Origin of the sequence: Rhodoferax ferrireducens (assembly GCF_003347515.1) — a bacterium.
Taxonomy (GTDB): domain Bacteria; phylum Pseudomonadota; class Gammaproteobacteria; order Burkholderiales; family Burkholderiaceae_C; genus Rhodoferax.
The window spans coordinates 57,188-113,677 of sequence record NZ_QEII01000318.1 but is presented as its reverse complement, the minus strand read 5'-3'; the positions used below and the strand labels follow the sequence as shown (position 1 = coordinate 113,677).

Sequence of the window (56,490 nt, the reverse complement as noted above, 5' to 3'; positions counted from 1 at the left end):
CGATTGCCATGCTCACCTGGCCGATGCCCTCGGACTGATCGGCTGAAGCCGCCGAGATCTCTCCAATGATGTCACTGACTTTTCTGACCGAGCCCACGATCTCGTCCATGGTGTTGCCGGCCTCCTGCACCAGCCGCGAACCGGATTCCACTTTATCGACCGAGGCATTGATCAGCTTCTTGATTTCCATGGCCGCTTCTGCGCTGCGACCAGCCAGGCTACGCACCTCGGATGCCACCACGGCAAAGCCACGGCCCTGCTCGCCGGCACGAGCGGCCTCCACGGCGGCGTTGAGGGCCAGAATGTTGGTCTGGAAGGCAATGCCATCGATGACGCCGATGATGTCGGCTATCTTCCTGGAGCGGTGGTTGATATCCAACATGGTGCTAACAACGTGACCGACGACTTCGCCGCCGCGAGCCGCCACTTCAGCAGCTGAGGCGGCCAACTGCTTGGCCAGGCGCGCAGCATCGGCCGATTGCCTCACGGCCATGGTGAGCTGCTCCATGCTCGATGCAATGTACTGCAGGTTGCTGGCAGTTTGCTCAGTGCGCACGCTCAAGTCCTGGTTGCCGATGGCAATTTCGCTGGAAGCCACTGAAATACTTTGCGTTGCACTGCGAATATCCCCAAGCGTCGACTGCAGAACAGTCGCCAGACGTTTGAGTGAGTGCAACAAGCTGCCATCCCTGGCTTGTGGAATGCTGACCGCCAAATTGCCATCGGCCAGAGCAGCCAGGGCCACACGGGACTCCGATGGATCACCGCCCAAGACGCTCAGGGCGGTGCGTCGAATCCAGACGGTGAAACCGATACAGGCAAGGACACAAATCGCTGTCAACAATGCCGTGAGCGCCCCTCCGAGCGTCAAGTAGTCGGCGATGACCTGGGACGACTCGGTGCGCGCCTGCCCCTGGAGCCAACTGGCTCCGAGAACCACCGCGGAGCCGGCCCCAGCCACCATGGCTGTTGGCACGATCATCGACAAGGTGAGCTTTTGCGTATAGTTCATTTGGACTCTCCAGACCCCAGTCTCGGCAAAATAGAACCTGGGTATCAGGATCGCAGCGCCGCACGCGCCAGACGCAGCCGGTCATCGAGATAAGCCCCGTAAAAGTCAGGTATGTAGCCACCCACCAGGCGCTCAACGACTTCCACACCACCACGTCCAAAAAACAGGACGCTAGGCGCCACCTTGATGCGCCAGGCGCGGATCAATTCATCCTGGGTGAGGGTCTCCCCTTTGAAGCCCTTGATCGTCCTGCTGCTGCGCATGTCAACCTGCACGACATCCAATCCCTGCTGCTCGCGCATGGGGCCAAGATAGTTCTCGCGGGCCACTCTGCAGAACGGGCAACCCTCAAGGCTGACCAACACCAGCAAGGGACTGCCTTTTTTCAGGGCCTGTGCGAGCTCATCAGGCAGTGACACTGGCGTGGGCAAGGTAACTGGCGCGGCCTGACTTGACCTCCAGGCAGAAACAGCAGCGCCCGCCAGCAGCAGACGACGCGAGAGAGGCTGTAGAGGTATCAGCATCAATTGGCCTCGTGTTCGAGCAGCAGGTAGGTGTTATAGGCGTTCATGCGATTGGCGACCCGAAACAGGGGCAGGTGTTCAAATTGGGTCCAGTCCGTGGACTTGTAGGCCTCTTCAAATGGTTCGAGGTTCTTTGCCGCCTGTCCCATGGAGGTACGAAGATAAACGAGGTAGTCGCGCGTGAGCTGCATGTCCTTGCGGGCTTCGCTGGAAAGGGGGCCATGACCAGGCACGATGATGTTCGTATCAAAGGCGAGCAGGTTATCGAGCGCAGCGATCCAGTGACGACTGTCAGCCTGGCCAACAAAAGGGATACGGCTGCGAAACACCAGATCGCCAGCAAATAACACTTTTTCCGCGGGCATGTAAATTGCCATATCTTCCGGCGTGTGCGACGGACCCACGGGTTTGAGCTGGAAACGCACACCCCCCACCGCGAATTCTTTTTCAGCATCTATCCACTCGTCTGCCTCGACCAGCCGGGTTTGGGCGTCGACCCAGGGCGCGAGTTCTTGGCGCGACGCCTCAAGTCGCAGGCGCGCGGTTTCCGAATTCAGATACGCCCGTGCCGCACCATGCGCAATGATTCGGGTTCCCAGCGCCTTGAACGTCTGCAGACCGTAGATGTGGTCGGCGTGGTAATGCGTCACGATCAGATGGGTGATGGGTTGTGGCGTAATTTTGCGGATCTCGGCGATCAAACGCGTCGCCAAGGCAGGCGACCCGAGCGCATCGATCACCACCACGCCAGCAGGCGTCACCACAAAGGCCGCGTTGGAGATGAAGTTCTGGTTGGCTGGCGAGCCCAGGGCGGACACGCCCTCCACGTACCAGGCGGAAGCCGACACCTTGTGAGCAACCATGGCGGGCACCTCGTCAGCGCAGGCCATTGCGGTGCTCAGCGTGACCAGCAGTGCGACCGTGCAGTGCCACAGAAACGAGTCTCTCATTGTCTTCATGGGTTGTCCAAAATAAGGCGATCTGCGCCGCATCAGCTCACGGGAGCTCATCAAAACAAAACTTGAGCAAGATCAAACAGCACTCAGGTTTTCAAACTTACCATTAATATAAGCTATTACTGAACTATTTGGAATCCGTATGAACCCTGCAAGCATTCTTGAGCGCTATGGTGATAGCTTGGTCCTGGCGCTTGGGGGTCTTGTTATAGGTGTTTTATTTGGATTTTTTGCCCAGCGTTCAAAATTCTGCATGCGGGCTGCAGCTATCGAGTTCTGGCATCGAAAATTCGGCGAAAAACTCTCCGTGTGGTTGCTCGCGTTTTCCAGTGCCGTCGTTGGCGTTCAGTTGCTCATCCTGACGCATTCGCTGGATGTGAGCACAGCACGCCAAATTGCGACACGCGGCAGCATCTCCGGCGCCTTGATCGGAGGCCTGCTGTTTGGTGCTGGCATGATCATGTCCCGGGGCTGCGCCAGTCGTTTGCTGATTTTGTCGGCCAATGGCAACTTGCGGGCGCTGCTGTCTGGCCTGATCTTTGCCGTCACGGCCCAGGCCTCGCTCTCAGGATCTCTGGCGCCATTGCGCAACACCATCAGCACCTGGTGGACCGTAGAAGGGGGTAGTTCGCGTGACTTGCTGGCCATTACCGGCCTGGGCCACTGGGGCGGACTTCTCTTTGGACTGGTGTGGTTTGCTGCCGCGCTGTTCTTCTCGGTGCGTAGCGGGTGGGGCTTCTGGAAATGGGTCGGCGGCATCGGCACCGGCCTGGCGGTAGCAGCCGGATGGTGGTACACCCACCTCATATCAATCAATTCGTTCCAGGTGGTCCAGGTGCAGGGCCTGACTTTCAGCGGCCCTTCGGCGGAGTGGCTGATGCGCGTGCTGGCCTCACCGACACCCGCCATCGGATTTGATTTTGGCCTGTTGCCAGGCGTATTTGTCGGCTCCTTTGTCGGGGCCTGGATAGGCAAGGACCTCAAGCTCGAAGGATTCAAGGATGGCTACAGCATGCGTCGCTATATCGCTGGCGCTATCTTGATGGGTTTTGGTTCCATGCTGGCCGGCGGTTGCGCCGTGGGTGCCGGCATGACTGGCGGTGCCGTTTTTGCATTGACCGCCTGGGTGACACTGGTTGGCATGTGGGCCGGTGCCGGTCTGACTGACCGCCTGCTGGATCCGGTCGCCGTCAGCACGTCCGCCAGCAAGAAACAAACACAGGCGGCACTCGCAACCTGAATCACGGCACTACTTGCCGCCCAAGTATTCGGCCACGGCAGCCATTTCAAGCGCTGTCATTTTGTTAGCAATGGCATGCATGACGGCGTTGTCATTGGTACGTTCACGTTTTCCAAAATGCCTGAGCTGCATCTCAATATAGGACGCGTACTGGCCGGCCAGGCGCGGCAGTGCGGCCGTCCCCATGGCTTCTTTGCCGTGACAACTGGCGCACGCCGCCACGCCACTGAACTTGTCGCCTGAATAAAAAATGTACTTGCCGACAGCGGCCAGCTCAGCATCCTTGGCCGGTTCAGGGGACACCGACATTTTTTCAAAATACTTGCCAAGCGCGACCATTTCATCGGACGTGAGTTTGGCAGCCATGTCGACCATGGTGGTGCTTTTGCGCTTGCCGGATTTGAAGTTCTCCAGCTGCTTGGCGACGTATTCCCAGTGCTGGCCAGCAAGCCGGGGGAACACCTCACTGGACGATTCCCCTTCAGCGCCGTGACACAGGAAACAGACGCCAGACACAATTTTCTTCGCCCGGGCCTCATCCGCCTGGGCCCAAACGGAACCCACCATCAGGCACGCGGCCACTGCACTCCACTTACTGACAGTTTTCATTTGATCAACCCAGTGTATCGGCCCAGATGCCGCGCGCCCAAGCCAGAGCGTAGCGTCCCTCCAGCTCGTTGGCACCACTGGACACGCCTCCAGAACCAGCCACAGTCAGCATGGTTTTCTTCTCTGCGTCGTAGCGATGAACACTGGCCACGTGCACCACATCCTCGTCACTGACAAAGCTGTAGCAGGTATTGTTGTAAATTGGCATGTCGTTGGGTGCCTTGCCCGTCAGCAAGGCGACAACGGCCGCGGCGCAAGTTTTACCGTGCTGGTTGGCCATGTGACCCGACTTGGGCATGGCGGGGGAGATTTGAATGGAGTCCCCCAGCACATGAATGTTTTTCGCAGCCTTGGATTCAAAGGTCAAGAAGTCCACTTCGCACCAACGCTTGTTGGCCGTGGCCAGCCCGGTCTTGACCGCAATATCGCCCGCTCGCATGCCGGGAATGACATTGAGCACGTCGGCCCTGACCTCGTCATTGAACTCAAACTTCAATGTGTTGGCGGCAGCATCCACATCCACAGCACCATGCTTGGGACGGTATTCGACAATGCCTTTGTAACGCTCTGCCCACGCCTTTTTAAACAAGGGACCTTTGGAGGTGACGTCGTCATTGGCGTCCAGGATCAGCACCTTGCTCCTGGGTTTTGTTTTGCTGAAGTAGTGCGCCACCTGGCAGGCCCGCTCATACGGGCCGGGAGGACATCGGTAGGGAGCCAGCGGAATCGACAATGCATACACGCCACCATCCGGCATGGCTTCAAGCTGTTTGCGCAGGGCGACCGTTTGGGTGCCGGCTTTCCAGGAATGCAGCACCTTGTCCTGCGCGCCGGCCTTGGCCATACCAGGCAGGGTGTCCCACATGAAGTCCACGCCAGGCGACAAGATTAAACGGTCATAAGGCAATTCGCCTCCACTGGCGAGTTTTACCAGCCGCTTCTCCGCATCAATGGAGGTGACCATGTCACGCACCAGATTGACGCCGTGGCGCTTGACCAGGTTGTCATACGGCGTCGTGATGTCGGCCATGGTCTTGCTGCCGCCCAGCACGAGATTGGAGATCGGGCAGGAAATAAACGACGCATTGGGCTCCACCAGTGTGACCTGAATACCGTAATCGGACCACATGCGCACGTATTTTGCGGCGGTGGCGCCACCATATCCGCCCCCGACCACCACCACTTTGGGCCCGCGACTGGCCCCGGTGGTCGAACAGCCCGACATCAGACCTAGCGCGCCGATGGCACCGACGGTTTGCACAAATTGACGACGTTTCATGGCGGGCTCCCTTATTTTTTCAAGGCAGCGAAATAGCTGGCCAGTTGCTCAAGTTGCTCATCCGAGTAGCCCTTGGAGAGCTGATGCATGAGCGTGGCGGGCTTTTTGCCAGTTTTGAAGTCAAGCATTTTTTTGAGTAAATCTTCTTTGGACTGACCGGCCAGGGACTCCATTCCCTGCTGGGCGACGCCGCTGGTGCCATGGCAACCGGCACAGGACGCCGCCATGCTGCGCACCTGCAATGCGTCGGCACCCATGGCCCACGCGGACAAGGTGGCCAGCGCGATGCCTGCCAGCCCTTTGATCCGTTTTTTCATGTTGTCTCCTTGAAGTATTCACAATCCGGACGCTTGCGGCTGGCAAAAAGAATCTGTTGGAATATTTATTCGCCGCATCTTATATACGCAAATGGTAATACATTCAACGTGGAATCAAATACCGTACAAACCCGAAGGACGTGCATCAAAGACGTGAATGCGGGGCGCCGGAATGCGTCTAATGACGCGGTTCCGGTTTGCTCAGGGCCCGGTCAACACCCCAAAATTCCTATAGGAGACAATCCATGTACAAACTACTTTTCACCTTCGTCCTGGCCGCTTGGGTCAGCTTTGCCAGCGCACAAGACGTCAAAGCCGTCTATCACATCACCACGGGCATTGACACGGCTGCAGCAGCGCTGAATAACATTCAGAATCATTTGGACGCAGACCCCAAGGCGAGGATTGTGGTGGTCACCAATGGACCCGGCATTGATTTCCTGCTGCAGGACGCAAAAGACAGCCGGGGACGTGAATTCAGCTCGTCGGTGAGTACGCTCGCCGGTCGTGGCGTCGAATTCCGTGTCTGCAACAACACCCTGACAGTGCGCAATATTGCGCCCGACAAGCTCCTGATGGAGACCAAAATTGTGCCTTCAGGCGTTTCGGAAGCAGCCAAACTGCAAGCCAAAGAAGGCTTCGTCTACATCAAGCCCTGATGCACTTCGAGCCGGGAGTCTGCACCCTGCACGGTCAGGTATCCTGGAAGTTTCCCTCAGTCGCAATCTGCGTGCACACGGCACGGCAAAGGGCGGCTACCCGGTCGTCAATGATTCGATAATGAATCTGGACGCCTTCGCGCCGTTTTCCCAGAATTCCCGCCTGATACAGGGTATTCAGGTGCTGCGACATATTGGGCTGGGTGGTGTCGATTTTCCCGAGCAGATAGCTCACATTCTTCTCGCCATCGCAAAGACAACTGATAATTTTCAGCCGCATGGGCGCAGACATGACCCGGAATAACTCCGCGGCCATGTCAAAGACTTCATCCGGTTTATCCAGTTCGGATGGGGTCACGTGTACTGAAGGTTTTGCCATAGGAATTTCGCATGCAGGCATGACGCCCTGCTCTTAATTTCGTTGATTCGAATATACGCTTATTGTGCAATTCAAAATAGTCCCCGGGAAACGATGAATGGCATCTACCCCATCCACCGTTTTTCGCAGAGGCGATAAAAAAGGACTTACGATTTCTCGTAAGTCCTTGATCTATTACCAATAAATTGGTGGGCAGTGCAAGTTTCGAACTTGCGACCCCTGCAGTGTGAATGCAGTGCTCTACCCCTGAGCTAACCGCCCTGAATTCGTTTCAGGAAAGCCTAGAATTATGCCATACTTTTAAGCCGACAAACGCCAAACCGTTTTACTGCTGCTGGCTTTGTCAATCTGCTTGAGAACCTCTTCATGCGCGGCAATCTCCTGGTCATTGGCGGCCAGCACCGGCAGATCAAAACCAAGCAGGTCAATTGCCACAACGTTGAGTCCCGTACTTTCCGTCGAGCCCACATCGATCAGCAAGGCATCCTGCCCTCGCGTCAGGTTGATATACACATCGGCCAGCAGTTCAGCATCCAGCAAGGCGCCGTGCAGGGTTCGCCCTGAATTGTCAACACCCAGCCGCGAACACAGCGCATCCAGTGAATTGCGCTTGCCAGGGAACATCTCCTTGGCCATGACCAAGGTATCGGTCACGCTGGCCACATAGTCCTTGAACAAGGGGCGACCCATCAGCGCCAGTTCCTTGTTCAAAAACCCCACGTCAAAAGCTGCGTTGTGAATGACGATGTCGGCGTCTTGCAGATACGCCAGCAGCTCGTCTGCCACAGCGTCGAACTTGGGCTTGTCCTTCAAAAACTCGCTGGTAATGCCGTGCACCTTGAGCGCTTCTTCGTGGCTTTCACGCCCGGGGTTCAAGTAAAAATGCTTGTTGTTGCCGGTCAGTTTCCGGTTGAACAACTCAACGCAGCCAATTTCAATCACGCGGTCACCGTTGTCGGCTGACAGGCCTGTTGTTTCGGTATCCAAAAAAATTTGACGCATGGGGCGGTTAACAGTCAGTGAGCTTCTTTGGCATGATTGATAGAGTACTTGGGGATCTCCACGACCAAGTCTTTTTGTGCGAGTATGGCTTGGCAACTTAGCCGCGAATTGGGCTCCAGGCCCCAGGCACGGTCGAGCAGATCTTCCTCGTTTTCATCGAGTTCATTCAGTGACGCAAACCCTTCACGCACGATAACGTGGCAGGTCGTGCAAGCACACACCATGTCACATGCATGCTCGATGTTGATATGGTTGTCCAGCAAGGCCTCGCAAACCGAGGTGCCGGCAGGTGCCGATATTTCGGCGCCCTGCGGGCAGTACTCGGGATGGGGCAGTATTTTGATGATGGGCATGTATTGTTCCGGTGGGTCTGGTTCAGACCGTCTCGATGTTCTTTCCGGCCAGTGCTTTTTGAATGCCCCGGTTCATCCGCATGGCGGCGAATGCCTCGGTGCCCTTGCCCAGCGCCTGTGTGGCGGCCTCAATGAGGGCCGCGTCCTCCAGCGGCCTTGCGGCGTGTACCGCAACCATCAGTGCATCGATATCGGCACGTTCGGCGTCAGAGAGCAAATCGCCGTCGGCCGCCAGCGCGCTTTGCGTCGCCAGCAGCATGCGGTCACCATCGACACGTGCCTCGACCAGCGCACGGGCTTTCATGTCTGCCTCGGCCGTGGTAAAGCTGTCTTGCAGCATCCTGGCAATTTGATCATCGGCCAGACCGTACGAGGGCTTGACGTCAATGCGGGCTTCCACACCACTGATCTGCTCTTTGGCACTGACGTTCAAGAGCCCGTCCGCATCCACGGTGAAGGTGACCCGGATGCGTGCGGCACCTGCGGCCATCGGCGGAATGCCGCGCAACTCAAAGCGCGCCAGACTGCGGCAGTCGGCCACCAAGTCTCGCTCACCCTGCACGACATGCAGAGCCAGTGCAGTCTGGCCGTCTTTGTAGGTCGTGAAGTCTTGCGCCTTGGCAGTCGGAATGGTTTCGTTGCGCGGCACGATGCGCTCCACCAGCCCGCCCATAGTCTCAATGCCCAGGGACAGGGGAATCACGTCCAGCAACAGCAAGTCACCTGCCAAGTTGTTACCCGCCAGTTGGTTGGCCTGAATAGCTGCGCCCAGGGCCACGACTTCATCGGGGTTGAGGTTGTTCAGCGGCTCGCGGCCAAAGAAACTGGCCACGGCTTTTTGAATTTGCGGCATGCGGGTAGAGCCCCCCACCATGACCACGCCTTTGACCTCGTCCACCGACAGCCTGGCATCGCGCAAGGCTTTGCGCACGGCTGCAAGGGTTCGGGCAGTCAGACTGCTCGTGACGGTCTCAAACTGCGAAACATTGACATCAAATATGACTGCAGCCCCCGTCAATTCAGCAGAGAATGCTACTGATTCTGCAGCAGTCAACGCTTCCTTGCAGGCACGGGCGGCCACCTTGAGGACGGCCTTGTCGGATGCCGACAGCGCCCGCGTGCCGGTTTGCGCCAATACCCAATCGGCCAGCGCATGGTCGTAGTCGTCACCGCCGAGCGCCGAGTCGCCGCCCGTGGCCACTACTTCGAAGACGCCTTTGGTAAGTCGCAAAATCGAGATGTCAAAGGTGCCGCCGCCGAGATCGTAGATGGCGTAAATGCCTTCACTGGCATTGTCGAGTCCGTAAGCGATTGCCGCCGCAGTGGGCTCGTTGATGAGCCGCAACACATTCAGGCTGGCCAACTGCGCGGCGTCTTTGGTCGCCTGACGCTGTGCGTCATCAAAATACGCCGGCACCGTGATCACGGCGCCAAACAGATCGTCGCTAAAAGTATCTTCGGCGCGGTAACGCAAGGTAGCCAGAATATCGGCGCTCACCTCCACCGGTGATTTCTCACCCTGAACCGTCTGCAAGCCAAGCATGCCCGGGTGATCGACAAAATGGTAGGGTAGCCTGCCATGCCCGGTGACATCCGCGACGCTGCGCCCCATGAAACGTTTGACCGAAGCGATGGAGTTCTCGGGATCCAGCGCGAGCGCCTCCTGAGCGTCGAAGCCGATTTGCCGGCCACCACCTTGAAGGTAGCGAACAACCGACGGCAAGATGACACGGCCCTGTGCATCAGGCAGGCATTCGGCCACACCATGACGCACTGCGGCGACCAGCGAATGGGTGGTGCCCAGATCAATGCCTACCGCTATACGTCGCTGATGGGGGTTGGGGGTCTGACCGGGTTCGGAGATTTGTAGAAGCGCCATGTGTACTTTTTGTCGGATTCGAGGCGCTATTGTCCCCGCTCCTCAGTGTCCATTCGGTCAAGGCGGGCATCGACATCGTTGGCGAACTTCTCGATGAACATCAGTCCCCGCACCTGCTGCACCGCCCCTTTGTAGTCCTGCTGCTCGTCCAGCAATTGGCCACATTTTTTCAGCGCCTCGCGCCGGGCCGCCAGGACTTGCGCACCGAGCGCATCCAGGTCAGCCGCGCTATTCGCCTCATCCAGGGCCTCGCGCCATTCCATTTGCTGCATCAAGAACGCAGCAGGCATGGCCGTGTTGTTCTCGGCATTCACCGGAGCGGCATTCAACTCGCACAAATAGGCGGCGCGGTGGAGAGGCTCCTTGAGCCGCTGGTAGGCCTCATTGATTCGCACAGACCACTGCATCGCCACGCGCTGCGCCGCAGCGCCTTGTGCTGCAAACTTGTCGGGATGCGCTTCGCGCTGCAACTCTTTCCAACGCGCGTCAATGGCCGTGCGGTCTTGTGCAAATTGCGGAGGAAGACCGAAGAGTTCGAAATCGTTTGACTGCAGATTCATACGCGAAAAGACTCACCACAACCACAGCGATCACGCTCGCGCGGGTTGTTGAACTTGAAGCCTTCATTCAGGCCTTCACGGACAAAATCAAGCTCAGTGCCATCAAGGTAGGCAAAACTTTTGGGCTCGATCAGCACCTTGACGCCGTGGCCCTCAAAGACCAGGTCTTCAGGACCGACTTCGTCCACGTATTCAAGTTTATAAGCCAGACCCGAGCAGCCTGTGGTCTTGACGCCCAGTCGCACCCCTACGCCCTTGCCGCGTTTGGCAAGGTAGCGGGTCACGTGCCGGGCAGCGGCTTCTGTCAGCGTAACGGCCATGTCAGTGTGTCAGTGCTACGTTGTGTTTTTGTTTGTAGTCGTTCACCGCAGCCTTGATGGCATCTTCAGCCAGGATGGAGCAATGAATTTTGACCGGTGGCAGCGCCAGCTCTTCAGCAATCTCGCTATTCTTAAGCGCCGCGGCCTGATCCAGTGTCTTGCCTTTGACCCATTCCGTCACGAGGGACGACGAGGCAATGGCCGAGCCACAACCATAAGTCTTGAAGCGTGCATCCTCAATTACCCCAGTTACCGGGTTGACCTTGATCTGCAGCTTCATGACGTCGCCGCAGGCGGGCGCTCCGACCATGCCGGTACCGACCGATTCATCACCCTTTTCGAACGAGCCGACGTTACGGGGGTTTTCGTAGTGGTCTATGACCTTGTCAGAATATGCCATTTTATTTCCTTCAGTCAGTTGAGAACAGGGCTTGCGACCGCGCCGCTGCGGCCTGTCCCGCAAAGTTCAAATATTCAGTGCGCAGCCCACTGAATGGTGCTGATATCAATTCCATCTTTGTACATGTCCCACAAAGGACTCAAATCGCGCAGTTTGGCGACGTTGACTTTGATGGTCTCAATCGCATAGTCAATTTCCGCCTCGGTGGTGTAGCGACCAATCGTCATGCGCAGGCTGCTGTGCGCCAACTCATCGCTGCGCCCCAAAGCGCGCAACACATAGCTGGGCTCAAGACTGGCCGAGGTACAGGCGGAGCCACTGGATACTGCCAGCCCCTTGATACCCATGATCAAGGACTCGCCCTCCACATAGTTAAAACTCATATTCAGGTTATGCGGCACACGCTTTTCCAAGTGGCCGTTGATGAACACCTGCTCTATGCCCTGAAGGCCGGCCAGCATACGGTCATGCAGCGCCTGAATGCGCACGTTTTCGCCGGTCATCTCTTCCTTGGCAATACGGTACGCCTCGCCCATGCCAACGATCTGGTGCGTTGGCAGGGTTCCGGAGCGCATACCGCGCTCATGCCCGCCCCCGTGCATTTGCGCCTCAATCCGCACACGCGGCTTGCGACGGACAAACAGGGCGCCAATGCCTTTGGGGCCATAAGTCTTGTGCGCTGTCAAACTCATCAAGTCGACCGGCAGTTTGCTCAAGTCAATCTCCACCCGGCCCGTGGCCTGCGCTGCGTCAACGTGAAAAACAATGCCTTTTTCGCGGCAGATCGTCCCGATCGCGGCAATGTCCTGGATCACGCCAATTTCATTGTTGACAAACATGACGCTGGCCAGAATGGTGTCCGGACGGATCGCAGCCTTGAAGGCGTTCAGATCAATCAGCCCATCCGGCTGCACATCAAGGTAAGTCACATCAAAACCCTGGCGCTCGAGTTCGCGACAGGTGTCCAGCACCGCTTTGTGCTCGGTCTTGACCGTGATGATGTGCTTGCCCTTGGTCTTGTAAAAGCCTGCAGCTCCTTTGAGCGCTAGGTTGTTGGACTCCGTTGCACCGGAGGTCCAGACAATTTCACGCGGGTCGGCACCGATCAGCGCGGCCACCTGCTCGCGGGCTTTTTCAACCGCAGCTTCGGCTTCCCAACCCCAGGCATGGCTACGGGACGCCGGATTGCCAAAGTGCTGACGCAACCAGGGGATCATGGCATCGACCACCCGCTCGTCGCAGGGATTGGTGGCGCTGTAGTCCATGTAGATCGGGAAATGCGGTGTTGTATCCATTGCTAGCTCACTGCTACTGTTGTTTGAAGATCGACCAAGGCCGGGTGCTGTTAAATTTTGGAAAATGCATTTCCCAGCGCAAAAACAGAGTTCGGTATGTTCATGCGAATAGGCTTGACCGCCGGCATGCTGGAAATCGCCCGCTTGAGCGTAGGCTTATCTTCAATCTGCAGGCCTTTCGCCAATTGATCATCCACCAGCTTTTGCAGCGTCACCGACTCCAAAAACTCGACCATCCGCACATTCAGCGCTGCCCACAGGTCATGCGTCATGCAACGAGTACCCTCGCCCAGGCAGTTTTCCTTGCCGCCGCACTGTGTTGCGTCAATGGGTTCATCAACCGAAACGATAATGTCAGCCACCGTGATTTCAGATGGATTGCGCGCCAGGGTGTAACCGCCGCCGGGGCCACGGGTGGATTCAACCAACTCGTGCCGACGCAACTTGCCAAACAATTGCTCCAGATAGGAAAGAGAAATCTGCTGGCGCTGGCTGATGGCGGCCAAGGTCACCGGGCCGTTGCTTTGACGCAGACCCAGATCAATCATTGCGGTGACCGCAAAACGGCCTTTGGTGGTGAGACGCATCGCATACTCCTTCAGTCGTATTTAGTTGACTATTTAAGTCAAGTATAACAGAGTCCGAGTAATTCACTCAGGTACTAGATAAATCACTCACAACTACGATTTTTCACTCCCGGACGCAATAACAGCCAGATTATCGTGGCCGGCCGCACCAAAGGCCTGCTCCTTCAAAATACCCAGTTGATCGCGCACCCGCGCTGCTTTCTCGAATTCCAGGTTACGGGCGTGCTCCAGCATCAGCTTCTCGAGACGCTTGATCTCACGCGAAATGTCTTTTTCGCTCATCTCCTCCACCTGCGCCCGCTGCATCGCATCACGTTCCAGCTTGTCGGCCTCTTTGCCGGCTTTTTCGCTGTACACCCCGTCAATCAGGTCTTTCACCTGTTTAATGATCGAGCGCGGCGTGATGCCATGGGTCAGGTTGTGTGCCACCTGGGTGGCGCGGCGCCGCTCGGTCTCGCCCATCGCCTTTTTCATCGATTCGGTGACCTTGTCGGCATACAAAATCGCCCGTCCATGCAGATTGCGCGCGGCCCGGCCAATGGTCTGGATCAGTGAACGTTCCGAGCGCAAAAATCCCTCTTTGTCGGCATCCAGAATCGCAACCAGGGACACCTCCGGAATGTCCAGGCCCTCGCGCAGCAAGTTGATACCCACCAGCACGTCAAAGGTGCCCAAACGCAGATCGCGCAGGATCTCCACCCGCTCCACCGTGTCGACATCGCTGTGCAGATAGCGCACCTTCACGCCGTTGTCGCTCAAATAGTCGGTCAGCTGCTCGGCCATGCGTTTGGTGAGCGTGGTGATCAGCACCCGCTCACTCTTCTCCACGCGGATGCGGATTTCCTGCAGCACGTCGTCTACCTGGTTGGTGGCGGGGCGCACCTCGACTTCGGGGTCTACCAGCCCGGTGGGGCGCACCAGCTGCTCCACCACCTGCCCGGCATGGTCTTTTTCCCACTGCCCCGGGGTCGCCGAGACAAAGATGGCCTGGCGCATCTTGGTTTCGAATTCTTCAAACTTGAGCGGCCTGTTGTCCAGCGCGCTGGGCAGGCGAAAGCCGTATTCCACCAGCGTGGTCTTGCGCGATCGATCGCCGTTGTACATGCCGCCAAACTGGCCGATCAGCACATGGCTTTCGTCCAGAAACATCATCGCGTCCTTGGGCAGGTAGTCGGTCAGGGTGGCGGGCGGCGAGCCCGGTGCGGCGCCGCTGAGGTGGCGCGTGTAATTTTCGATGCCCTTGCAGTGCCCGACTTCGTTCAACATTTCCAGATCAAAGCGGGTGCGCTGCTCCAGCCGTTGCGCTTCCACCAGCTTGCCCTGGCCCACGAATTCTTTCACCCGGTCTGACAGCTCGACCTTGATGGTTTCCACCGCCGCCAGCACCTGGTCACGCGGCGTGACGTAATGGCTGCTTGGGTACACGGTAAAACGCGGAATTTTCTGCCGGATGCGCCCGGTCAGCGGGTCAAACAGCTGCAGCGACTCGATCTCGTCATCAAACAGCTCAATGCGAATCGCCATCTCGCTGTGCTCGGCCGGAAACACGTCAATCGTGTCGCCGCGCACCCGAAACTTGCCGCGTGAAAACTCCATGTCGTTGCGCTGGTACTGCATGCGCACCAGCTGGGTGATCACATCACGCTGGCCCATTTTGTCGCCTGCGCGTAACGTCATCACCATCTGGTGGTAGGCCTCGGGCTGGCCAATGCCGTAGATGGCCGAGACGGTCGCCACAATCACCACGTCACGCCGTTCCAGCACGCTCTTGGTACACGACAGGCGCATCTGCTCGATGTGTTCGTTGATCGCAGAGTCCTTCTCGATGAACAGGTCGCGCTGCGGCACATAAGCCTCGGGCTGGTAGTAGTCGTAGTAGCTGACGAAGTACTCCACCGCGTTATTCGGGAAAAATTCGCGAAATTCGCTGTACAACTGCGCCGCCAGTGTCTTGTTGGGCGCAAACACAATGGCGGGTCGGCCCAGGCGCGCAATCACATTGGCCATGGTGAAGGTCTTGCCCGAGCCGGTCACACCCAGCAGGGTCTGAAATACCTCGCCGTCATTCACCCCCTCGACCAGTTTGTTGATGGCTTCGGGCTGGTCCCCGGCCGGCGGATAAGGCTGGTACAACTCGAATGGCGAGTCGGGAAAACGCACAAATGTGCCGGTGCGCACTGTGGCGGCATCGTCAGTAGCGGCAAGAGCAATCGGGGTGGGTGCGGGCATGAGGAGACTATTCAAAAATACGGGGCAACCCGGAATGTTATCGAATTGCGCAGACGTCGCACTGTCAAGTGCTGAACGGATCGGCCGCTAAAATGCCTGGCACCCTGGCGGCAAACCGCCTTTTCTCCAGACTTCCATTAACAGGACCCTCACATGTCTCTCTTTTCCGCTGTCGAAATGGCCCCCCGCGACCCGATTCTGGGTTTGAACGAGCAATTTAACGCCGACACCAACCCCGCCAAAGTCAATCTGGGCGTCGGCGTGTATTTCGACGACAACGGTAAGCTGCCCCTGCTCCAATGCGTGCAGGCCGCCGAAAAGACAATGATGGACAAGCCCACAGCGCGCGGTTACCTGCCCATTGACGGCATTGCCGCCTATGACGCAGCAGTCAAAAGTCTGGTGTTCGGCGCCGACAGCGAACCCGTCAAGTCCGGTCGCGTAGCGACCGTGCAAGGCATTGGCGGCACCGGCGGCCTGAAGATCGGGGCCGACTTTCTCAAGAAGCTCAATCCCAACGCCACCGTGCTGATCTCCGACCCCAGCTGGGAAAACCACCGTGCCCTGTTCACCAACGCGGGTTTTCCGGTCGAAAGCTACCGCTATTACGACGCAGCCAAGCGCGGTGTCGACTTTGAAGGCATGCTGGCCGACCTGAACGCCGCCGCGCCGGGCAGCATCATTCTGCTGCACGCCTGCTGCCACAACCCAACCGGCTACGACATCACCGCTGCACAGTGGGATCAAGTGATCACGGCCGTCAAGGCGAAAAACCTGGTCGCCTTCCTCGACATGGCTTACCAGGGCTTCGGCTACGGCATTGAGGAAGATGGCGCGGTCATCGGCAAGTTCGTCGCCGCCGGCCTGGACTTTTTCGTCTCGACCTCCTTCAGCAAGAGCTTCAGCCTGTACGGCGAACGCGTCGGCGCCCTGTCGGTGGTCTGCGAGAGCAAAGAAGAAGCTGGCCGCGTTCTGAGCCAACTCAAGATTGCGATCCGCACCAACTACTCCAACCCGCCGATCCACGGTGGTGCGATTGTGGCGGCCGTGTTGGGCAACCCCGAACTGCGGGCCTTGTGGGAGAAGGAACTGGGCGAGATGCGCGTACGCATCAAGGCCATGCGCCAGAAGCTGGTGGACGGCCTCAAGGCTGCCGGAGTGAAGCAGGACATGAGCTTCATCACCAGCCAGATCGGGATGTTCAGCTATTCGGGCTTGACCAAAGACCAAATGGTACGCTTGCGCAGCGAATTTGGCGTGTACGGCACGGACACCGGGCGCATGTGTGTAGCGGCCCTGAACAGCAAGAACATTGATTACGTGTGTGCATCGATTGCCAAGGTGGTTTGACCATTATTTAGATCAAATAGCCATCTAGTCCCCGTCCTATAAGCGCAAGTAGCTATTGTTTTTATAGTAAACAACCATTTCGCGCGGGCAGGTCCGGGGCCGGGTGTCTTGACCGTCGCCCGGATCGCCTCAGGGCAGAAGTGACAAGGGCCGGTCTTCATTAGCTTTCACGGGGTAGCGGAGACCCCGAAAAATGAAGGGCATTTTGGCCATTTTTTCAATGGTTAGGGTGATTCAAACGCGCTAGCATCCAAAAAGCCGCGCATCAAGTTCCCCCCTAAATGCCACGAAGCAACACTGATGGCAAAGTTCGCCAATCTATGTTAATTTATTCGCATTCATCACTCTGGAATTAAATTGCCCGGTAGCAGACGATTTCTGGCCTCAAGCTTACACAAAGGTAACAAATGGCCGAGAAAATTGGTGTTTCCACTCCAATGCAACGCCTTTTATAACTGTTATATTGCACTGCAACATTTCCTGAAAGTGAATTCATCGTGCTCTACCAACTCTACGAAACACAACGTTCCCTGATGGAGCCTTTCACTGACTTGGCTCAGTCAGCTGCCAAGGTCTATGGCAACCCGCTTTCAATGCTGGGGCAAAACCCGTTTGCACAGCGTATTTCAGCCGGCTATGACTTGATGCATCGTCTGGGCAAGGATTACGAGAAACCGGAATTTGGCATTCGCACGATCGATGTAGACGGGGTCGATATTGCAATTCATGAACGCGTTGAAATCGACAAGCCATTTTGTGAATTGCGCCGTTTCAAACGTTTCAGTGATGATCCGGCGACGCTCGGCAAACTCAAGGGTCAGCCCGCCGTCTTGATCGTAGCCCCCTTGTCTGGCCACTATGCGACGCTGTTGCGCGATACGGTCAAGACCATGCTCAAGGATCACAAGGTTTACATCACGGACTGGAAAAATGCACGCCTGATTCCGCTATCGGAGGGTGAGTTCCATCTGGATGACTATGTAAACTACATACAAGAGTTCATCCGCCACCTGCAGGGCATTTACGGCAATTGCCACGTGGTCAGCGTGTGCCAGCCCACGGTGCCGGTGCTGGCTGCCGTTTCTTTGATGGCCAGCCGCGGTGAGTTGACGCCATTGAGCATGACCATGATGGGCGGCCCGATTGATGCCCGCAAGTCCCCGACGGCGGTGAACAACCTGGCCATGAACAAGCCCTTCGAATGGTTTGAAAACAACGTCATTTACCGCGTTCCCACCAACTTCCCGGGCGCTGGACGGCGCGTCTACCCTGGCTTCCTGCAGCACACCGGTTTTGTGGCAATGAACCCCAGCAACCACGCCAAGAGCCATTACGAATACTTCAAGGACCTGATCAAGGGCGACGATGCAAGCACCGAAGCGCACCGCAAGTTCTATGACGAGTACAACGCTGTGCTGGACATGGACGCGGACTACTACCTGGAAACGATTCGAGTTGTTTTTCAGGAATTCAGTCTGGTGAACGGCACTTGGGATGTCAAGGGCGTGGATGGAAAAATAGAACGTGTGCGCCCCCAGGACATCGTTACGACCGCCTTATTCTCTGTGGAAGGCGAACTTGACGACATTTCCGGTTCCGGCCAAACTGAGGCCGTCCATAACATCTGTAGTGGTGTGGTTGCTTCGGAGCAAAAACACCTGGAAGTGCCCGGCGCCGGTCACTATGGCATCTTCAGTGGTCGCCGCTGGCGTGAACTGGTGTACCCGCAGGTCAAGTCATTCATTCTGACCCATCAGCCGGCTGCAAAACCAGTCGCAGCCTCCGCTGTGAACGTGACGAAAGCAGCTGAGCCGGTCAAAGCAGTGACCTCTGCCGCGAAGGCAGCAAGCACGTCTACAAAACCAGTTACAGCGGCAGCCAATAGGGCACCAGAGGCTGTCAAAACTGCAGCAAAGAAGGTTACGCGCAAATAGCAATGACTGCGCTGGCCGCCACTATCCTCGCGGCGCTGCCTCAAACCCAGTGCACCCGTTGCGGCTACCCCGACTGCGCGGCTTACGCGCAGGCCATTGCACAAGGCACGGCGGGCATTAACCAGTGTCCGCCCGGCGGTGCACAAGGTATTGAACGGCTGGCAGCCATCACGGGTCAGCCGGCCTTGGTGTTGAGCCCGATCCATGGCGCAGAGGGTCCGCGCACTGTTGCGTTCATTGATGAAAACTGGTGTATCGGCTGCACGCTGTGCATCAAGGTCTGCCCGACCGACGCGATCATGGGCAGTAACAAGCAGATGCACACGGTGATCGAGGCCTACTGCACTGGCTGCGAGTTGTGCCTTCCAGTCTGCCCGGTGGATTGCATTGAGCTTGAAAATGTGACGGGTACTGCAACCGGCTGGGCCGCCTGGTCGCATCCTCAAGCCGATTTGGCACAAAATCGCTATTTGTTTCATAGCTACAAACGCAATCGGGACGAGGCCGAGAACGAAAAAAGGCTTGAAGAAAAGGCGCTGGTGAAACTGGCGGACTTACCCCACCACTCCCAGCACACCGACCCCGCGGTATTGGACAAGAAACGCGCCGTAATTGAAGCGGCGCTGAAGCGCGCACGGGCCAAGCGTGATACAGGGCAAGGCGTTGGGTAAGTCGGTCCGGACTAAGTGAGCACCAGGTTTTTGTAAACGCCGCAACCGACGAACAGGTCGTCCACCTGCTGCACAAAAGACATCTTGCTTTGTACGCGTCCGGTCGTCGGGTTGGTGATGTCATATTCCACCCAGCCCGGCTCCATCGCCGCCTGGTTCAGGATGTCATCCACCAGACCCTGTCCGTCAATGCCGGCGATATCCTGCACCCGAGTGCCGACCTTGGCCGGGTTGCCACCAAACGCCACATAAGTACCGTTGCGGTCAAGCACAAAGACATACATATCGCGGTCGTGAAACCCCTGAGTGGGATCGGTCACTTCACGCAGATATGAATCGCGAGAGGCACTGCGTCGGCGCTGCGCCACAGCCCGGTTGACGAGTTCAATCGCTTCCTCCGCCGAGCCCTGCTGCAGCTTGAACATGGCCACAGCCTCCACCAGCGTCGATGCCCGGCCTTCCAGATTGGATGCCTGCGTCACCGCATGCTCGACCATCTGCGCGTTACGCTGCGTGATTTCATCGAGCTGGCGCACCGCCGTCGTTATCTCGGTCAGCCCCGAGCTCTGTTCTGCACTGGAAGTCGATATCTGCGACATATTGGTGGCCACATCGCGAATGCCCGACACGATCTGCGTGATGTTGCTGCCCGCAGCGCGAATCCTCAAAACGCTGGACGCCACCTGGGAAGACGATGCGCCGATGAGTTGTCGAATCTCTTTGGCCGACTCGGCCGAACGTTGGGCCAGGGACCTGACCTCGCTGGCAACCACGGCGAAACCACGGCCGGACTCCCCCGCCCGGGCAGCCTCCACGGCAGCATTAAGCGCCAGGATATTGGTCTGAAAGGCCAGCCCGTCGATCACGCTGACAATTTCATCCATCCGTTTGGCGCTGCTCTGGATAGCCTCAACCGATGCGATGGCCTCTGCCATGGTGGAAGCGCCCCGATCGGCAACATCGCGCACGCTGGCAGCCTGAGCGTTGGCTTGGGCCGCAGTCTGCGCGTTGCCTTGCACGGTGGAAGACAACTGCTCCACACTGGCCGCTGTTTGTTCCAGATTGGCCGCCTGCTGCTCGGTCCGATCTGACAGCTCACGGTTACCCGTCGCCAGACTCTTGCCAGAATGTGCGACGAAAGCGGCATTACTGCGCACATTGGCCACCATTGCAGACACCGTGGCGCCAATCTTGTTGGTTGCCGACGCCAGATTGGCAAGCTCATCCCGACCGCGCGTTACCAGACTCAAGCGTAAATCACCCCGCACCAACTGGTCCAGGGCTTGTGTCACCACACCCAAATCCTGGGCAATGCTCCGATGGAAGGCCAGCAAAAAATACACAGACAACACCACGCACACACCACTCAACCAAGCCACCCAGGCTGCACCAGCGCCAGCAGATTCAGTCAGTAAATGTTGAAGCAGCATCACGACCGGCAGCGTCATCAAAATCGCCGCCAGCAGCAGGCACTTGGCGGCAAGACGCAGGTGCCGCATCAACCACAGCGCCGGGGAAAGCAATCTTTCTAAGATCATGACTCAGTCTCGCTCATAGTTTTAATTTACCCGCCCTTATACAGGCTGGAGTCCAGCGGCAAGCTTACAAATTCAATCCGTGCTTCAAAATTTATCCCAAAATGCCGCCCGCAGGAGCGTGAACAAGCGACTTGGCAAGGCCTTACCCAAGCGCATCATTCACCTGGTCATGAAATTCGGCAAGACTAACGGCGTTGCCAATCTCGCGCGGCAGGGCATCACGAACTGAGAAAACGCCCAGAATTTTGCCGGTCGAAGACACAATGGGCAAGTGCCGGAATCCGCGCTCAATCATGATGAGCACCGCATTTGGCACGGTCGTCTCAGGCGCAACGCACTGGGGCTGGTGCGTCATCACCTCGGACACCAGCGTCTTTTCGGCATTCAGGGCCTTGGCCAGCACGCGGGTCATCAGGTCACGCTCGGTCAGAATGCCTTGCATAACCCCTGCGCTGTCGATGATCAGAACGCTGCCGCAGTTGGCTTTGGTCATGACACACGCAGCCTCCCACACGCTGGCTTTCGGAGGCAGGCTCACCACATGTCGCTGTGACATGGATTGAAAAACGGTACGTTCAGACATGATTTCGCTCCTGCTCACATCAAAATCAGCGAAGGGAGGCGTTGAGCCGGTCAAGCGCCGCCGAACCCGGACATAACTGGGCGACGTCCAACTGGTTGAGTGGCGTGTCACTGGTGTTGAGCGCCAAATGCAGGTCTGTGGCGAGCGGATCCAGATAAAGCAAGCCGGTCACCACTTCGCCACGGGCCTGATGCGCATTGATATAGCTCAAGGCAGCATAGCGATCGGTCGGATCGTAGTCGGTGTGCAGTTTGCGCAGTCGCAGGCTGGTGCCGTCATGTTGTGGCACTTCCACCACCTCGCCCGGTGCGTAGTCGGTGGTAATTTCACTGTGTGGCGTGATGAAATCAATTCGGCTGACCGCCTCGTTGTGCTGGCGCACGTAGTCGTAGCTCTTGGTGCTACCGCCATGGTTGTTGAAGGTCACACAGGGGCTAATGACATCAATGAACGCGGCCCCGCCATGCCCGATGGCACCCTTGATGAGAGGCACCAGTTGCGCCTTGTCACCCGAAAAGCTGCGAGCCACATAGGTGGCACCCAGTTGCAGGGCGAGCCCCACCAGATCAATCGGACTGTCGCTGTTGATTACACCCTTTTTGCTTTTGGAACCCCGGTCTGCCGTGGCGGAAAACTGGCCCTTGGTCAGGCCATAAACCCCGTTGTTCTCCACGATATAGGCCATGCACACACCGCGGCGCATGGCGTTGGCAAACTGGCCCAGTCCGATGGACGCCGAGTCGCCGTCACCTGACACGCCGAGGTACAGCAGGTCGCGGTTGGCCAAATTAGCGCCGGTCAACACGGACGGCATGCGCCCATGCACGGTATTGAAACCATGCGAAGCGCCCAGAAAGTAGTCCGGCGTCTTGGAACTGCAGCCAATGCCCGAGAGCTTGGCCACGCGGTGCGGCTCAATGTCCAGTTCCCAGCACGCCTGGATGATGGCCGCCGAAATCGAGTCGTGGCCGCAGCCGGCGCACAGGGTGGAGATGCGGCCTTCGTAATCCCGCCGGGTGTAGCCAACTTTGTTGGTGGTCAGCGACGGGTGGTGAAGCACTGGTTTTGCGAGGTAGGTCATGCGGCCTCCTTGTGCAGGGGCGTCAATTGAATGGGCGGTGATGCCGGTTGCAGACTCTTCTCAATGAACTGGGTGATAAAGCGCGCGGTGATGGGTGTGCCGTCGTAGTGCAAGACCTTGATGAGGCGCGCAGGATCGACGGCCAGCTCATTCACCAGGAGCATGTGCATTTGTGCATCCCGGTTTTGCTCGACGACAAACACTTTGTCGTGCGTGGCGATGAAGCGATTGACCGACTCGGGAAAAGGAAACGCCCGCAAGCGCATGGCGTCCAGATCGATGCCCTCTTCCGTGAGCACGTCCAGCGCTTCCTGCATGGCCGGACTGGTCGAACCAAAGTAGAGTACACCAACGCGGGTCGGGTTATCCGCTTGGCGCAGCACCGGCTGCGGCACGAGATCAGCCGCCGTTTTGAATTTGCGCAGCAGGCGTTCCATGTTGTAGATGTAGTCCGGTCCACGCTCGGAGTAACGCGCATAGGGGTCGCGCGTGGTGCCACGCGTGAAGAAACTGCCTTTGCTCGGGTGCGTTCCAGGTAGCGTGCGCCAGGGAATGCCGTCGCCATCGACGTCCTTGTAGCGACCGAAATCCTTCCCGGCTTCGAGTTCGGCTGCCGTCATGACCTTGCCGCGGTCGTAGGCCTGCGCGTCGTCCCACACAAAGGGCTTGCACAGTCGCTGGTTCATGCCGATATCCAGGTCAGTCATCACGAAGATGGGCGTCTGCAAACGGTCCGCCAGATCGAGCGCGGCAGCGGCGTGCTCGAAGCACTCGTACGGGTCTTCCGGAAACAGCAGCACATGCTTGGTGTCGCCATGCGAGGCATAGGCGCAGCTGAGCAAATCGGATTGTTGTGTGCGGGTCGGCATGCCGGTGGAGGGCCCGCCGCGCTGCACGTTGATGATGGTCACCGGGATTTCGGCGAAGTAGGCCAGGCCAATAAACTCTGTCATCAGCGACACACCGGGCCCGGAGGTCGCAGTAAAGGCCCGCGCCCCGTTCCAGCCCGCGCCCACGACCATGCCGATAGAAGCCAATTCGTCTTCGGCTTGCACGATAGCGTAGTAATGCTGGCCGGTTGCGGGGTCTACCCGGTACTTGTCGCAGTACTTCTGAAATGCCTCCGGCACGGACGACGAAGGTGTGATGGGATACCAGGCGGCGACCGTAGCGCCGCCATAGACGCAACCCAGTGCGGCAGCACTGTTGCCATCCGTAAAGATCTGCTGGCCCACCTTGTCCGCGCGGCGGACCCGGATGCCCAGCGGCGCGTCCAGATGCTGTTTGACATAGTCGCGCCCCAGGTGAAGCGCCCGCACATTGGCGTCGAGCAACATCTCCTTGCCCTTGTACTGCTGCGCAAACAGCTTCTCGAACACATCGGCTTCGACGTCCAGCAGCACCGACAAGGCACCGACGTAAATGATGTTCTTGAACAATTGGCGTTGCCGGGGATCGGCATAGGCTGCGTTGCTGATCTCGGTCAAAGGCATGCCAATGACGTGAATGTCTTCGCGGAATTTGGAAGGGGGAACAGGCCGTGTGCTGTCGTAAAACAGATAACCACCGGGCTCGATTTCCGCCAGATCCGCGTCCCAGGTCTGCGGATTCATCGCCACCATCATGTCCACGCCGCCGCGCCGCCCCTGGTAGCCTTTCTCGCACACCCGCGCTTCATACCAGGTGGGCATGCCCTGGATGTTGCTGGGAAAGATGTTGCGCGGGCTCACCGGCACCCCCATGCGCAAAATAGCCTTGGCGAACAGTTCATTGGCGGACGCCGAACCGGAGCCGTTGACATTGGCAAATTTGATGACGAAATCGTTGATGGCTTCGATGCGCTTCATGCGGCCTCCAGAACACGTTTACCGGTTTTTCCATCACGACATTGCGGACCCGCCTGGGTCGTGTCGAGCAGGAACTTCTGCATGTCCCATGCGCCCGTGGGACAGCGTTCGGCGCACAAACCGCAGTGCAAGCACACGTCTTCATCCTTCACCATGACGAGCCCTGTTTTCAGTTCACCCGACACATAAAGGTCCTGCCCGGCATGCAGCGCCGGCGCCTTCAACCGGGTGCGCAGGTCAGCCTCCTCTCCATTGGCGGTGAAGGTGATGCAGTCCATGGGGCAGATGTCGACACAAGCATCACATTCAATACAGGTTTCCCGATTGAACACCGTCTGTACATCGCAATTCAGGCAGCGGCTGGCTTCCCGAAAGGCCGTAGCAGCGTCGAAGCCCAGCTCCACCTCCACCCGGATGCTGGCCAGGGCCACTTCGGCTTTGGCCCACGGCACTTTAAAACGCGTGTCAACCGACACGTCGTTGTGGTAACTCCACTCGTGTATGCCCATTTTTTGCGACATCAGGTTGGTCATCGGTGCCGGACGACGGGCCGGGTTTTCGCCATGCAACAGCCGGTCGATCGATACCGCCGCCTCGTGTCCATGCGCCACTGCGGTGATGATGTTCTTGGGCCCGAAAGCGGCGTCACCGCCAAAGAATACCTGAGGCACGGTGGACTGAAAAGTACCCTTGCCCAGCAGCGGCAGCCCGCTGCGATCGAATGCAATGCCGCTGTCGCGCTCGATCCACGGAAAGGCATTTTCCTGGCCCACCGCCACCAGCACGGTATCGCAGGCAAAGAACACGTCCGGCGCGCCGATCGCCACCAGGCTGCGACGGCCCTGCCCGTCATACACCGCCTCGACCACCTCGAACTTCATGCCCAGCAATCGACCGTCTTGATGCTCGAAACTCTTGGGCACATGGAAGTTGATGATCGGGATGCCCTCGTGAACTGCGTCCTCCTTTTCCCAAGGCGAGGCTTTCATTTCATCGAAACCACTGCGCACAATCACCTTCACATCGGTGCCGCCCAGACGCCGGGCCGAACGACAGCAGTCCATGGCCGTGTTGCCGCCACCGAGCACGATGACCCGCTGACCTACGCTGGTGATATGCCCAAACGAGACCGAGGCCAGCCAATCGATACCAATGTGAATGTGAGCCGCCGCCTCCTGGCGACCCGGCAACTCCAGGCCGCGCCCTCGGGGCGCCCCGCAACCCACAAACACGGCGTCATAACCCTGTGCCAGCAAAGCCTTCATGGACTCGACGCGCTGGCCGCTTTTGAACGCCACACCCAAATCCAGGATGTAACCCGTCTCCTCGTCAATCACCGACTCAGGCAGACGAAAGCGCGGAATCTGTGTGCGGATAAAACCGCCCGCCTTGGCCTCGCCATCGAATACGGTCACCTCGTAACCCAAGGGTGCCAAGTCGCGCGCCACCGTCAGCGAAGACGGCCCCGCGCCTACGCAGGCAATACGTTTGCCGTTGCGCGGCGCCAGCGTCGGCATGCGTCCTTTCACGTCGTCCTTGAAGTCGGCGGCCACGCGCTTGAGCCGGCAGATCGCCACCGGTTCGGGTTTCTCGCCATTGTTTTCCTCGACCCGCCCGCGCCGGCAAGCGGGCTCGCAAGGCCGGTCACAGGTGCGACCCAGAATACCGGGAAACACGTTGGACACCCAATTGATCATGTAGGCATCGCTGTAGCGACCCTGACCAATCAGGCGGATGTATTCAGGAACGGGGGTGTGGGCCGGGCAGGCCCATTGACAGTCAACGACTTTGTGGAAATAAGCCGGATCGGTCAGATTGGTAGGCTGCAAATCTGTCTCCTCTGCCCCGCTTGCGCCGCAGCAGCGGCTGGGGGTGGAAACAGTCTACGCCTGCGTGCAAAAAAACGCTCAGGTGAATCCCCTAGTGGGAGCCCATAGTCGCGTCAGTTCTTGACGTAACGCAAACATTTACCCCAACCACAACACCGCAACGTCAGATCGCTCCTGCCGCGAGTTTGCCAAAGGCCACAACGACCTCCGCCGGCGCCTGCACCAACTCGATCAAAACCCCCTCGCCGCTGATGGGGAATTCTTCATTGGACTTGGGGTGCAGAAAACAGATGTCAAAGCCCGCGGCCCCCTTGCGGATGCCGCCCGGAGCGAAGCGTACGCCTTTGACTGTGAGCCACTCCACCGCGCGAGGCAGGTCATCAATCCACAGACCGACGTGATTCAGCGGCGTGGTGTGCACGGCCGGTTTTTTATCCGGGTCCAGCGGCTGCATCAAGTCAACCTCGACCTTGAACGGGCCGCTGCCGATGGCACAGATGTCTTCATCCACGTTTTCGCGCTCGCTGCGGAAGGTGCCGGTCACTTCCAGGCCCAACATCTCGACCCAGAGCTTCTGCAGCCGGGTTTTGTCGGGGCCGCCAATGGCGATTTGCTGGATACCCAGCACTTTGAAAGGGCGGCTCATGGTCAGACGAACTCCACAATCGCCTGGTCCACCGTCAGGCTCTCGCCCTTGGTCGCCAGCACCTTGCCCACCACGCCGTCGGCCGCGGCAAACAGCACGTTCTCCATCTTCATGGCCTCGATCACGGCCACGCGCTCACCGGCCTGCACCTTCTGGCCGGGCTGCACCGCCACTTCAACCAGCAGGCCCGGCATGGGCGACAACACGTAGCGGCTCATGTCCGGCGGCGCCTTGTAAGGCATCAGGGCATACAGCTCGGCGCTACGCTTGGAAAGCACCAGCGCGTCAATCTGCGTGCCGTTGTGCGAGACCCGGATGGCCAGCGGGTTCTTGCTCGCCAGACCACCGCGTTCGACCTGGGCCGTGAACGGATCACCGTTGCAAGTGCCCGTGATGCGAACCTCGCCGAGGCGGTAGTTGCTACATATTTTGTAGCTGTTAGCGCCCACTGTGATTGCGCTAGAGCCTGTTTTTCCTTCAAAATCCGTGACCGATACTGGGGTTGGCGTGGAACTGCCTTGCTGACCCAGGGTCACCACGACAAAATCTTCTCCCACCTCGACCTCATGACCTTCCATCTGACCGCTGATTTTTGTGGCGCGGTTGCGGTACTTGCGGTTGACAAACGCCGCCAGCGCGATCAGCAGGTCGGCGTCGTCGTGCGGCACGTCTTCGGCCCGAAAGCCTTGCGCATAATTTTCGGCAATGAAGCCGGTGTTGAAGTCCCCAGCGACAAATTTGGGGTGCGCCAGCAAAGCCGCCTGAAACGGGATGTTGCTGCTGATGCCGCGAATCACAAAGCCATTCAGGGCCTCACGCATCTTGGCAATCGCATCGAGCCGGTCTTTGCCGTGCACGATCAGCTTGCCGATCATTGAGTCGTAAAACATGGGAATTTCGCCACCATCCTGCACGCCGGTGTCGACCCGCACGCCATACCACTGGCTGGTATCGGCTGAAAACATGGTCTCGGTCGGTGGCTGGAAGCGCACCAGGCGTCCAGTGGAGGGCAGGAAGTTGCGGAATGGGTCTTCGGCGTTGATGCGACATTCGATCGCCCAGCCGTCACGCTTGACCTCGGCTTGCGTCAACGGCAGCTTCTCGCCGGCAGCGACGCAAATCATCAGCTCCACCAAATCGAGGCCGGTGATGCACTCGGTTACCGGGTGTTCCACCTGCAAGCGGGTGTTCATTTCCAGGAAGTAAAAGCTCTGGTCCTTGCCGACCACAAACTCCACCGTACCCGCGCTTTGGTAGTTCACGGCCTTGGCCAATTGCACGGCCTGCTCGCCCATGGCTTTACGCGTCGCTTCAGAGATGAAAGGTGATGGCGCTTCTTCAATCACCTTCTGGTGGCGGCGCTGGATCGAGCATTCACGCTCATTCAGGTAAACCACATTGCCAAAACTGTCGCCAATCAGCTGGATCTCGATGTGGCGCGGTTCCTCGACGAATTTCTCGATGAACACGCGGTCGTCGCCAAAGCTGTTGCGCGCCTCGTTTTTGCAGCTGGTGAAGCCCTCGAAAGCTTCCTTGTCGTTGAAGGCCACGCGCAGGCCTTTGCCACCGCCGCCGGCACTGGCCTTGATCATGACGGGATACCCGATGCCCTGGGCAATCTCGACGGCGCGCTCTGGCGTATCAATCGCATCATTGACGCCAGGGATGCAGTTGACGCCCGCCTTGCCAGCGAGTTTTTTCGACTCGATCTTGTCGCCCATGGCGGCAATAGAGTGGTGCTTGGGGCCAATGAAGACAATGCCCTCTTCTTCGACGCGCTTGGCAAAACCGGCGTTCTCGCTCAAGAAGCCGTAGCCAGGGTGCACCGCCTGCGCGCCGGTCTGCTTGCAGGCCGCAATGATTTTGTCGGCCAGCAAATAGCTCTCGCGGCTGGGCGCCGGGCCGATGTTGACGGCCTCGTCGGCCAGCAGTACGTGGCGGGCGTCGCGGTCGGCATCCGAATACACGGCGACGGTCTTGATGCCCATTTTTTGGGCCGTCTTGATGACTCGGCAGGCAATCTCGCCACGGTTGGCTATCAGTATTTTTGTAAACATAGGTTTCCTAACTTTATGAAATCGGCAAGATTGGAATTCAGTACAAAACCAAGTCTTCGCCCGTATGAGCCCGCAGCAGGCTTGGGGTATCCGCCGCCGCTCATGTCCCCCGGCCTTCGGCCTCCTCCTTGACTTCGCCGCGGCAGATACCCCAAGCCTGCCGCTGCGAATGGTCTTTTCTGCGGCCAAGAAAACCACGCAACGGAAGGGTCAGGCTGCCTGGGTGTTCTGCGCAGGTCAAGGAGGAGGCCGAAGGCCGGGGGACACGAAGCAGAGCACCCAGGCAGCCTGACCCGGAACGAAATAGGCTCACAGCTTTCAGTCTCATATCTATCAAGCCCCCAGCTTCATAGCCTTGCGCAGCGGCGTGAAGTGCCACCAAGGCAGCGCAGGACCGCCGCTCATAAAGTCCTTGGCAGCCAAAAAAGTGTCCAGCACACAGGGATCGTGCCGATGCCCCATAGGGGTGCGCAAGGCGTCATACACCGCAATCGGGTCCATGGCAGCCACCTGGGCCGGCGTCGTAATGCCCAGGCCGCGCAAGTCTTGCGCGATGGACTTTCCGATATTGGGGATATCGGTCAGCACTTTGGCTTGCGAAGCGTGAGCGGCTTTGGGCATAGCAGCACCTTGCACTCACAGCGGAATATTGCCGTGCTTGCGCCACGGGTTCTCAAGCTTTTTGTCGCGCAACATCACCAGCGAACGGCAGATGCGTTTGCGCGTTTCGTGCGGCAGGATCACATCGTCGATAAAGCCACGGGCGCCGGCCACAAACGGATTGGCGAAGCGGGCCTTGTATTCGGCTTCCTTGGCGGCCAGCTTGGCCGGATCGCCCTTGTCTTCGCGGAAGATGATTTCCACCGCGCCCTTGGCCCCCATCACCGCAATCTCGGCATTCGGCCAGGCAAAGTTGACATCGCCGCGCAAGTGCTTGGAGCTCATCACGTCATAGGCGCCGCCGTAGGCTTTGCGCGTGATGACGGTGATCTTCGGCACCGTGCACTCGGCATAGGCGTAGAGCAGCTTGGCGCCGTGCTTGATGATGCCGCCGTATTCCTGAGACGTGCCGGGCATGAAACCGGGCACATCGACAAAGGTGATAACCGGGATGTTGAAGGCATCGCAAAAGCGCACAAAGCGCGCCGCCTTGATCGAGCTCTTGATGTCCAAGCAGCCCGCCAGCACCAGCGGCTGATTCGCCACAATGCCCACGGTCTGGCCTTCCATGCGGCCAAAGCCGATCAGGATGTTCTTGGCGTATTCAGGTTGCAGCTCGAAGAAGTCGCCGTCGTCCAGGGTCTTGACGATGAGTTCCTTCATGTCGTAGGGCTTGTTGGCGTTGTCCGGCACCAGCGTGTCCAGGCTCATGTCCATGCGATCGGCCGGGTCGCCGCCGCGGCGCACAGGCGCTTTTTCTCGGTTGTTGAGCGGCAGGTAGTTGTAGAGGCGGCGCAGCATCAGCAGCGCCTCCACATCGTTCTCGAACGCCAGATCGGCCACGCCGCTCTTGGTGGTGTGGCTGATGGCGCCACCCAACTCCTCGGCCGTCACGTCTTCGTGCGTCACGGTTTTCACCACCTCGGGGCCGGTGACGAACATGTAGGAACTGTCCTTGACCATGAAGATGAAGTCGGTCATGGCTGGTGAATAGACCGCACCGCCGGCGCACGGCCCCATGATCATGCTGATCTGCGGCACGACACCACTGGCCATGACGTTGCGCTGGAACACGTCGGCGTAGCCGCCCAGGGACGCCACGCCTTCCTGAATGCGCGCGCCGCCCGAGTCGTTCAAACCGATCACCGGCGCACCGACCTTCATGGCCTGGTCCATCACCTTGCAGATTTTCTCGGCATGGGCCTCGCTCAACGCGCCGCCAAATACGGTGAAGTCCTGGCTGAACACGAACACCAAACGGCCGTTGATCATGCCGTAGCCGGTGACCACGCCGTCGCCCGGAATCTTGTTTTCTTCCATGCCGAAGTCGACGCAGCGGTGTTCGACGAACATGTCCCACTCTTCGAAGGTTCCCTCGTCGAGCAGCAATTCGAGGCGCTCACGGGCGGTGAGCTTGCCCTTTTTGTGTTGCGCGTCGATGCGTTTTTGGCCCCCGCCCAAACGGGCGAGTTCGCGCTTGGCTTCAAGTTGTTCAAGTATGTCGTGCATGGTTTTCTTTCTTTACGAAGTCCTGATCGTCTCTGTCGTTGATTGCGATTCGGTTATTGCTATTGTTTTTATAGCTACTTACGCTCTATTCATCTGGGCCAGGAGCATATTTCGTGCTGCAGTAGAGGCCGCCATGCGGCCTGCCAGTACCTCTTGGGTAAGCTGGGGCAGCAAGGCCTGCACTACGGGATGCTGACGAAACGCCTGTTTCAGACCGGCGTCAATGCGCTCCCACATCCAGGCCAGCGACTGCTGCTGGCGGCGCACGGCCAGCTTGCCGTTGGCGGTTTGCAGGGTTCTGAATTCGGTCACGGCCGCCCAAAAGGTGTCCACGCCCTGCCCGTTCAAGGCACTGAGCTGCAGCGCCTTGGGGTGCCAGTTTTTTTCATCGTGGCTACCAAACAGTCCCAGCAGTTGCATCGCTGCCGTGATTTGCAGCTGCGCGCGCTGGGCGGCAATGGCGTCGATATCGGCCTTATTGATCACCACCAGATCGGCCAGCTCCATCACACCCTTTTTGATGGCCTGCAGATCATCGCCCGCGTTGGGCAGTTGCATCAAAACAAACATGTCGGTCATATTGGCGACAGCGGTCTCCGATTGACCGACACCGACCGTTTCCACAATCACGATGTCATAACCTGCCGCCTCACAGACCAGCACGGCCTCGCGCGTTTTTTCAGCCACGCCACCCAATGTGCCGCTGCTGGGGCTGGGGCGGATATAGGCACTCTCGTGCATCGAAAGTTTCTCCATGCGGGTCTTGTCGCCCAGGATGGAGCCACCCGAGACCGTGGAAGAGGGGTCGATGGTGAGCACCGCCACACGGTGGCCTTGATTGATCAAGTACAGACCGAGTACTTCGATGAAGGTCGATTTGCCAACGCCCGGCACGCCGCTGATGCCCAGGCGAAACGACTTGCCGGTGTGCGGCAGCAGCGCCGTCAGCAATTCATCGGCCAGCACACGGTGATCGGCGCGGGTCGATTCGAGCAGGGTGATAGCCTTGGCGATGGCGCGACGTTGCTGCGCACCTGCGCCCTGCACGATCGCGGCAAGGGAAACCGGATTGAAAGCTCCATTTCGCGGCACGCTGTTTGTCTCCGTCGGCATTGTTGTTTTGAATTGGGATCTGACGCCAACTCCTTCAGGCAATCGCCTTCTTGATTTGCTCCAGCACGTCTTTCGCGCTGGCCGGAATCGGCGTGCCGGGGCCGTAAATACCCTTGACGCCGGCGTCATACAGCATCTCGTAATCCTGACGCGGAATAACGCCGCCCACGAAGACAATGATGTCGTCGGCCCCCTGTTTCTTGAGCTCGGCGATGATGGCCGGCACCAGGGTTTTGTGGCCGGCGGCCAGGGTGGAGACACCGACGGCATGCACGTCGTTTTCAATCGCCTGGCGCGCGCACTCCTCGGGGGTTTGAAACAGCGGACCCATGTCCACGTCAAAACCGAGATCGGCAAAGGCGGTGGCCACGACCTTGGCGCCGCGGTCATGCCCGTCCTGGCCCAGTTTGGAAATCATCACGCGAGGGCGGCGGCCCTCTTTTTCGGCAAAGGCGTTGATTTCGGCTTTGAGGGCATCCCAGCCTTCAGCGGAGTCATAAGCAGCTGCATACACGCCGGTCACCTTTTGGGTATCGGCGCGGTGGCGCCCGTAAACTGTTTCCATCGCATCGCTGACCTCGCCGACCGTGGCGCGTAAACGCATGGCCTTGATGACCAGATCCAGCAAGTTCCCGGTATTGGACTCTGCTGCAGAAGTGATAGCTGCCAGCGCTGCATTGACGAGGGCTGGGTCGCGTTTCTGCTTGATATTTTTCAGGCGTTCGATCTGCCCGTCACGCACCGCCACGTTGTCGATGTCGCGGGATTCAATCGCATCTTCGGTCTGGAGCTTGTATTTGTTGACGCCGACGATCACGTCTTTGCCACTGTCGATGCGGGCCTGCTTTTCAGCCGCCGCGGCTTCAATTTTCAGCTTGGCCCAGCCACTGTCCACGGCTTTGGTCATGCCGCCCATGGCCTCGACTTCTTCGATGATCGTCCAGGCGGCATCGGCCATGTCCTGCGTCAGCTTTTCCATCATGTAGCTGCCGGCCCAGGGGTCGATCACGTTGGTGATGTGGGTTTCTTCCTGAATGATGAGTTGGGTGTTGCGCGCGATGCGCGAGCTGAACTCGGTGGGCAGCGCGATGGCTTCGTCAAAGCTGTTGGTGTGCAAGGACTGGGTGCCGCCAAACACCGCAGCCATGGCCTCGATGGTGGTGCGCACCACGTTGTTGTAGGGGTCCTGCTCGGTCAGGCTCCAGCCGCTGGTCTGGCAATGGGTGCGCAGCATCAGGCTCTTGGGCGATTTGGCGTTGAAGCCCTTCATGATGCGGCACCACAGCAGGCGCGCCGCCCGCATCTTGGCCACTTCCAGATAGAAGTTCATGCCGATGGCCCAGAAAAAGCTGAGGCGCCCGGCAAATTCGTCCACATCCATGCCCTTGGCGATGGCTGTTTTCACATACTCCTTGCCGTCCGCCAGCGTGAAGGCCAGTTCCAGCGCCTGGTTGGCACCGGCTTCCTGCATGTGGTAACCGGAAATCGAGATCGAGTTGAACTTCGGCATGTTCTTGGCCGTGTACTCGATGATGTCGCCAATGATGCGCATGCTGGGCGCGGGCGGATAGATGTAGGTGTTGCGCACCATGAACTCTTTCAGAATATCGTTCTGAATTGTTCCAGACAGCTTATCCTGGCTCACGCCCTGCTCTTCGGCCGCCACCACGTAGCCGGCCAGCACCGGCAGCACCGCGCCGTTCATGGTCATGGAGACTGACACTTTGTCCAGCGGAATCTCGTTGAACAGTATCTTCATGTCCTCCACCGAGTCGATCGCCACGCCGGCCTTGCCGACGTCGCCGGTCACGCGCGGATGGTCACTGTCGTAGCCTCGGTGCGTGGCCAGGTCGAACGCCACGCTCACACCCTGCCCGCCCGCGGCCAGTGCCTTGCGATAAAACGCATTGGATTCCTCTGCGGTTGAAAAGCCGGCATATTGCCGAATCGTCCAGGGACGCACCGCGTACATGGTGGCCTGCGGGCCGCGCAAATAGGGCTCAAAGCCCGGCAAGGTATTGGCGTAAGGCAGATTCTGGGTATCGGCGGCGGTATACAGCGGCTTGACGATGATGCCGTCAGGCGTATGCCAATTGAGGTCATCCACATTGCCACCCGGTGCGGACTTGGCGGCCGCTTTGGCCCAGGCCTCAAGGCTGGCACTCTGGAATTCAGGAGTATTTTGGGTCATGACGGCTGTCGTTCGCGGTGGGTTTGTAAAAATAAGTATGGCACGCTCAGGCCTGAAAGAATCCAGGCCTGAGCGTGCTTGAAGGAATTAGCACTAGTTTACGTTATTTATAATTATTGATTAAAAAAATTGTTTCAAGCTTACAATTCGTGCCATGGCAGCACTTTCCCTATCTCCCCGTGCACTCTATGAAGAGGTGGCCGAACTCCTGCGTCAGCGAATTTTCAACCGTGAACTGGAGCCTGGTAGCTGGATTGACGAGTTGAAGATTGCCGAAGCCTATGGCATCAGCCGTACACCCCTTAGGGAGGCGCTCAAGGTGCTGGCCGCGGAAGGCCTGGTCACCATGAAAGTAAGGCGTGGCGCCTACGTGACTGAAGTGTCAGAACGCGACCTGACCGATGTTTATCACCTGCTCGCCTTGCTGGAGGCGGACGCGGCAGGCGTGGTAGCGGCGACGGCCAGCGAACCTCAAATTAGGGAACTGCAAACCCTGCATGATGAGTTGGAGGCTGCAGCCAGGCCCGAGGTGCAAGACCGTGAACGTTTTTTCGAAATCAACGAACGCTTTCACACACGGCTGCTGGAGATTGCCAACAACCGCTGGCGCGATCAGATGGTGGCCGACCTGCGCAAGGTCATGAAGTTGAACCGTCACAACTCGCTCCTGAAATCAGGTCGCATCGGCGAATCATTGAATGAGCACCGCGCCGTGATTGCCGCCATTGCGGCAAGGGATGCAGCGCTGGCGATGCAGCGCATGCAGGAACACTTCAAGAACGGCCTGGAAGCGGCCATCTGAACCGCGTAGTTTCAGAAAGCGTAGAGAGGACCGGTTCCAAGCGTTGAGGATTGCCCCTCGATGCCGATAAACACCCGGCGTCCGTAAAAGAAGGGCAAACCCCAATCAAAAGTATTCGAGTCACCTATATTGCCAGCCAAGGTTGGAAGAACGGTCTTGGTGCCCCCCACAAACATCGCCGATGCATTGTCTACAGAAAACGAAACTGGCGCAGCCACCGTATTGGCACCACGCAGCGTGGCCGACAAGGTGGTGAGTGAGGTCGGGCAATAAAAACCGGCGCTGCTGCCTGTGCAGCGGGGAATCGTGCTGGAATCAAAGTACAGGCCATTGGATCCAGTGTCGATAAAGCTGGTGCTCAGGCTTTGCCCCGCAAGCACAGTAGTGATGTAGCCCGAGGCGCTTGTCGTCAGAATTGCACCGGAGGTGAACTGATTGTTGGACTGGGTACTGATACCGAAAACAAGCGAACCGCTCAAGGTGCTTGCGCCGGCTGCGCTGACGGCTGGCAAATCGATCAGCACGCCGTTGTTATCTGTCGCGAACAAGGCCACCGGATTCTTCACCTGCTGGTCCTTACTTATCTTGACGCCGCTGATGGCTGCGCAGGTGGCATCGGTGCAGGTGTAATAGAAACCGTTGTTGGTAATGGCGGCGCAGCCCGACCCACAGTCTTCCTTGAACAATCCAAGTCCAATAATACCGTTGGCGCCAAGCACCGCAGCGGTAGTGATCGCCGAGCCACCGACCGAACATGCCGCAGCCTGACTGTTATAGGCCTGGTCTGCAATAATCTGAATCGGCACGTTCGCGGCAGTTTTACCAGCCAGCCATATGTCAGCCGTCGCCACTGGCCCCCAAGCGAAGGTGTTGTCAACGAACTGCGCGCAATTCAGCAACGGCAAGCCAGCACTGACGGTCTGGCGGTTCAAATTCAAGGCAGGCGCCATTGCGCTGGACAATAGGCGAAGGCCGGTGGAACCGGTATCCACCAGCACATGGTGAATGGTTTGGCATTGGGTGCTGCTACCGGGCTGGCAGATAGTGACATCCGTGTACAAACGGTTGACGTTGTAGCCGGTGTTGGCAGGGCCCGCATCTACCGTAACGGGAAGCACATTGCTCGCGCCAAGTTGACTGGGTGGAATATTCAACGTGGGGAGGCCGGCCGCGCTGGTCACCTCAGGCGCTGATCCGCCGCCACCGCCGCCGCAGGCTGTCACCAAGGTCATCACAAGGGCAAGGGCAAGGGCGACGGCACGACTCATAGTATTACTGCAGTACATCTTTGATATTGACACCGGCCGGAACCAGGTCGGGCACATAGGCGTAACCGAAAAAATTGCGCATGCGCCCGTTGGACCTGACGACCAGTCCGCCGCCTTCAATACTGACGGGTGAACCTCGTCTGCCGGCCTGTCGCATCTGGTCCGTTTCGACCTTGAAGGTTTTGAAATAGTCACCCAACAGGACATTCAGGTCTGGCAACACAGGCCCACGCCAAGTCACCGCGAAAACCAGCCCAGCAGGCGTTGCATATTCCCGAACGGTTGTCCCATTTTCAAGCAGGACTTCGTAAAGCGTGTAAGGGCTGGATCTGAGAGCTGGAGAAGCCGCAGACATTCGTGCACCGGATGCCGGGTTCGACGATACGGCCGCCGGAAGCTCGGATGGCCCACGCCCCAGTGCGGCCATCACTTCACCCGAGTTGGCCGCCAGCGCCAAAATGAACAACAGTACTCGAACCGTATTGGACCAATAGTTCAGGCCCTTCATTTTTCGTCGGCCTCGGGTCGCGCCTGCTGCATCGCGTCTGCTACCGATTTCCTGACCTGGTTTTGTAGCTGGAGACTTTGTTGCTGCGCTGTCGCCACGGGCGAGGAAACGACAGAAGACGCACCGGTTGCAGGGAGTGCGCCTGTCAGTGACCCAAACTGTTGCTTGGCCAAGATACCTATCACTGCGACGACGACCAATAAACTCAAAACGCCAAAAACCATCCTCATACCGAGATCCTCCCCCCTATTTAGTCAAGCCTTCGCGACGATCATAGCCAGCCTGACCAATAGATTTATTTGTCTGGCATTAATCTGCATCGAATATCGCAAAAATCGAGGTCTTCAAGAATGAAGTGAGAGAAGGAATTTCGTGTTACTTCCACCCTGGCTGCCTGGCGACACCCTGACTTGATGCCGAAAAGCATAAATAGTGGCTATGATCGTCTGGCATGGTCTGCCCGGAGGGGATCGAACCCCCGACCCACAGCTTAGAAGGCTGTTGCTCTATCCAACTGAGCTACGGGCAGAGATCGAGAGAAAGAAGATATGGTCGGGGCGAAAGGATTCGAACCTTCGACCCTCTGGTCCCAAACCAGATGCGCTACCAGGCTGCGCTACGCCCCGACATGCATGCATTGTAACGGGTCACAACACCTATTCCCCCGCAAAACTGACATTTTCTGATGAATAAGCAAAGGGATTTCAACAAAAAAACGAGATCTACATATCTCCCCCATCGGCTACAGTCTGACAATGCCACCCCAACCTCCACCGATCCCCTGGCTCGCGCCGAGTCAATGCTTTCCACCAGCAAGTCAAGCATGGGACGAAAATTCACCGGCGCCGGGACTGCTGGCTGCAGGTGGTGCGTTGGATGTCGACACGCTGCGGCAAGCTTACAGTCATGGGATTTTTCCTTGGTACAGCGAAGGGCAGCCCACACTTTGGTGGAGCCCCAATCCCAGAATGGTGCTTGATGTCTCCAAATTCCGGGTGCACCCATCATTTCGGAAAACTCTTGAAAAATTTTGCAGGACACCCAGCTGCGAAATTCGCATGGACTCAGCCTTTGAACAAGTGATTCAAGCCTGTTCAACAAGCCCCCGCGATGGCCAGTCAGGCACGTGGATAGTACCTGACATGATTGCGGCCTATGGCAAATTGCACGGGGCAGGCTTTGCCCACAGTGTAGAGACTTGGGCCAATGGCAAGCTTGCTGGCGGCTTGTACTGCGTTGCGCTGGGGAAGGCCGTATTCGGTGAATCAATGTTCAGCTACTCAACTGACGCCTCCAAAATTGCACTCGCGGCGCTGGTTGGGTTTTGTCGTCACCACGGGATCCGGCAGATCGATTGTCAGCAAAACACCCGCCATCTGGCCTCTTTGGGCGCACATGAAATCTCCCGTGATGTGTTTTTGACGCAAGTGGCGACAGATCTCGTTCAGCCAGGCCCGGTGTGGAAATTCGCCCCCCTATACTGGCAAGAGCTACTGCCATTGAAAGCGACACCAACGTGACGCATCTTAAGGACCTTCCTTTACAGGCGCTGCAGTTTTATGCGACCGCGCCCTATCCCTGTAGCTATCTGCCAGGAAAGCAGGCCAGGTCTCAAGTGGCGACACCCAGCCATTTGATCAACAACGTCACCTACTCCGAACTGGTAGGCAAGGGTTTTCGACGTAGCGGCGTGTTTACCTACCGGCCTTATTGCGACGGATGCCATGCCTGCACACCGTTGCGGGTACTAGCAAACGAATTTCAGCCCGACAGAAGCCAGCGTCGCGCATGGTCACGTCATTTGAACCTGCAAGCCAGAGTGCTCAAACTGTGTTTCGTACAAGAACACTACAGTCTGTATCTCCGTTATCAACACGGGCGGCACGCTGGCGGCGGCATGGACCAAGACAGCATCGACCAGTACACGCAATTCCTGCTGCAGAGCCGGGTGAACTCGCGACTGGTTGAATTCCGTGAGACGCAGGCCGACGGCATGCCCGGAGCATTGAAAATGGTCTCGATCCTTGACGTGCTCGATGACGGGATTTCGGCTGTATACACCTTTTATGAACCCGAGTCCAATAGCAGCTATGGCACATACAACGTCTTATGGCAGATCGCACAAGCAAAGACACTCAAGCTTCCGCACGTCTATCTCGGCTATTGGATTAACGAGAGTCAAAAAATGAACTACAAGGCGAGATTCAAACCGTTGGAACTCCTTATAGATGGTACGTGGGTTTCAGGCAAGCGCCTCAACCAGACGTAAATTTGACGCCCCTAGTTTCCCCAAGCAAGAATAGCATTTCACCAGATAAAATAATAGGCGCGCACATCAGGAGCACCATGCGAAAAAATGATTCCAGCATTCCGACCACCCCGACAGTTCAGGTCATTGAACGCATGTTCATGCTGATGGACGTTTTGGCGTCTCGAGAAGAAGCGATTTCTCTCAAAGAGATCAGTGAGAAAACTGGCCTGCATCCATCCACAACACACCGTCTGCTAAATGATCTGGCTACTGGCCGTTTTGTTGATCGACCTCAGCCGGGATGTTACCGCCTCGGCATGCGACTGCTTGAACTGGGAAATCTGGTAAAAAACCGTCTCAATGTGCGTGATGCAGCATTGGTGCCAATGCGGGAACTGCACAAATTGATCCAACAACCCGTCAATTTGAGCGTGCGCCAAGGCGACGAAATCGTGTATATCGAACGCACTTACAGCGAACGGTCAGGTATGCAGGTCGTCCGAGCCATCGGAGGACGTGCCCCATTGCATCTGACTTCAGTGGGCAAACTTTTTTTGGCGGCAGACGACCCGCAACGGGTACGAGCCTACGCCACACGTACTGGATTGAGTGGTCACACCAAAAACAGCCTGACCCAATTGCCTGCACTGGAACGTGAACTTTCAAAAGTGCGTCAGTATGGCAATGCTCATGACAACGAAGAACTTGAACTTGGCGTACGTTGCATGGCCGCTGGCATTTACGACGACCAAGGCACATTGATAGCCGGCCTGTCAATTTCTGCGCCAGCAGGACGATTGGAAGAAGAGTGGCTACCCAAATTGCAGGCGACCGCACGGGAAATTTCAACGACTTTGGGCTATAAACCTGACTCTGTCAGTTAATGGCAAAGCAAGGAACTCCTAATTCCTTATTAGGGAGCTGTAATCTACTGCACAGCCAGCGGAGTCGATCCTGATGCTATGGGAATTGACTCCACCCAGTGCCGAACACGCTCAGCATCACCAATACGACTGAGTTTCCCTGCCGAATCAAGAAACACCATGATCAGTTTGCGTCCTGCAACTTTGGCTTGCATGACCAGACATTGACCTGCTTCAGTAATATAGCCGGTCTTTTGCAGGCCGATGTCCCACGATGGATTCTTCACCAAACGATTGGTGTTGTTGTATTGAAGCATCCGGTTCCCAATGGCCACTTGATGTCCGGGTGAGGTAGACAACTCACGCAAAATCGGATCGCCATACGCAATATTGACCAGTTTGACGAGATCCCGCGCACTGGACTGATTTTTGCTTGAGAGCCCGGTCGGCTCCGCATAAACGGTGTCTTTCATGCCTATCAATTGGGCTTTTGCATTCATCAGCCCAACAAAAACAGGCAATCCACCGGGATAACTACGGCCAAGTGCATGCGCTGCGCGATTTTCGCTTGACATTAGAGCCAGATGCAACAGCTCACCTCGACTCAACTCAGTCCCCACTCTCAAACGGGATGAACTACCTTTTTCGGTATCCACGTCTGCTTGAGAAATCGTGATTATCTCTTCCATGGGCAAGCGTGCTTCACTGATGACCAATCCCGTCATGAGCTTGGTGAGCGATGCAATTGGCAAAATGGCTTTGTCATTCTTGCTGAACAGCACTTCACTGGTCTCTTGGTCAATCACCAGAGCCACACTGGACTTCAGATCCAGTGCGTCCTGCGCTCCATGCAAACCGGCAATCTGTCCAAACGACGGCCGCAATAGCACAGCATCCGCACGAACGACAGACTTGCGCTTGACGACACCAAATGTCTTGGATATCTTTCGCTTCGCAACAATCGGGCTTTTGGAAGACTTTGTAATTTGGCGTTTCCTCTGAGCTGCATCAGCCTGCGGCACCGACAGGGCAAAAATGAAACCTATAAGCCCAAAGAAGAAAAATAGTCGGCGCAAAATGTTTTCAAATGGAGTCTGATGAGAACAGGACATATATCCATCTCCGAATTGTTTCTCGATGTTGCAAGTTTATACAAAAAAGTCGCGCAATATCAAATACTTGCGCGACTTTCTTAAACAAGAGGAGTAAAGATAGTAACCTAGCCCTGTGCGGCGACCCGATCAGCTTTGCTATGCAGTTTATTGAGCGCACTCAAGTAGGCCTTCGCGGACGCCACGACGATATCGGGGTCGGCTCCAACACCGTTGACCACTCGTCCGCTATTTTGCAGACGGACTGTCACTTCGCCTTGGCTCTCGGTCGAACCGCTAATTGCATTCACGGAATAGAGGACCATTTCTGCGCCGCTTTTGACATGTGCTTCTATTGCCTTGAGGGATGCGTCAACAGGACCATTACCGTCTGATGACCCTGTGACTTCTTTGCCATCCATTGTGAAAACAATGCTCGCCTGAGGACGTTCGCCGGTTTCGCTATGCTGCGACAGGGAAACGAAGCCATACTGCTCCTTTTCGTGCGTTACGCTCTCGTCGCTCACCAGCGCCAAAATATCCTCGTCAAAAATCTCGCTTTTCCGATCAGCCAATTCCTTGAATTTGGCGAAAGCGGTGTTGATGTCCGCCTCGCTTTCCATTTGCACGCCCAACTCAATCAGACGCTGCTTGAATGCGTTGCGCCCGCTAAGTTTGCCCAGAACAATCTTGTTGGCTGTCCAGCCCACATCCTCCGCCCGCATGATCTCATAGGTGTCACGCGCCTTGAGAACACCGTCTTGGTGAATGCCTGAGGCGTGAGCAAAAGCGTTGGCCCCGACTACTGCCTTATTGGGTTGAACCACAAAACCCGTGGTCTGGCTGACCATGCGACTTGCAGCCAGAATATGCTTGGTATCGATACCCAAATCGAGTCCAAAATAGTCCCGCCGCGTCTTGACGGCCATGACAATCTCTTCAAGACTGCAATTACCGGCCCGTTCGCCTAATCCATTGATAGTGCATTCCACCTGGCGGGCGCCGCCAATTTTCACGCCTGCCAGTGAGTTGGCGACCGCCATCCCCAAATCATTGTGGCAATGAACAGACCAGATGGCCTTATCCGAATTGGGAATCCGCTCGCGCAAGGTTTTTATGAAATTGCCATAAAGTTCGGGCACGGCATACCCCACTGTGTCGGGGACGTTGATCGTGGTTGCCCCCTCGCTGATGACGGTCTCCAGAACGCGGCAAAGGAAATCCATATCGCTTCGGTAACCATCCTCTGGACTGAACTCCACATCAGCTACGAGATTACGCGCAAAGCGGACCGCAAGCCTGGCCTGTTCGAACACTTGCTCTGGTGTCATCCGCAGCTTTTTCTCCATATGCAATGCTGACGTTGCAATGAAGGTATGGATACGGGCGCTGTTGGCTCCTTTAAGTGCCTCGGCAGCCCGCGAAATATCTCGATCATTGGCGCGAGAAAGTGAACAAATGGTTGAATCCTTGATCGCATGGGCAATGCACTGCACGGCCTCGAAATCACCATTTGAACTAGCGGCGAAACCAGCTTCAATGACATCCACTTTCAAACGTTCCAGCTGACGGGCAATACGCAGCTTCTCATCCTTGTTCATGGATGCTCCGGGCGACTGCTCGCCATCACGCAACGTAGTATCAAAAATTATCAGTTTGTCAGCCACTTGGTCTCTCCTGTGTTTCTGAAATTTCAAAATCAAAAAAATCAGCGCATAAAACAAAAAGCCCGCTGCGAATGCATACGGGCTTTGGTATTGGTGAACGCGTGCGCTACCGTATCCGCCCGTCTGGCGATCGCAGTAGTGATAGCGAAATCAGTTTCATAAATTCAATATACCACAGGTTTTTATTTAGTGAAGATACTCATCCTATCGGCTGTTTCGCGCATCGTTCATTTGTGAAGTCCTCGCTCATCGGGCTCCTCCGTCGAAGTGCTGATGACACTGGTCTGAACACCTTTGGTCTTGCGCCACACATAAATGGCGTATCCACTAAATCCGTACACAACAAACACACTGAACATGACGATGGGCGGATCGATGTTGATGACAGCAATACCTAACGCGATAAGAACAATCACCACAAAAGGCACACTCCTTTTCATGTGAAGATCTTTGAAGCTATAGAACGGAACGTTGGTCACCATGGTCAGCCCCGAATACAAAGCTAGCGCAAACATAGGCCAAGCCACAGTCGACCCCTTCACGCCAAGGTCAGTCATCAACCAAATGAACCCAGCAACCAATGCGGCGGCGGCTGGGGACGGCAAACCCTGAAAATAACTTTTATCAACGACTGCCGTATTAACGTTAAATCTTGCCAGTCGCAAGGCGGCACATGCGCAATAGACAAAGGCCGCAATCCATCCCCAACGGCCCAAACCCTGAAGCGCCCACACGTAAGCAATTAGCGCAGGTGCGGCGCCAAATGAAACCATGTCCGAAAGTGAATCCATCTGTTCACCAAACGCACTCTGCGTGTTTGTCATGCGCGCCACTCGTCCATCAAGACTATCGAGCACCATGGCACAAAAAACGCCAATAGCAGCCAAATCAAATCGACCGTTGATCGCCATGACAATGGCATAGAAACCGCCAAAAAGTGCAGCCAACGTGAACAAGTTGGGCAATATGTAAATACCCTTTCGACGCTTTCTCACCACTACTGCGTCGCCCTCAGCTAATTCTGTTTCGTCCCCGTCATGCATAGAATTGGCCTCCATTTTTCAATAGTAACAAAGGCCACCGAAGTGGCCTTTGTTACAGGAGTCGCGTGACTTAGTTGCGCGTCTGGTCGACGAGCTTGTTCTTCTTGATCCAGGGCATCATCGCGCGAAGTGTTTCGCCGACTTTTTCAATTTGATGCTCAGATGTCAAACGGCGACGGCTCAGCAAAGTGGGCGCGCCAGCCTTGTTTTCCAAGATGAAACTCTTCGCGTATTCACCCGTCTGAATGTCTTTCAGACACTGACGCATCGCATCTTTGGTGGCGCTGGTCACGATCCGTGGACCGGTCACATATTCACCATATTCAGCATTGTTGGAGATGGAGTAATTCATATTGGCGATGCCGCCTTCATAAATCATGTCCACAATCAATTTAAGTTCGTGCAGGCACTCGAAATAGGCCATTTCAGGTGCGTAACCCGCCTCAACCAAAGTCTCGAAACCGGCTTTGATCAACTCCACGGTACCACCACACAAGACGGCCTGTTCGCCGAACAAATCAGTTTCAGTTTCTTCGCGGAAATTGGTTTCGATGATGCCGGCTTTTCCGCCACCGTTGGCCATGGCATAGCTCAGCGCCAGATCGCGCGTGCGCCCGGACTTGTCTTGGTGAATGGCGATCAGGTGGGGTACACCACCACCCTGCGCATAGGTGCCGCGCACTGTATGGCCCGGCGCCTTGGGCGCGACCATCCAGACATCCAGATCTGCGCGCGGGTTTACCAAGCCGTAGTGAACGTTAAAGCCGTGCGCAAACACCAGTGAGGCGCCTTGCTTGATGTTGGGCTCGATATCGTTGGTGTAGACCGCTCCGATTTGCTCATCGGGCAGCAAAATCATGACCACATCGGCAGCCTTGACAGCATCGGCAACTTCAGCAACTTTGAGGCCGGCTTTTTCGACCTTCGGCCAGGATGCACCACCTTTACGCAAACCAACGACAACTTTCACGCCGCTATCATTCAGATTCTGGGCATGAGCATGGCCTTGGCTACCATAGCCAATGATTGCGACTGTCTTGCCCTTGATGAGACTCAGATCACAGTCTTTGTCGTAAAAAACTTTCATTTCTCTCTCCGTTGTAAAAATTTAAACTCTCAAAATACGTTCGCCGCGGCCAATGCCGCTCGAACCGGTCCGGACAGTTTCCAGAATGGCACCATGTTCAATGGCCTCCAGAAACGCATCGTTCTTTGACTGAACGCCGGTTAACTCGATGGTGTAACTTTTCTCCGTCACATCAATGATGCGCCCCCGAAAAATGTCAGCCATGCGCTTCATCTCTTCACGCTCCTTGCCCACGGCGCGCACCTTCACCATCATGAGTTCGCGCTCGGTGTAAGCACCCTCGGTCAGATCAACCACCTTCACGACTTCGATCAAGCGGTTCAGGTGCTTGGTGATCTGCTCAATAACGTCATCTGATCCCGTCGTCTGAATCGTCATGCGAGACAGGCTTGGATCCTCGGTCGGCGCAACGGTGAGGGATTCGATGTTGTAGCCACGGGCCGAAAACAGGCCAACGACGCGCGAAAGAGCGCCCGGCTCATTTTCCAGCAACACCGCAATAATATGTTTCATAAGATAAGACTCCTCTTTTCGCTGCCCTCCCCCTGTGGCGGTAACCCCAGGGCTTGGCAAACAATAGATTCGCTGAAAGGTTAGTTAAAGATCTTCAGAGCCAAGCAGCATTTCGGTAATGCCCTTGCCAGCCTGCACCATGGGAAACACATTTTCAGTGGGATCCGTGCGGAAATCCATGAAAACGGTGCGGTCCTTCAGTTTGCGCGCCTCGCGCAATGCAGGCTCCACATCTTGCGCACGCTCAATCAGCATACCGACGTGGCCGTAGGCTTCTGCCAGCTTCACAAAATTTGGCAGTGCATCCATATAGCTATGGCTGTAACGTCCTTCGTAATCGATTTCCTGCCACTGACGCACCATGCCCAGATACCGATTATTGAGTGCAACGATTTTGATCGGCGTGTTGTACTGCAAGCAGGTGGAGAGCTCCTGGATGCACATCTGCACGGAACCTTCTCCTGTGACGCAAAACACCTCGCTGTCAGGCTTCGCAAGCTTGATACCCATGGCATATGGAATACCAACACCCATGGTACCCAGCCCGCCGGAATTGATCCAGCGACGTGGCTCATCAAAACGATAGTACTGCGCTGCCCACATCTGATGCTGGCCAACGTCGGAAGTGATGTAGGTGTCCACGTCTTTGGTCATGTTCCAGAGCGTCTCAACCACGTACTGCGGCTTGATTACGTCATTCTTGCCATGGTCGTACTTGAGGCAATCACGCTTGCGCCAGCCCTCTATGGTGTCCCACCAGGCGCCCAAGGCATGGGCGTCCGGTTTGACCACGCCCTCCTTAATCATCGCAATCATCTCGGACAGCACATCCTTGACGTCCCCAACAATAGGGATATCCACTTTCACGCGCTTGGAAATGCTCGACGGATCAATGTCAATGTGAATGATCTTGCGTTCATTCTGAGCAAAGTGTTTGGGATTACCAATCACCCGGTCATCAAACCGGGCGCCTACAGCCAACAGAACGTCGCAATGCTGCATCGCGTTGTTCGCTTCTACTGTGCCATGCATGCCCAGCATGCCCAAGAACTTGCGATCACTTGCTGGATACGCGCCCAAACCCATCAAAGTATTGGTACAGGGATACCCCAGCATATCGACCAGCGTACGCAACTCGGCTGAGGCGTTACTCAGAATCACGCCACCGCCGGTATAGATGTAGGGGCGTTTGGCGGCCAACAAAAGCTGCAACGCCTTGCGGATTTGTCCGCCGTGCCCTTTGCGAACCGGGTTGTAAGAACGCATTTCCACGGTCTCAGGATAGCCCGAATAGGGCACCTTATTGAACGAAACGTCTTTCGGAATATCCACCACCACAGGGCCGGGCCGCCCCGTACGGGCGATGTGAAAGGCTTTCTTCAAGGTTTCAGCCAGGTCCCGTGCGTCCTTGACCAGAAAATTGTGCTTCACGATGGGGCGGGTAATGCCGACGGTATCGCATTCCTGGAAAGCATCGAGACCAATCGCATGCGTGGGTACCTGCCCCGTCACAATCACCATCGGAATACTGTCCATATATGCCGTGGCAATACCGGTGATTGCATTGGTCACGCCCGGACCCGATGTCACCAAGGCAACGCCTACGTCACCGGTAGCGCGAGCATAACCATCGGCGGCATGAACGGCAGCCTGCTCATGCCGAACCAGAATGTGCTGGATGGTGTCCTGCTTGTAGAAAGCGTCATAAATATGAAGCACGGCACCACCAGGGTAGCCCCAGACGTACTTGACGCCCTCAGCCTGCAAGGCTTTTATCAGGATTTCGGCACCCCGAAGCTCCTGGTGATTAGGCGTCACGGCAGGCGGTTTGCCTCCGGTCGCTGATGTCGGGCTTTTTGCTGCGGACGTTGCAGCCGCGGCCGAAGCGATTTCGGCTTTTGATATTTCCATGATGAACCTTTGTGAATTTCTCTGACGAAAAACCTTGGGTGCTCCTTCGCAAACACTTGTGGCGTCGCGTCGAAACTTAAGGCCAAGGCCATAAGCGCAGTGAATATTGCGCCGGACCATAACCCGTTTGCCTTTTGATTTGCAAACCGAATTATCTCACTGCGCCCATTGAAACGTCCAGAAAAACCAAAAAAAGCCTTCAGAATGCCATAATTCGCGCAAAGCAGTACCCAAGTTCGTCTTGATCACATCAAAACGAGGCAAACAAAATTCACAGCCAATAAGGCAACAATCTCTTGGCAACTGAACAAGAACTCTCCGATTTTCTGAAAAGTGTCGAGAAACGCGCCTTCAAACGTTCGGTTTACCACGTGCGCAATGAAGCGTCTGCCCTGGACATCGTGCAAGACAGCATGATGAAACTGGCCGAGCATTACGGGCACAAACCTGCCTCCGAGCTACCCATGCTGTTTCAGCGCATTTTGTCCAACTGCACTCTGGACTGGTTTCGGCGCCAAAAGACCCGAAATGCGCTTTTTTCGAATATGAGTGATTTCGAATCCGCAGGGGAGGACGGGGAGTTTGATCTTCTTGAAACTTTAAACGTTCAAAGCCACTCAGACCAAACGGAAAGCGCAGAGAGCACGACACAACGGGCACAGACCTTGCATGGAATCGAAACTGAAATTCAGGGGCTTCCTGCCCGTCAACGGGAAGCCTTCCTTATGCGTTATTGGGAGGAGTTGGATGTGGCAGAAACTGCTGCAGCTATGGGTTGCTCAGAAGGCAGTGTCAAAACTCATTGTTCGCGGGCTGTTCAGGCCCTCGCCAAAGCACTGAGGGCAAAGGGAATATCACTATGAACACGTCATATCAATACCGGAATCAGCTGGCTCAAGACCGTTTCGGGTTACGTGTCGCTGCGCGCCTGTCTGACGCGGCCGACGACGTTCCCTACGACATTTCAGAGCGTCTGCGCGCTGCCCGGGTGCAGGCACTGGGCAAAAGAAAAGTTTCCGTTACCCGTACAGCCACCGTTGTAACTCCGTCCGGTCGCGCCGCAACGCTCACATTTGGAAATGAGCACTTGAGTTGGTGGAACCGTATTGGCGCCGCGCTTCCATTGCTGGCGTTGGTTCTTGGACTGATCGCCATCAGTGTCATTCAAAACGACAACCGTGACAACGAATTGGCCGAAATTGATGCCGCGTTGCTGACCGATGATTTACCGCCAACAGCTTACACAGACCCGGGCTTCGCGCAGTTTGTCAAAACGAACGCGGGGCAGAGCCAGTAGCTTGTCCACAACGATGTTCATGCGCGCCATTGGTCAGCTCGAACGCCAACCCATTGCAGGTGCAGTGGCGGTAGGAGTCACTTTATGCATTTTGGTGGCTTTGTGTGCATCCGCCGCAAGCGTGTTGGCTCAAGGAGTGGCAGGTCCCCCACTTGTGGCACCGGCTCCCGCGAAGCTACCCAGCGCAAGCGCTTCGACAAAAAACTCGAAAGCGCATGTCAGCCCGTCCAAGCCGGCTTGGCAAGACCTGACACCTGCGCAGCAGGTGTCACTGATGCCATTGGCCGCGATCTGGAGCACTTTGGGGGAATCCAACAAGCGGAAATGGATTGCCATCGCGGCGAATTATCCAGCCCTTGCGTCAGCCGAGCAGGAAAAGCTGCACAGTCGCATGACCGAATGGGTCTTACTCAGCAAACAGCAGCGCGCACAGGCCCGTTTGAATTTCGCCCAATCCAAACAGCTCTCGCCAAGCCAGAAGGCAGCCACCTGGCAGGCCTACCAGGCACTCAGCCCGGAAGAAAAGCAAAAACTGGCGAAGTCAGCCACACCCAAACCCGCCGGCGCCGCTGCGGCAGTAAAGCCTGTACCACCTCAAAAACTGGCGACCGTGCCTGTGACCAGACACACGCCAAAACAATTGCCGAAACTCTCCGTCTCCACCCAGGCGGTGAATCGCAACACCTTACTCCCGAATGCGCCGCTACCAGCCAAGCCATCGACCGCGCAGAAAGACTGAATAGTGCAGGTGCTCCCAACAAGTAGAAGCCCCGATTTGAAGGCGCCCAGCCTGGCCCGCCGCATGGCCTGCTGGCTTTATGAAGGTATGTTGATGTTCGGCGTTGTGTTCATCGCCGGCTACTTGTTTGGCACCCTGAGCCAAACCCGCAACGCCATGGACAACCGCCACGCACTTCAGGCCTTCCTTTTTGTCGTGTTCGGCATCTATTTCGTATGGTTCTGGGCCAAGGGACAAACCCTTGCAATGAAAACCTGGGACATCACGGTCGTGGACCTTGAAGGGCAACCGATAACGCAGGCCCGTGCGCTGCTGCGCTACGTATTGAGCTGGCTCTGGTTCCTGCCGGCACTGGCTGCAGTAGCCCCCTTCAACCTAACGGGCGCTGAATCTCTCGTTATCGTTGTCGGCTGGGTAGCCGTGTGGGCCATTCTGAGCCGCTTTCATCCACAACAGCAGTTTTGGCATGATGCCTTGGCGGGCACCCGACTGGTGTCAAAACCACGCCTGAGTCCCCAAGCTCGGTGAATCCGGCATTTCTTAAATAGCCGACTCGTCCAGCTCGCCCGTACGAATACGTACGACACGCTCCACACTGGTCACAAATATCTTGCCGTCGCCGATCTTGCCCGTATGGGCGGCCTTCACAATGGCATCCACGCAACGATCCACGTCATCGGTCTTGACCACCACTTCAACTTTGACCTTGGGCAAGAAGTCCACCACATACTCAGCACCACGGTAGAGCTCGGTATGGCCTTTTTGGCGACCAAAACCCTTGACCTCGGTCACGGTCAGCCCGGTGACACCACATTCGGCCAGTGCTTCACGCACTTCTTCGAGTTTGAAGGGTTTGACAATGGCGGTGATCTGTTTCATATTGTTCCTTTAGCTTCAAGCGCGAAATCGATTGGTAATAGGATAACGCCAATCCTTGCCGAAGCTGCGGTGAGTTACACGAATGCCCACAGGCGCCTGTCGGCGTTTGTATTCGTTGATCTTGATAAGGCGGGTCACTTTCTCCACATCGGCACGGGCAAAGCCAGCGGCAATGATGTCTTCCATGCCTTGGTCGTTCTCCATGTAACGCTCCAAAATCGCGTCCAGCACCTCATAGGGGGGCAAACTGTCCTGATCAGTCTGGTCAGGGCGCAACTCGGCACTGGGTGGACGGGTAATGATGCGCTCCGGAATCGGCTCAGGATGAGTGCCGTAGGGGTCGTTGACGTTGCGCCAGCGCGCCAGCCTGAACACCGTGGTTTTGGCCAGATCCTTGATCACGGCAAAACCCCCGGCCATGTCGCCGTAGAGTGTGCAATACCCCGTTGCCATTTCAGACTTGTTGCCAGTCGTCAAAACGATGCTGCCGAATTTGTTGGAGAGCGCCATCAGCAGCGTGCCCCGAATACGGGCCTGGATATTCTCCTCGGTCGTGTCCTCTGCCAGACCCTTGAACTCACCTGCCAACGAGGCTTTGAAGGCATCAAACTCCGGCACGATGGAAATCTCGTCATAGCGCACGCCCAGGCGAGCCGCCATGTCACGCGCGTCAATCCAGCTGATGTCGGCCGTGTAGGGCGAAGGCATCATGACTGTACGGACCCTGTCCTTGCCCAGCGCGTCCACCGCCACGGCCAGTACCAGCGCCGAATCAATGCCACCCGACAGGCCCAGAATCACACTGGGAAAGCCGTTCTTGCCGATATAGTCGCGTACGCCCAGCACCAATGCGTCCCACAGATCTGCCTCGGGAGATCGTTGCGGCGCCACCTTTGCTACCAAATGAATAGCTGCCTGCGCCCGATCGACGGCTACTACAAACACATTCTCTATAAAACTAGGGGCGCGACCGGCGACCGTGCCGTCCGCGTTGAGCGCAAACGAATGCCCTTCAAAAATCACTTCGTCCTGACCACCCACCAAATGCGCGTACACCAAGGGCAAGCCACAGGCCGCCACCCGGATGCGCATCATCTGCTCGCGCTCGTCGCCCTTGCCGACATGAAACGGTGACGCGTTGATGACCGCCAGCATGTCGGCGCCGGCGGCTTGGGTCAACCGTGCCGGCTCTTCAAACCAGGCATCCTCACAAATCAGCAGACCGACTTTGACTTTGTGGCCCGCCTCACCCGCTTCAAACACACACACACCCTGCCCCGGGGTGAAATAGCGGCGTTCGTCAAACACCTGGTAGTTGGGCAGCTCCCGCTTGGCGTAGGTAGCCACCACCGACCCCTCGCACAGGACGCTGGCACTGTTGAAACGGCTTTGCACCGCCACCGATCGGGTGCGGCTGTCGCCCCCGGTCGGATGACCGACAACCACCGTCATGTCTTTTAACCCAGCCAGCGCTCGGGCCACTGTTTTCACGGCATCATCGCAGGCATCAATAAAAGCGTGACGAAGGAACAGGTCTTCCGCGGCGTAGCCGCAAATGGAGAGTTCGGGCGTCAGCAACAGGCGCACGCCATCGGCATAGGCCAAATGCGCCGCATCAATGATTTTTTGCGAGTTGCCGGCCAAGTCGCCAACGACGAAATTGAGTTGGGCAACGCAGAGTTTGAGTGTCATGGACCGCAGGTGTAAAAGGAATGGAAAACCAGTGAAGCACGAGTCGAACGATTATGTCATCCGGGTCATGAACTCGCCCTCGGAGGTGAATGCCGGCGACTGGAACGCATTGCTGAGTTTGCAGCCAGAAATCACCCCTTTTATGCGGCATGAGTACCTCGCTGCCTTGCACGGCAGCGGCAGCGCTACGCCCGCGACCGGCTGGACGCCCCGCTTCATTCTTTTGGAGAGGAACGGCACCCTGGTGGGCGCCTGTGCCCTCTACCTCAAAACCCATTCCTACGGCGAGTATGTATTCGACCAGGCTTGGGCCAACGCCTATGGGCAACACGGCCTGGCCTACTACCCCAAAGCCGTGGTGGCCGTGCCCTTCACCCCGGTGCCCGGAACGCGCTTGATGGCGCGCACCGCGCCCGACCGGGCCGTGTTGGCCAAGGCCCTGATTGAATGGTGCGAAGCAGAAAAACTGTCTTCCCTGCATGTGCTGTTCTCCAGCGTTGACGACCTCTTGGCATGCGAGCAGGCTGGGATGATGCTGCGCCATACGGTGCAGTTTCATTGGACCAACAGCGACCCGGCCTATGTGGACTTCGAGGGTTTTCTGGCCTCGCTGTCGCAAGAAAAACGCAAGAAAATCCGTCAGGAACGTCGGAAGGTGGCGGACGCCGGCGTCAGCTTCCGCTGGTCGCAGGGCCAGGCCATCACGACGGAAGACTGGAATTTTTTCTACCGCTGCTACGAGCGCACCTACCTGGAGCACGGCAACGCGCCTTACCTGAGCCGCGACTTCTTCCGGCGCATGGCGAGCACCATGCCGGAGAACTGGTTGCTGTTCGTGGCAGAGCGGCAGGGGCAGCCAATTGCTACAAGTTTGATAGCTATCAGCGCAGACTATACGGGGGCTAGATGCCTAAATGATTTAAAAACCAAGGAGGCGATCGCCTACGGACGCTACTGGGGTGCACTGGAGCGGGTGGACTGCCTGCACTTTGAAGCCTGCTACTACCAGCCGCTGCAATGGTGTATTGAGCACGGTTACCAGCGATTTGAGGGCGGGGCCCAAGGCGAGCACAAATTGGCGAGGGCCTTGCTGCCTGTCAAATCCACCAGTGCCCACTGGCTGGCACATCCGTCGTTTGCCGATGCGGTAGAGCGTTTTCTGGAGCGTGAGGGTCAGGGCATTGGCCAATACCTTGACGTCCTGGAGCAGCGCAGCCCCTTCAGGCATCCGGCAGGTACGTAATCTACTACGGGGTTTCGTGGCCTGTCACGCCCGCGTGTCGGATGGCATCAAGAATGCTGCGTGGCAGACAGCATGCCCATTTCGGCATTGCTCATCAAGGCCTCGATGTTCATCACGATCAGCATGCGCTCGCCCACGTTCGCCAGACCCGTGATGAAGCGGGCGTCATTGGAGGCATCAAACTGGGGCGCCGGCTTGATGGATTGCGACGTCAGGGTGACCACATCCGACACCGCGTCCACCACCGCGCCCACAACCGTGCCACGCACGTTCAGAATAATGACGACCGTGAATTCGGTGTACTCCACCTTGTCAATATTAAGCTTGAGGCGAAGGTCGACGATAGGCACGATGACACCGCGCAGATTGATCACCCCCTTGATGAATGCCGGCGCATTGACCATGCGGGTGGGCTCTTCATAGGAGCGGATTTCCTGTACGCGCAAGATATCGATGGCGTACTCCTCACTCCCAAGCCGCAAAGTGAGGTATTGACCGCCATCCGCCACGGCTTGAGTTGCGGACCCACCGGATTGAAAAGCGTTTGAGGTTTTTTTCTGCGTTGTATCCATGGCGTCGATCTCTTTGCTGCGGGTGGGTCGGTCAAAGCATGATACACGGGCAAGGCGAAACGCCAGTGGCGCACCCGACTGCGGCAGGTTACCCTCGTGGCAGGAGAGAAATGCATGGACACACTCAGCGGCCTCGACGCCACCTTCCTGTATCTGGAGACACCCGAAACGCCCATGCACATCGGCTCGTTTTGTCTCTATGAACTCCCGCCTGAATTCAAAGGCAGCTGGATCAAGGCCCTCAAAGCACACATTGCACAGCGCCTGCATCTGGCGCCCATCTTCAGCCGCAAGCTCGGGTTCATGCCGCTTGACCTCGGACACCCGGCCTGGGTCCAGGTCGACAAAGTTGACCTTGACTTTCATATCCGCCCCGTCAAGGCAAAAGCCCTGAGCGTGCGCCAGGCGGAAGAGTTGTGCGCGGAATTGCACAGTCAGCTGATGGACCGCGCCCAGCCCTTGTGGGAATTCCATGTCTTTGAATCCATCCAGCGCCCGGATGGTAGCCTGTGCGCAGGCGTGTATTCCAAAGTTCACCATGCCGCGCTGGACGGCAAAGGCGGTACCGTCCTGACCCAGGCCATCATGGACATCAGTGCCAAGCCGCGCAAAGTCCCTCCGCCTGCAACCGTGCGCCGCGGTGCCAAAAAACACGAGCTCAAGTGGGGGGAAATGATCGGCGCGGTGTTGTCCAATTCACTGGCGCAATACGTCAAACTGATCAAGGCCCTGCCTCACGCGGCCCAGGCCTTGGGCGGCACGCTGATCAAACAATCGTTCAGCGGCGCTGGCGACAGACAAGGGCCTGCATCGCTGTTGCGTCTGGCGCCCATCACTGATTTCAACGTAGCCGTCACCTGCGAGCGCAGCTTCGGCACGGCACGCATCCCGTTCGCGGACTGCCACGCCATGGCCAAAGCGGTAGACGGCTCGTTCAACGACGTCGTCTTGTGGATTTGCGCCACGGCGCTGCGCACTTACCTGGGCAAACACGGCGGCCTTCCGAAGAAATCGATGTTGGCCGCCATGCCGATCAGCCTGCGCGAGGCCGGCAACCTGGACCTCAACACCCAGGCCTCCATGACCGTGGTGGCGCTGGGCACCCACTATGCCAACCCCGTGAAGCGCCTACAAGCCATCATGGCCTCCACCGCCAAGGTCAAGACCGCCAGGGTGGACCTGAAAGGGGTGATCCCCACCGATTACCCGTCTTTGCTGGCGCCGTGGCTCGTTGGCGGTGTGGCCAAGGCCGCCTTCAAGGCTTACAGCGCGACCGGCCTGTCGCACCACCTTCCCATGCTGGCCAATCTGGTCATCAGCAATGTGCCAGGGCCGCAAGTGCCTTTGTATATGGCGGGCGCAAAAATGCTCACCTTTCATCCCCTGTCGATCGTTATTCACGGCCTGGCGCTCAACATCACGATCCAGACCTATGCTGGCGAGGTGGACTTCGGCGTCATTGCGGATAAAAAGGCCGTGCCCCATGTTCATGATTTGACGGAGGCATTGGTGCAGGCCTTTGAGGCGGGCCGCAAGCGCTTTGTGCAGACCCGCCCTGCCGATTCGCGGCCCCAAAAGTAAAAACGCCTGCTAGTGGCAACACCGCAGGCGCTTCGTTTTTAATAGCTACTAGCGCCAATTCTACGGGGGCTAGAAGCAATAATGGCAATATTATTCTTGCGCTTTATTGTAGTTGGCCATGCCGTCAACAATTTCCTTCTTGGCCGACTCCGCATCTTCCCAACCTTGAATCTTGACCCATTTGCCTTCTTCCAGGTCTTTGTAGTGCTCAAAGAAGTGGGCAATCGTCTTCAGGCGCACGGGGCTCAGGTCTTCCGGCTTTTGCCAACGGGTGTACAGCGACAGGATCTTGTCGATGGGCACCGCCAACACCTTGCCGTCTTCACCGGCTTCGTCAGTCATCTTCAAAATGCCGATGGCACGGCAGGTCACCACCACGCCGGGGATGAGGGGCACCGGCGTGATCACCAGCACGTCCACCGGGTCGCCGTCGCCGCTGATGGTTTTGGGCACATATCCGTAGTTGGTGGGGTAGTGCATGGCGGTGCTCATGAAGCGGTCCACAAAAATGGCGCCAGTGGCTTTATCCACTTCATACTTCACCGGATCGGCGTTCATCGGAATTTCGATGATCACATTGAAGGATTCGGGGGCGTTTTTGCCAGGGGTAACGTTGTCAAGGGACATGGTGGTTCTTGGGTTGAGTTAAATCAGTAAAGTCTAAGGATTAACCCTGATTTTACTTACTCACCACTTGCTGGGCCCTGAAACCCACTTTTTTCACGGTACATTGAGTCGGTTGGCCAATCGCCTGCATCAATTTCCATTGGTGTTTCGCAGCGAGGAAGCAACGCAGCGGTGGTGCCGCTTGCGTTGCACCACTACTCAGCGAAACAACGACAGGAGTTTTTTATGACAGGCAACTACGCGCTGA

55 protein-coding genes and 3 tRNA genes (2 of these 58 only partly in view) are annotated in these 56,490 nt (G+C 57.0%); 16 read left to right on the top strand and 42 right to left on the bottom strand.

Annotated features, from left to right (window positions below):
• The 3 genes in view from C5P05_RS28885 to C5P05_RS28875 are tightly spaced (at most 44 nt apart) and all read right to left on the bottom strand, a layout consistent with a single transcriptional unit that may run on beyond the window.
• On the bottom strand, positions 1-1,012 hold the 5' portion of the coding sequence (locus C5P05_RS28885) for a methyl-accepting chemotaxis protein (protein WP_114973322.1). 173 nt of this gene lie to the left of the window's left edge; 1,012 of the gene's 1,185 nt are visible here — the first part of the coding sequence; its start codon is at positions 1,010-1,012; its stop codon lies beyond the left edge, outside the window.
• A gap of 44 nt (positions 1,013-1,056) precedes the next feature.
• Entirely contained in the window at positions 1,057-1,536 is a 480-nt protein-coding gene (locus tag C5P05_RS28880) for a thioredoxin fold domain-containing protein (protein ID WP_232834702.1), read from the bottom strand.
• Positions 1,536-2,495, bottom strand: coding sequence for an MBL fold metallo-hydrolase (locus C5P05_RS28875; protein ID WP_420130787.1), 960 nt, complete (start codon positions 2,493-2,495; stop codon positions 1,536-1,538). Before C5P05_RS28875 ends, C5P05_RS28880 begins: the two co-directional genes overlap by 1 nt.
• A gap of 139 nt (positions 2,496-2,634) precedes the next feature.
• Here C5P05_RS28875 and C5P05_RS28870 point away from each other — a divergent pair, with 139 nt between their 5' ends.
• Positions 2,635-3,732: a YeeE/YedE family protein gene (locus C5P05_RS28870; RefSeq protein ID WP_114973321.1), complete on the top strand. Its 1,098-nt coding sequence runs from the start codon at positions 2,635-2,637 to the stop codon at positions 3,730-3,732.
• 9 nt (positions 3,733-3,741) lie between these two features.
• Here C5P05_RS28870 and C5P05_RS28865 read toward each other — a convergent pair whose 3' ends face one another.
• The 3 genes from C5P05_RS28865 to C5P05_RS28855 are packed head-to-tail and all read right to left on the bottom strand — an operon-like array spanning position 3,742 to position 5,937.
• A complete protein-coding gene (locus C5P05_RS28865; protein ID WP_232834701.1) occupies positions 3,742-4,341 on the bottom strand; it encodes a c-type cytochrome in 600 nt (199 codons plus the stop codon).
• 4 nt (positions 4,342-4,345) lie between these two features.
• Positions 4,346-5,620: an FCSD flavin-binding domain-containing protein gene (locus C5P05_RS28860; RefSeq protein ID WP_114973320.1), complete on the bottom strand. Its 1,275-nt coding sequence runs from the start codon at positions 5,618-5,620 to the stop codon at positions 4,346-4,348.
• A gap of 11 nt (positions 5,621-5,631) precedes the next feature.
• Positions 5,632-5,937, bottom strand: coding sequence for a c-type cytochrome (locus C5P05_RS28855; RefSeq protein ID WP_114973319.1), 306 nt, complete (start codon positions 5,935-5,937; stop codon positions 5,632-5,634).
• A gap of 245 nt (positions 5,938-6,182) precedes the next feature.
• On the opposite strand from C5P05_RS28855, the gene C5P05_RS28850 reads away from it, so the two are divergent.
• Complete coding sequence (locus C5P05_RS28850; RefSeq protein WP_114973318.1) at positions 6,183-6,596, top strand: DsrE family protein; 414 nt, start codon at positions 6,183-6,185, stop codon at positions 6,594-6,596.
• Between the two features lie 34 nt (positions 6,597-6,630).
• On the opposite strand, the gene C5P05_RS28845 is transcribed toward C5P05_RS28850, so the two are convergent.
• The 11 genes from C5P05_RS28845 to uvrB form a co-directional block, all read right to left on the bottom strand.
• Complete coding sequence (locus tag C5P05_RS28845; RefSeq protein ID WP_114973317.1) at positions 6,631-6,975, bottom strand: ArsR/SmtB family transcription factor; 345 nt, start codon at positions 6,973-6,975, stop codon at positions 6,631-6,633.
• A gap of 186 nt (positions 6,976-7,161) precedes the next feature.
• Positions 7,162-7,236 (bottom strand) — tRNA-Val (locus C5P05_RS28840).
• 39 nt (positions 7,237-7,275) lie between these two features.
• Positions 7,276-7,977, bottom strand: a complete 702-nt coding sequence (gene dnaQ / locus C5P05_RS28835) for a DNA polymerase III subunit epsilon (RefSeq protein WP_114973316.1) — start codon at positions 7,975-7,977, stop codon at positions 7,276-7,278.
• Between the two features lie 14 nt (positions 7,978-7,991).
• On the bottom strand, positions 7,992-8,330 hold the full coding sequence (fdx, locus tag C5P05_RS28830; protein ID WP_114973315.1) for an ISC system 2Fe-2S type ferredoxin: 339 nt from the start codon (positions 8,328-8,330) through the stop codon (positions 7,992-7,994).
• A gap of 22 nt (positions 8,331-8,352) precedes the next feature.
• The gene (hscA, locus tag C5P05_RS28825; RefSeq protein WP_114973314.1) at positions 8,353-10,209 is read right to left on the bottom strand and encodes a Fe-S protein assembly chaperone HscA; all 1,857 of its coding nucleotides are present in this window, start codon (positions 10,207-10,209) and stop codon (positions 8,353-8,355) included.
• Positions 10,210-10,235: 26 nt separating this feature from the next.
• Complete coding sequence (gene hscB, locus C5P05_RS28820; protein ID WP_114973313.1) at positions 10,236-10,769, bottom strand: Fe-S protein assembly co-chaperone HscB; 534 nt, start codon at positions 10,767-10,769, stop codon at positions 10,236-10,238.
• On the bottom strand, positions 10,766-11,089 hold the full coding sequence (iscA, locus tag C5P05_RS28815; RefSeq protein ID WP_114973312.1) for an iron-sulfur cluster assembly protein IscA: 324 nt from the start codon (positions 11,087-11,089) through the stop codon (positions 10,766-10,768). Before iscA ends, hscB begins: the two co-directional genes overlap by 4 nt.
• A 1-nt stretch (position 11,090) precedes the next feature.
• Positions 11,091-11,489 (bottom strand): Fe-S cluster assembly scaffold IscU, encoded by a 399-nt coding sequence (gene iscU, locus C5P05_RS28810; protein ID WP_114973311.1) that lies wholly within the window; start codon positions 11,487-11,489, stop codon positions 11,091-11,093.
• 74 nt (positions 11,490-11,563) lie between these two features.
• Entirely contained in the window at positions 11,564-12,784 is a 1,221-nt protein-coding gene (locus C5P05_RS28805; protein ID WP_114973310.1) for an IscS subfamily cysteine desulfurase, read from the bottom strand.
• Between the two features lie 50 nt (positions 12,785-12,834).
• Positions 12,835-13,371, bottom strand: coding sequence for a Fe-S cluster assembly transcription factor (locus C5P05_RS28800; RefSeq protein ID WP_114973309.1), 537 nt, complete (start codon positions 13,369-13,371; stop codon positions 12,835-12,837).
• A gap of 93 nt (positions 13,372-13,464) precedes the next feature.
• Positions 13,465-15,600 (bottom strand): excinuclease ABC subunit UvrB, encoded by a 2,136-nt coding sequence (uvrB, locus tag C5P05_RS28795; protein WP_232834700.1) that lies wholly within the window; start codon positions 15,598-15,600, stop codon positions 13,465-13,467.
• A 153-nt stretch (positions 15,601-15,753) separates the two neighbouring features.
• On the opposite strand from uvrB, the gene C5P05_RS28790 reads away from it, so the two are divergent.
• The 3 genes from C5P05_RS28790 to rsxB all read left to right on the top strand — a co-directional run bounded on the left by C5P05_RS28790 (position 15,754) and on the right by rsxB (position 19,555).
• On the top strand, positions 15,754-16,950 hold the full coding sequence (locus C5P05_RS28790; protein ID WP_114973308.1) for an amino acid aminotransferase: 1,197 nt from the start codon (positions 15,754-15,756) through the stop codon (positions 16,948-16,950).
• Positions 16,951-17,447: 497 nt separating this feature from the next.
• Entirely contained in the window at positions 17,448-18,884 is a 1,437-nt protein-coding gene (gene phaZ / locus C5P05_RS28785) for a polyhydroxyalkanoate depolymerase (RefSeq protein ID WP_114973307.1), read from the top strand.
• A gap of 2 nt (positions 18,885-18,886) precedes the next feature.
• The gene (rsxB, locus tag C5P05_RS28780; protein WP_114973306.1) at positions 18,887-19,555 is read left to right on the top strand and encodes an electron transport complex subunit RsxB; all 669 of its coding nucleotides are present in this window, start codon (positions 18,887-18,889) and stop codon (positions 19,553-19,555) included.
• Between the two features lie 11 nt (positions 19,556-19,566).
• Here rsxB and C5P05_RS28775 read toward each other — a convergent pair whose 3' ends face one another.
• From C5P05_RS28775 to scpA, 11 genes are all read right to left on the bottom strand, one after another.
• Positions 19,567-21,093, bottom strand: a complete 1,527-nt coding sequence (locus tag C5P05_RS28775; RefSeq protein WP_114973305.1) for a methyl-accepting chemotaxis protein — start codon at positions 21,091-21,093, stop codon at positions 19,567-19,569.
• A 142-nt stretch (positions 21,094-21,235) separates the two neighbouring features.
• Complete coding sequence (locus C5P05_RS28770) at positions 21,236-21,676, bottom strand: cyclic nucleotide-binding/CBS domain-containing protein (RefSeq protein ID WP_114973304.1); 441 nt, start codon at positions 21,674-21,676, stop codon at positions 21,236-21,238.
• A gap of 25 nt (positions 21,677-21,701) precedes the next feature.
• Positions 21,702-22,757, bottom strand: coding sequence for a 2-oxoacid:ferredoxin oxidoreductase subunit beta (locus C5P05_RS28765; RefSeq protein ID WP_114973303.1), 1,056 nt, complete (start codon positions 22,755-22,757; stop codon positions 21,702-21,704).
• Positions 22,754-24,604, bottom strand: a complete 1,851-nt coding sequence (locus C5P05_RS28760; RefSeq protein WP_114973302.1) for a 2-oxoacid:acceptor oxidoreductase subunit alpha — start codon at positions 24,602-24,604, stop codon at positions 22,754-22,756. The genes C5P05_RS28765 and C5P05_RS28760 overlap by 4 nt, the downstream gene beginning before the upstream one ends.
• A complete protein-coding gene (locus C5P05_RS28755) occupies positions 24,601-26,433 on the bottom strand; it encodes an FAD-dependent oxidoreductase (RefSeq protein WP_114973301.1) in 1,833 nt (610 codons plus the stop codon). The genes C5P05_RS28760 and C5P05_RS28755 overlap by 4 nt, the downstream gene beginning before the upstream one ends.
• 163 nt (positions 26,434-26,596) lie before the next feature.
• Complete coding sequence (locus C5P05_RS28750) at positions 26,597-27,079, bottom strand: VOC family protein (RefSeq protein WP_114973300.1); 483 nt, start codon at positions 27,077-27,079, stop codon at positions 26,597-26,599.
• A gap of 2 nt (positions 27,080-27,081) precedes the next feature.
• On the bottom strand, positions 27,082-29,136 hold the full coding sequence (locus tag C5P05_RS28745) for an acetyl-CoA carboxylase biotin carboxylase subunit (protein ID WP_114973299.1): 2,055 nt from the start codon (positions 29,134-29,136) through the stop codon (positions 27,082-27,084).
• 333 nt (positions 29,137-29,469) lie between these two features.
• A complete protein-coding gene (locus C5P05_RS28735) occupies positions 29,470-29,757 on the bottom strand; it encodes a helix-hairpin-helix domain-containing protein (RefSeq protein WP_114973297.1) in 288 nt (95 codons plus the stop codon).
• A 15-nt stretch (positions 29,758-29,772) separates the two neighbouring features.
• Entirely contained in the window at positions 29,773-31,305 is a 1,533-nt protein-coding gene (locus C5P05_RS28730; protein WP_114973296.1) for an acyl-CoA carboxylase subunit beta, read from the bottom strand.
• A 78-nt stretch (positions 31,306-31,383) separates the two neighbouring features.
• A complete protein-coding gene (meaB, locus tag C5P05_RS28725; RefSeq protein WP_114973295.1) occupies positions 31,384-32,418 on the bottom strand; it encodes a methylmalonyl Co-A mutase-associated GTPase MeaB in 1,035 nt (344 codons plus the stop codon).
• A gap of 34 nt (positions 32,419-32,452) precedes the next feature.
• Positions 32,453-34,609, bottom strand: a complete 2,157-nt coding sequence (gene scpA / locus C5P05_RS28720; RefSeq protein WP_114973294.1) for a methylmalonyl-CoA mutase — start codon at positions 34,607-34,609, stop codon at positions 32,453-32,455.
• Between the two features lie 154 nt (positions 34,610-34,763).
• On the opposite strand from scpA, the gene C5P05_RS28715 reads away from it, so the two are divergent.
• On the top strand, positions 34,764-35,411 hold the full coding sequence (locus C5P05_RS28715) for a GntR family transcriptional regulator (RefSeq protein ID WP_114973293.1): 648 nt from the start codon (positions 34,764-34,766) through the stop codon (positions 35,409-35,411).
• A gap of 11 nt (positions 35,412-35,422) precedes the next feature.
• On the opposite strand, the gene C5P05_RS28710 is transcribed toward C5P05_RS28715, so the two are convergent.
• The 4 genes from C5P05_RS28710 to C5P05_RS28690 all read right to left on the bottom strand — a co-directional run bounded on the left by C5P05_RS28710 (position 35,423) and on the right by C5P05_RS28690 (position 37,813).
• On the bottom strand, positions 35,423-36,643 hold the full coding sequence (locus C5P05_RS28710; RefSeq protein ID WP_232834708.1) for a DUF3443 domain-containing protein: 1,221 nt from the start codon (positions 36,641-36,643) through the stop codon (positions 35,423-35,425).
• A 40-nt stretch (positions 36,644-36,683) separates the two neighbouring features.
• The gene (locus C5P05_RS28705) at positions 36,684-37,187 is read right to left on the bottom strand and encodes a DUF2844 domain-containing protein (protein ID WP_114973291.1); all 504 of its coding nucleotides are present in this window, start codon (positions 37,185-37,187) and stop codon (positions 36,684-36,686) included.
• A gap of 452 nt (positions 37,188-37,639) precedes the next feature.
• Positions 37,640-37,716: transfer RNA gene (locus C5P05_RS28695), tRNA-Arg, on the bottom strand.
• Between the two features lie 20 nt (positions 37,717-37,736).
• Positions 37,737-37,813 (bottom strand) — tRNA-Pro (locus C5P05_RS28690).
• Between the two features lie 129 nt (positions 37,814-37,942).
• Here C5P05_RS28690 and aat point away from each other — a divergent pair.
• The 3 genes from aat (at position 37,943) to C5P05_RS28675 (ending at position 40,322) form a co-directional block, all read left to right on the top strand.
• Positions 37,943-38,707 carry a leucyl/phenylalanyl-tRNA--protein transferase gene (gene aat, locus C5P05_RS28685; protein ID WP_114973289.1) on the top strand — a complete coding sequence of 255 codons (765 nt, stop codon included), beginning with the start codon at positions 37,943-37,945 and terminating at the stop codon, positions 38,705-38,707.
• Positions 38,704-39,456, top strand: coding sequence for an arginyltransferase (locus C5P05_RS28680; protein ID WP_114973288.1), 753 nt, complete (start codon positions 38,704-38,706; stop codon positions 39,454-39,456). The genes aat and C5P05_RS28680 overlap by 4 nt, the downstream gene beginning before the upstream one ends.
• A 77-nt stretch (positions 39,457-39,533) precedes the next feature.
• Complete coding sequence (locus C5P05_RS28675; RefSeq protein WP_114973287.1) at positions 39,534-40,322, top strand: IclR family transcriptional regulator; 789 nt, start codon at positions 39,534-39,536, stop codon at positions 40,320-40,322.
• Positions 40,323-40,366: 44 nt separating this feature from the next.
• On the opposite strand, the gene C5P05_RS28670 is transcribed toward C5P05_RS28675, so the two are convergent.
• The 6 genes from C5P05_RS28670 to C5P05_RS28645 form a co-directional block, all read right to left on the bottom strand.
• Positions 40,367-41,413, bottom strand: a complete 1,047-nt coding sequence (locus C5P05_RS28670) for a serine hydrolase (protein ID WP_114973286.1) — start codon at positions 41,411-41,413, stop codon at positions 40,367-40,369.
• A 107-nt stretch (positions 41,414-41,520) separates the two neighbouring features.
• Positions 41,521-43,059, bottom strand: coding sequence for a 2-isopropylmalate synthase (locus C5P05_RS28665; RefSeq protein WP_114973352.1), 1,539 nt, complete (start codon positions 43,057-43,059; stop codon positions 41,521-41,523).
• A gap of 227 nt (positions 43,060-43,286) precedes the next feature.
• Complete coding sequence (gene pssA / locus C5P05_RS28660; protein WP_114973351.1) at positions 43,287-44,102, bottom strand: CDP-diacylglycerol--serine O-phosphatidyltransferase; 816 nt, start codon at positions 44,100-44,102, stop codon at positions 43,287-43,289.
• 70 nt (positions 44,103-44,172) lie between these two features.
• Positions 44,173-45,189 (bottom strand): ketol-acid reductoisomerase, encoded by a 1,017-nt coding sequence (gene ilvC / locus C5P05_RS28655; RefSeq protein WP_114973285.1) that lies wholly within the window; start codon positions 45,187-45,189, stop codon positions 44,173-44,175.
• Between the two features lie 21 nt (positions 45,190-45,210).
• Positions 45,211-45,702, bottom strand: coding sequence for an acetolactate synthase small subunit (ilvN, locus tag C5P05_RS28650; RefSeq protein WP_114973284.1), 492 nt, complete (start codon positions 45,700-45,702; stop codon positions 45,211-45,213).
• A gap of 84 nt (positions 45,703-45,786) precedes the next feature.
• A complete protein-coding gene (locus C5P05_RS28645; protein WP_114973283.1) occupies positions 45,787-47,613 on the bottom strand; it encodes an acetolactate synthase 3 catalytic subunit in 1,827 nt (608 codons plus the stop codon).
• Positions 47,614-47,909: 296 nt separating this feature from the next.
• On the opposite strand from C5P05_RS28645, the gene C5P05_RS28640 reads away from it, so the two are divergent.
• The 4 genes from C5P05_RS28640 to C5P05_RS28625 are packed head-to-tail and all read left to right on the top strand — an operon-like array spanning position 47,910 to position 50,177.
• Positions 47,910-48,476 (top strand): RNA polymerase sigma factor, encoded by a 567-nt coding sequence (locus tag C5P05_RS28640; RefSeq protein ID WP_114973282.1) that lies wholly within the window; start codon positions 47,910-47,912, stop codon positions 48,474-48,476.
• Positions 48,473-48,910, top strand: a complete 438-nt coding sequence (locus C5P05_RS28635) for a DUF3619 family protein (protein ID WP_114973281.1) — start codon at positions 48,473-48,475, stop codon at positions 48,908-48,910. Before C5P05_RS28640 ends, C5P05_RS28635 begins: the two co-directional genes overlap by 4 nt.
• The gene (locus C5P05_RS35065; RefSeq protein WP_332871373.1) at positions 48,834-49,649 is read left to right on the top strand and encodes a DUF3106 domain-containing protein; all 816 of its coding nucleotides are present in this window, start codon (positions 48,834-48,836) and stop codon (positions 49,647-49,649) included. The genes C5P05_RS28635 and C5P05_RS35065 overlap by 77 nt, the downstream gene beginning before the upstream one ends.
• Before the next feature lie 36 nt (positions 49,650-49,685).
• Positions 49,686-50,177, top strand: a complete 492-nt coding sequence (locus C5P05_RS28625) for an RDD family protein (RefSeq protein ID WP_114973280.1) — start codon at positions 49,686-49,688, stop codon at positions 50,175-50,177.
• A 12-nt stretch (positions 50,178-50,189) separates the two neighbouring features.
• On the opposite strand, the gene C5P05_RS28620 is transcribed toward C5P05_RS28625, so the two are convergent.
• Positions 50,190-50,528, bottom strand: a complete 339-nt coding sequence (locus tag C5P05_RS28620; RefSeq protein ID WP_114973279.1) for a P-II family nitrogen regulator — start codon at positions 50,526-50,528, stop codon at positions 50,190-50,192.
• 15 nt (positions 50,529-50,543) lie between these two features.
• Positions 50,544-52,220, bottom strand: coding sequence for an NAD+ synthase (locus C5P05_RS28615; protein WP_114973278.1), 1,677 nt, complete (start codon positions 52,218-52,220; stop codon positions 50,544-50,546).
• 67 nt (positions 52,221-52,287) lie between these two features.
• On the opposite strand from C5P05_RS28615, the gene C5P05_RS28610 reads away from it, so the two are divergent.
• Positions 52,288-53,463 carry a GNAT family N-acetyltransferase gene (locus C5P05_RS28610; protein ID WP_232834706.1) on the top strand — a complete coding sequence of 392 codons (1,176 nt, stop codon included), beginning with the start codon at positions 52,288-52,290 and terminating at the stop codon, positions 53,461-53,463.
• Positions 53,464-53,510: 47 nt separating this feature from the next.
• Here C5P05_RS28610 and C5P05_RS28605 read toward each other — a convergent pair whose 3' ends face one another.
• Positions 53,511-54,035, bottom strand: coding sequence for a chemotaxis protein CheW (locus tag C5P05_RS28605; RefSeq protein WP_114973276.1), 525 nt, complete (start codon positions 54,033-54,035; stop codon positions 53,511-53,513).
• Between the two features lie 114 nt (positions 54,036-54,149).
• Between C5P05_RS28605 and C5P05_RS28600 the strand changes: the two genes are divergently transcribed.
• Positions 54,150-55,616: a wax ester/triacylglycerol synthase family O-acyltransferase gene (locus tag C5P05_RS28600; RefSeq protein WP_114973275.1), complete on the top strand. Its 1,467-nt coding sequence runs from the start codon at positions 54,150-54,152 to the stop codon at positions 55,614-55,616.
• Between the two features lie 90 nt (positions 55,617-55,706).
• On the opposite strand, the gene ppa is transcribed toward C5P05_RS28600, so the two are convergent.
• Positions 55,707-56,243, bottom strand: a complete 537-nt coding sequence (gene ppa, locus C5P05_RS28595; RefSeq protein WP_114973274.1) for an inorganic diphosphatase — start codon at positions 56,241-56,243, stop codon at positions 55,707-55,709.
• Between the two features lie 225 nt (positions 56,244-56,468).
• Here ppa and C5P05_RS28590 point away from each other — a divergent pair, with 225 nt between their 5' ends.
• A protein-coding gene (locus C5P05_RS28590) for a sodium-translocating pyrophosphatase (RefSeq protein WP_114973273.1) crosses the window boundary here: on the top strand, positions 56,469-56,490 show its beginning. The gene runs 2,048 nt beyond the window's last position; 22 of the gene's 2,070 nt are visible here — the first part of the coding sequence; its start codon is at positions 56,469-56,471; its stop codon lies beyond the right edge, outside the window.

What these genes read in the sequence shown, in the direction of transcription:
- fdx (WP_114973315.1), bottom strand. Translation starts at nt 8,330, where the DNA reads ATGCCCATCATCAAAATACTGCCCCATCCCGAGTACTGCCCGCAGGGC.
- C5P05_RS28865 (WP_232834701.1), bottom strand. Translation starts at nt 4,341, where the DNA reads ATGAAAACTGTCAGTAAGTGGAGTGCAGTGGCCGCGTGCCTGATGGTG.
- scpA (WP_114973294.1), bottom strand. Translation starts at nt 34,609, where the DNA reads ATGACCCAAAATACTCCTGAATTCCAGAGTGCCAGCCTTGAGGCCTGG.
- C5P05_RS28800 (WP_114973309.1), bottom strand. Translation starts at nt 13,371, where the DNA reads ATGCGTCTCACCACCAAAGGCCGTTTTGCGGTCACCGCAATGATTGAT.
- iscA (WP_114973312.1), bottom strand. Translation starts at nt 11,089, where the DNA reads ATGGCCGTTACGCTGACAGAAGCCGCTGCCCGGCACGTGACCCGCTAC.
- C5P05_RS28770 (WP_114973304.1), bottom strand. Translation starts at nt 21,676, where the DNA reads ATGTCTGAACGTACCGTTTTTCAATCCATGTCACAGCGACATGTGGTG.
- ilvN (WP_114973284.1), bottom strand. Translation starts at nt 45,702, where the DNA reads ATGAAACATATTATTGCGGTGTTGCTGGAAAATGAGCCGGGCGCTCTT.
- dnaQ (WP_114973316.1), bottom strand. Translation starts at nt 7,977, where the DNA reads ATGCGTCAAATTTTTTTGGATACCGAAACAACAGGCCTGTCAGCCGAC.
- hscB (WP_114973313.1), bottom strand. Translation starts at nt 10,769, where the DNA reads ATGAATCTGCAGTCAAACGATTTCGAACTCTTCGGTCTTCCTCCGCAA.
- C5P05_RS28845 (WP_114973317.1), bottom strand. Translation starts at nt 6,975, where the DNA reads ATGGCAAAACCTTCAGTACACGTGACCCCATCCGAACTGGATAAACCG.
- rsxB (WP_114973306.1), top strand. Translation starts at nt 18,887, where the DNA reads ATGACTGCGCTGGCCGCCACTATCCTCGCGGCGCTGCCTCAAACCCAG.
- C5P05_RS28645 (WP_114973283.1), bottom strand. Translation starts at nt 47,613, where the DNA reads ATGGAAATATCAAAAGCCGAAATCGCTTCGGCCGCGGCTGCAACGTCC.
- ppa (WP_114973274.1), bottom strand. Translation starts at nt 56,243, where the DNA reads ATGTCCCTTGACAACGTTACCCCTGGCAAAAACGCCCCCGAATCCTTC.
- C5P05_RS28615 (WP_114973278.1), bottom strand. Translation starts at nt 52,220, where the DNA reads ATGACACTCAAACTCTGCGTTGCCCAACTCAATTTCGTCGTTGGCGAC.
- hscA (WP_114973314.1), bottom strand. Translation starts at nt 10,209, where the DNA reads ATGGCGCTTCTACAAATCTCCGAACCCGGTCAGACCCCCAACCCCCAT.
- C5P05_RS28870 (WP_114973321.1), top strand. Translation starts at nt 2,635, where the DNA reads ATGAACCCTGCAAGCATTCTTGAGCGCTATGGTGATAGCTTGGTCCTG.
- uvrB (WP_232834700.1), bottom strand. Translation starts at nt 15,600, where the DNA reads ATGCCCGCACCCACCCCGATTGCTCTTGCCGCTACTGACGATGCCGCC.
- meaB (WP_114973295.1), bottom strand. Translation starts at nt 32,418, where the DNA reads ATGCCGACGGAGACAAACAGCGTGCCGCGAAATGGAGCTTTCAATCCG.
- C5P05_RS28805 (WP_114973310.1), bottom strand. Translation starts at nt 12,784, where the DNA reads ATGGATACAACACCGCATTTCCCGATCTACATGGACTACAGCGCCACC.
- C5P05_RS28775 (WP_114973305.1), bottom strand. Translation starts at nt 21,093, where the DNA reads ATGATCTTAGAAAGATTGCTTTCCCCGGCGCTGTGGTTGATGCGGCAC.
- C5P05_RS28745 (WP_114973299.1), bottom strand. Translation starts at nt 29,136, where the DNA reads ATGTTTACAAAAATACTGATAGCCAACCGTGGCGAGATTGCCTGCCGA.
- C5P05_RS28710 (WP_232834708.1), bottom strand. Translation starts at nt 36,643, where the DNA reads ATGACCTTGGTGACAGCCTGCGGCGGCGGTGGCGGCGGATCAGCGCCT.
- C5P05_RS28750 (WP_114973300.1), bottom strand. Translation starts at nt 27,079, where the DNA reads ATGAGCCGCCCTTTCAAAGTGCTGGGTATCCAGCAAATCGCCATTGGC.
- aat (WP_114973289.1), top strand. Translation starts at nt 37,943, where the DNA reads ATGCCACCCCAACCTCCACCGATCCCCTGGCTCGCGCCGAGTCAATGC.
- C5P05_RS35065 (WP_332871373.1), top strand. Translation starts at nt 48,834, where the DNA reads ATGATTTACCGCCAACAGCTTACACAGACCCGGGCTTCGCGCAGTTTG.
- C5P05_RS28675 (WP_114973287.1), top strand. Translation starts at nt 39,534, where the DNA reads ATGCGAAAAAATGATTCCAGCATTCCGACCACCCCGACAGTTCAGGTC.
- C5P05_RS28605 (WP_114973276.1), bottom strand. Translation starts at nt 54,035, where the DNA reads ATGGATACAACGCAGAAAAAAACCTCAAACGCTTTTCAATCCGGTGGG.
- iscU (WP_114973311.1), bottom strand. Translation starts at nt 11,489, where the DNA reads ATGGCATATTCTGACAAGGTCATAGACCACTACGAAAACCCCCGTAAC.
- C5P05_RS28730 (WP_114973296.1), bottom strand. Translation starts at nt 31,305, where the DNA reads ATGCACGACATACTTGAACAACTTGAAGCCAAGCGCGAACTCGCCCGT.
- ilvC (WP_114973285.1), bottom strand. Translation starts at nt 45,189, where the DNA reads ATGAAAGTTTTTTACGACAAAGACTGTGATCTGAGTCTCATCAAGGGC.
- C5P05_RS28850 (WP_114973318.1), top strand. Translation starts at nt 6,183, where the DNA reads ATGTACAAACTACTTTTCACCTTCGTCCTGGCCGCTTGGGTCAGCTTT.
- C5P05_RS28880 (WP_232834702.1), bottom strand. Translation starts at nt 1,536, where the DNA reads ATGCTGATACCTCTACAGCCTCTCTCGCGTCGTCTGCTGCTGGCGGGC.
- pssA (WP_114973351.1), bottom strand. Translation starts at nt 44,102, where the DNA reads ATGCATGACGGGGACGAAACAGAATTAGCTGAGGGCGACGCAGTAGTG.
- C5P05_RS28855 (WP_114973319.1), bottom strand. Translation starts at nt 5,937, where the DNA reads ATGAAAAAACGGATCAAAGGGCTGGCAGGCATCGCGCTGGCCACCTTG.
- C5P05_RS28600 (WP_114973275.1), top strand. Translation starts at nt 54,150, where the DNA reads ATGGACACACTCAGCGGCCTCGACGCCACCTTCCTGTATCTGGAGACA.
- C5P05_RS28875 (WP_420130787.1), bottom strand. Translation starts at nt 2,495, where the DNA reads ATGAAGACAATGAGAGACTCGTTTCTGTGGCACTGCACGGTCGCACTG.
- C5P05_RS28760 (WP_114973302.1), bottom strand. Translation starts at nt 24,604, where the DNA reads ATGAAGCGCATCGAAGCCATCAACGATTTCGTCATCAAATTTGCCAAT.
- C5P05_RS28860 (WP_114973320.1), bottom strand. Translation starts at nt 5,620, where the DNA reads ATGAAACGTCGTCAATTTGTGCAAACCGTCGGTGCCATCGGCGCGCTA.
- C5P05_RS28635 (WP_114973281.1), top strand. Translation starts at nt 48,473, where the DNA reads ATGAACACGTCATATCAATACCGGAATCAGCTGGCTCAAGACCGTTTC.
- C5P05_RS28790 (WP_114973308.1), top strand. Translation starts at nt 15,754, where the DNA reads ATGTCTCTCTTTTCCGCTGTCGAAATGGCCCCCCGCGACCCGATTCTG.
- C5P05_RS28715 (WP_114973293.1), top strand. Translation starts at nt 34,764, where the DNA reads ATGGCAGCACTTTCCCTATCTCCCCGTGCACTCTATGAAGAGGTGGCC.
- C5P05_RS28620 (WP_114973279.1), bottom strand. Translation starts at nt 50,528, where the DNA reads ATGAAACAGATCACCGCCATTGTCAAACCCTTCAAACTCGAAGAAGTG.
- C5P05_RS28765 (WP_114973303.1), bottom strand. Translation starts at nt 22,757, where the DNA reads ATGACCTACCTCGCAAAACCAGTGCTTCACCACCCGTCGCTGACCACC.
- C5P05_RS28735 (WP_114973297.1), bottom strand. Translation starts at nt 29,757, where the DNA reads ATGCCCAAAGCCGCTCACGCTTCGCAAGCCAAAGTGCTGACCGATATC.
- C5P05_RS28705 (WP_114973291.1), bottom strand. Translation starts at nt 37,187, where the DNA reads ATGAAGGGCCTGAACTATTGGTCCAATACGGTTCGAGTACTGTTGTTC.
- C5P05_RS28610 (WP_232834706.1), top strand. Translation starts at nt 52,288, where the DNA reads ATGAACTCGCCCTCGGAGGTGAATGCCGGCGACTGGAACGCATTGCTG.
- C5P05_RS28670 (WP_114973286.1), bottom strand. Translation starts at nt 41,413, where the DNA reads ATGTCCTGTTCTCATCAGACTCCATTTGAAAACATTTTGCGCCGACTA.